This is a genomic window from Streptomyces avicenniae (assembly GCF_000719135.1).
GTDB classification, from domain to species: Bacteria; Actinomycetota; Actinomycetes; order Streptomycetales; family Streptomycetaceae; genus Streptomyces; species Streptomyces avicenniae.
In genome coordinates, this window is sequence record NZ_JOEK01000002.1 from 339160 (window position 1) to 395001 (window position 55842).

Here is a 55842-nt window from a genome sequence, read left to right on the forward strand (position 1 = left end):
GGCTGACGCTGCGCCTGACGCGGCTGCCGGAACCGGAGAGCGGCGCGCCCGAACTGCTGCTCGTGCTGCGGCCGAAGAAGGGCGAGCCGGAGACCGAGACCAGGACCGTCCCGCTGACGCGTGCCGAGGACGGCGCGTGGGCGGGCGAACTGCCCGCGGAGCCGCCGCTCACCGAGGGCCGCTGGGACGTGTACGCGCTGACCCGCCCGGACGGCGCGCGGCTGCGCGTCGTGCCCGGCCTGCGCGACCTGCGGGAGCTGGCGGCCGGGACGCGCCCCGACCCGTCGGGCCCGCGGATCGCGGTGCGGCTGCCGTACGCGACCAAGGACGTCTACTTCGCCATCCGCGCCTGGGTGCGCCAGGGCCACGCCGAGGCAGGGGACGTCCATGTGGACGGCGACGGCATGACGGTCGCGGTGCGCCTCGTCGGCGTGAAGCAGGGCGCGGGCGCCGCGGCGCTGCTGAAGCTGCGCGGCGGCGGCAAGGACGGGCCGGTCGTCGAGGCCGACCTGCGCGAGGACGGCGCGGGCGGCTGGACGTTCACGGCCCCCTACGACCCGCTGGTGGAGCAGCGCGCGGCGGCGGACGGCGCCGAGGGCGCCGTGGCGGACGAGGTGTACTGGGACGTGTCGCTGCGGCCCACGCGCAAGGGCGCGCGGGTGCGGGTGGGGCGGCTGCTGGACGACGTCGCCGACAAGAAGCCGGTGTTCGTCTACCCGCCCGCCGTCCTCGGCACGACCACGGTCCAGCCGTACTACACGGTGGACAACGACCTGGCGGTGCGCGTGCGCTGAGCCGGGGCCGAGGCCAGGGCCGGGCCCTGGTCCGGGTCCGGGTCCGGGTCCGGGCCGTGAACGGGGAGTCCTGACGAGAGGAGCCCGCGTGGTGTACGCCGACCGTACCGAGGCAGGACGGGAGCTGGCCCGGGAGCTGACAGGCTGCCGGGGCGGCGACGTCGTGGTGCTGGGACTGCCGCGCGGGGGTGTGCCGGTGGCCGCCGAGGTCGCCGGGGTGCTGCGCGCGCCGCTCGACGCGGGCGTGGTGCGCAAGCTCGGCGTGCCGGGGCAGCCCGAGGTGGCGATGGGCGCGATCGGCGAGGAAGGCGCGCGGGTCCTCAACGAGGACGTGCTGCGGGCGGCGGGCGTGTCGGGCGCCGAGCTGGCCGACGTCGAGGCGGCGGAACGCGCCGAGCTGGACCGCCGCTCGCGCGCGTACCGGGCCGGTCGGCCGCCGGTGTCGGTGGCGGGGCGTACGGTGCTCGTGGTGGACGACGGGATCGCCACGGGGGCGACGGCGCGGGCCGCCTGCCGTGCCGCCAGATCGCGCGGGGCACGGCGGGTGGTGCTGGCCGTCCCGGTGGCGCCGCCGGGGTGGCGGGAGACGGTGGGGGGTGACGCGGACGAGCTGGTGTGCCCGAGCGAGCCGGGGGACTTCCGGTCGGTGGGGCAGTACTACGGGGAGTTCCCGCAGACCACCGACGCCGAGGTGACGGCCGCGCTGGAGCGGGGCGAGCGCCGCGCGGTCACCCTGGAGGTGGCGGGCGGCGTGCGGCTGGGCGGCGAGCTGGTGCTGCCGCGTGAGCCCCGGGGCGTCGTGCTGTTCGCGCACGGCAGGGGCAGCGGGCGGCTGAGCCCGCGCAACCGCTTCGTGGCCGAGGTGCTGAACGACGCCGGGTTCGCGACCCTTCTGCTCGACCTCATGACGGACGCGGAGGAGTTGGACCGGGGCACGTCCCTCGACGTCCCGCTGCTCGGCAGCCGCCTCATGGCCGCCACGTCCTGGCTGGACGGCGCCCTGGGGCGGCCGACGCCCGCCGGGCTGTCGGGGAGCGGCACGGGCGCGGCGGCGGCGCTGTGGGCGGCGTCGGAGGAGGGCGGGCGGTACGGCGCGGTGGTGTCGCGCGGCGGCCGTCCCGACCTGGCGGGCGAACGGCTCGCGGCCGTGCGGGCGCCGGTGCTGCTCCTCGTGGGCGGCGCGGACGAGGAGGGGACCGCCCTGAACCGCGACGCGCTGGAGGCCCTGCCGGACACGGCGCGGCTCTCCGTCGTCCCCGGCGCGGGGCGCCTCTTCGAGGAACCAGGCGCCCTCTCCGTCGTCGCCGAACGCACCCGCGACTGGTTCACGACCCACCTCGCCGGATGACCACGCCCACGGCCGGACTCCCCACCAAACTGCCTCGCGGGGGGCCGTCGATTCTTGTGGATCTGGCGAATCCCAGGTCACAGGCACTTTGTGGAGGTGCCAGATCCACAACCACCCTCCGTACGCCCTCTTTGTGGTTCTGACCGAGTCGGGAGCTGACAGTGGTGGATCTGAGGGAACTCTGTTATCACCTGCGTGATCGGCGTCGAATGTATCTTCTCGACGACCGGTACTCGACCGCCGTTTCATTCTTGGAGGGTTTCAACCTGGCGCTCGACGGCAAGCCCCTGAGAGGTTTTCAGGAGTGGCTGCATCTCCAGGTGCTTCGGCGACATTCCGGCCTGCATTGGGCTTATATCGTCGCGGAAATTCGATTGCCGGAGGCTATCGGTGAAGGGCTCGGCATTGAGGGGATTCCGCAGGAATACAACGGTCTCCTTGTGGATGATCTAGTCGGGTTGCTGGAGAGATTCATGGAAGAGCGAGGAGGTGAGGGCAGCGGAGGTCGCAGCGGGGCGGGAGGAGTACGAGAACGTCCTGCGTGACGCGGAACGGTTCGCCCCCTTCGCCGAAGACCTCATATGGGCCGAGGCGTTGCTCTACGTCCCCGACAACGCGTACCGCCACCTGACCGGCGACGAGTGGGACCGTGGGACCCGCCACAGCTACGAGTCCCGCTCCCATCAGGCCGGATGGACCGGCCCGTAGGTCGTACGGCAGCTCGGGCACCGCTCAGCTCCCGCCCGGCTGGCCGCCGGGGGCGGGACGGTCGGCGAGGTCCTGCGCCGTCGTCCTCCTGTCGGACGCCCAACAGGCGGTACGGAACCTGATGACCTCGCGCTCAGGCCCGTGCTGACACGCGCCACACGAGCCCGTGCGCGGCACCTTCGGACACGCCGCGACGGAACCCGGCCGCCGCCAGGATCTCGTGTAGCTCTGTGGCGTTCCGGACGTGGAAGGGCAGGTGGTGGCGCTCCGCGAGCGTTGCGGCGTGCCGTGCGGTCGCCTGGTCGTCGGGCGTGGCGGCCATGAGGACGGAGCCCGGCGGGAGCACGCGCGCCAGGGCGCGCAGGGCGTGGGTCGGGTCTCCGGTGCGGGCCAGCGCCTCGGGCAGCAGGACACACACCGGCCGGTCGGGATCGAGCGCGCCTTCCTGGGTGACGTGTCGCAGGGTGTTCACCGGGTCGGCGGCGATGTCCGCCCGCAGCACGGTGACTTGGCCGTGGCCCGTGCTTGCGCGCAGGTGGGCGGCGGCGACGGGGTCGGGCTCCAGGTGGAGAACCGTCACCTCGTCGCCGGTGGCGTCGCGGGCGGTGGTGTGGAGGTCGGGGCCCGACGTGGACTGCGTGGGGTAGCCGTAGTCGGTGACCAGGACCTGCCGCATGCCCAGTTCGGCGACCGCGTGCGCGGCGGAGGCGTGCATGGCCGCCCGCAGCGCGACGGCGGCGTGGGCGATCTGCGGCCAGGCGTCGGCGAGTTCGGCCGCCAGACGCCGGTCCACGGCGTAATGATCCTTACCGCCGAGGTAGAAGTCACGGACACGGGCGCGGGACGGACCGGTGAAGCCGTCCCACGGCTCGGGCCGGGGCGGTCCTGCGGCGAACACCGCCTCCAGCCGGGCCCGGCTCCCCGCGACCGCCTCGGCATCGTCACCTGTCCCCATCGGACTCCCCCGCCCCACCGGCGACCGCCCGCACGAACACCCACACCAGGCCCAACCCGGCCGCCATCCACAGCAGTCCGAGCCCGGCCAGAACCCCGGCCGTCCATCCCCCAACGACCCACCAACGCCGACGCCCCCTCACCGCCGAACCACCGCCCGGTACAGCGCCTCCAACTCCCCGGCACAGCCCCGGCAGACCCACAACGGCACCGCGCCCGCGTCGCCGACAAGCTCGCCGTGCACCGCCAACTCCTTGTCCACCGCGCCGCATCGCCAGCACTGCCGACCGGCGGCCAGCGCCACCGCGACCTCCCCGGCCACCGCAACGCCCCTCACCCACCGCCCGCTCATGACGCACCGGCCCGCGCACCGGTCGGGAGCAACGCCCACACGGACTTCGTCTCCACGCCCAGATCCACGCCCCACGCCAGACACATCCCCGCGACCAACGTCATCCCCCGCCCGCCCTCGGCGCTCGACGACGGCCGCACCATCGGAACGCACCCCGGCGGCACCACCTCCGGCGCGCCGTCCACGACGAGGAGCCGCAGCAGCGCGTCACGTCCGCCGTAGGACACCTGCACGATCAACCGGCCCCCACGCACCGGACGCGCATGCACCACCGCGTTCGTCGCCAACTCCGAGACGACGACCGCCGCATCAGCCACCGTCCCGGCGTCCATCCCCCAACCCGCCAGCACACCCCGCACCCGCCGCCGCACCACCGGCACACTCCCCACCGCATACGGCTCCGACAGAAGCCGCAACAGGCACCTCGCCCGCTCGCCTTCACTCAGCACGTCTCCACCTCCGGGTGACGGCTCACGAGTTCGACGCTCCGCGAGTCGGTGACCGTGGTAGCCGTTGTGCAGCCGAGCTGTATGGGGGTGCCAGTGACTCGGGAAGTGCGGTGCGTTCGAACGGAGGTCACCATGACCATCGCCTCGGTTCCGGGTTGGCGCGCGGCAACGCGCAGACCGCCCCCTTCACCACGAAAGGGGCTACAACTCACGGTGACCTGCCGCATACTGAATCGGCAAGTGCATCGGCAAAAATCACCCCCGAAGCGGGGAAATGGCATATGACGAACCCGCACATCACCTATTTCCGCAGGCACATCACATGCCAGACTGCGCGCATGGGCGGTTTCGGCAGACACATCCACAGGAAGTGAAGGGAGAGAGCACGTGGCCCAGGCACCCCGGCCGACCGCCCGGAGAATCGAACTGTGCGACGAGCTGCGGAGGCTCCGCGTCCGCGCCGGACTCACCTTGGAACAGGCCGTCGAGGGCCTGGACCTCTCCGAACGCAAGCTCCAGCGGATCGAGACCGAACTGCACGGCCTGCGTAGCGCCGAAGTGCTCAAAGCACTGATGGACCGCTACGGCGTGGAAAGCCCCGACGCACGTAACCATCTCCTGGAGATGTTCCGCGAGGCATCCAGCCAGGAGTGGTTCACGCAGTACCGGGCGCTCATGCCCTCGGGCATGCCACGGTTCGTCGGAGTCGAAAGCGCGGCCATCGAGGTTCGCGCATGGCATCCCACTCTCGTCCCCGGGTTGCTCCAGACGGAGAGCTACGCCCGCGCCCTCCACCAGCTCGCGAAGCCGATCAGAGAGACGACGACCGAGTTCATCGCATCCAACATCGAACTGCGGATGCGGCGCCGGGCGGCAGTCATCAACGGCGATCTGCGGCTACTCGCGGTCCTGTACGAGCCCGCTCTCCGCTACCAGGCCGCCGCACCGGAGGCGATGAAAGAGCAGTACGAGGAGATCGCCAAACTTGCGGAGTTGGACACGGTGACCATCCAGGTTCTCCCGGCTCGGACTCGCGGTTACGTCTCACCGCACGACTTCACCCTGCTTGACCTCGGCTCGAACCTTCCGGCCATCGTCCAGGTCGATACCGCTTGGGGTGCCGTTTCGGTTACGGACAAACCTCGTGAGGTCGCCAGGTTCCGCCGCAAACACGAGGTCCTCACTCAAGGGGCGTTGTCGCCCGAAGCGACTGTTCCTTTCCTGCAAGCACTACTGCGAGAGATTCCATAATGAACACCCACCCGCTTACTCCCAACGCCGAAAAGCTCGCCTGGAGGAAGTCCTCCTACAGCGACGGAGAGGGCCAGAACTGCGTCGAGATCGCCATGCTCGACGGTGCCGTCGCCGTTCGCGACTCCAAGGCCCCCGACAACCCCCACCTCATGATCCCCCGCGACCGGTTCGCAGCGCTGATCACCGCCATCAGCCGCCACTGAACCACCAGGAAGACGCGCGCTCCGGCCGCACGCGGCCGGAGCCGCCTGAGCAGGCGAACCGTCGCTGTGGAGGTGCCATGGCTGGCGAGCGGCAGGATTCGGACGACGAGCTGGAAGCGCTGGAACGTCTTGAGGTGGCGTTCGATGAGCTGGCAACGGCCTATCCAGTAACACCACCCCAGGAGCTTCTGGACCGCGCGCGCAAGCACACCTCCTACGTCGGCAACCTCCTGCATGCACGCAAAACGCTGGAGGAGCACAGACAACTCCTCGTCCTGAGCGGATGGTTCTCCCTGTTGCCCGGGCCGCTCAGGCCGCGCCGGGCCCGGGCAGCAGGCAGAACGGGTGACCGGCCGGGTCGGCGAGGACGAGCCAGCCGCGCGCGTCCTCGTGCAGCGGCGAGGCGCCCTCCGCGAGCGCCCGCTCCCGTGCCGCGTCGAGGTCGGTGACCTCGATGTCGAGGTGGAACTGCTGCGGGTGGGCGCTGTCCGGCCAGCGGGGCGGGCGGTGGTCCGCCACGCGCTGGAAGGCGAGGACGGAGTCGCCCGGCAGGTGGAGCGTGGCGAAGTCGTCGTCCACGCTCCAGCGGGGGTCGGGGCGGTTCACCTCGCCGCCGAGCAGCCCGTGGTAGAACCGCGCGAGCCGGTGGACGTCGGGACAGTCGAGCACGACGCACTGCACGAAGCCGATCATGGCTGCACCTCCGGGAGTTGACCGCCCCGCTCCGGGGCGGCTCGCACTCTAGTGTTCCGCCGGGCCCGTGGGTCGCCCGACATGGGCGGCGATGGTCCGCGCGCACGCCATCGCCTCGGCGCGCGTGGTGTCCACCTCCAGGTCGTAGACCACGCCCCGGTGCACAAGCTCCGCCTGCGAAGCCGCCATCCCCACCACCCGGTCGCCCCGCGCGACCTCACGGGCCGCCGCCACCGCGCCGTCGCACCGGACGCCGACCCACAGCACCCCCAGGCCGCCCAGCGCCCGGCGCCACCGCTCCTGCGACTGCTGCCCGCCGAGGAAAACCTCATCGACGACGACCCGGGCCCCGGCGCGTGCCATGGCGGCGACCCCCTCGATCCACGCCGCCTCCAGCGTCCGGAACGCGGGACCGACGACCACCTCGCCGTCCGACGCGAACGCGATCCCCGCGTCGGACACCGTCATCGAGGCGGGCATCGCGTCCACCAGCGTGTCGGTCCCGAGCACCAGCCACGGATCGGGCAGGACCGCCTGGAGACACCGGGCGATCCCGGACTTCCCCGCGCTGGAACCGCCGTTGAGAACGATCACCTGAGTCGTCACCGCGCCACCCTAGAGCCATCACGGCCCGCCCACGATGACCGGTACGGCCCTCGCCCGGAGTGGGTAACGTGCTGCTCCCCAAGCCCGAACGGGAGCGGAAGAAGCGCGATGAGTTCACCCGGAAGCACACCACCCGCACGCGACTGGGCGTTCGTCCTGTACCCCGTGCGGCGTCCGACCGAGGAGGACTCGGGCCGGTTCGACCGGTCCGACGCGCTCGCCGGTGGCGAGATCGGATGGGAGGAGGACCCCGGCGGCGTGCGGTTCCCCTGCACGGTGCGCGCGGCCGACGCGCAGGCCGCCGTCGCGTGGGCCGTCGAGCGCCTGACCGGGGCCGGGCTGGAGATCGCCGACATCCGCATGCCCCTGGCCGACTTCCGCACGGCCACCTGACACGCCCCGGGCGGCGGCCAGGACACCGCCCGGTTGCGCACCCATTTGGGCGTATTTACGCTGTTCGAGTGGGCTCGGGGTGTCCCCTCTGGGTGGAGGCGTGTGATGTCCCGATCGCTGCTCGGTGCGCTGCCGCTGTGTGTCGCGGTGGGTGCTCTCGCGATGACCGGTGGTGCGCAGCCGCAGGAGCGGGCGGCCGAGGTCGGGGGGACGGTCACGGCGGGTGGTGGCACCGGGCTGCATGCGGCGCCCGACGACGGCGCGGCCGTCGTCGGCAGTGCGGCGGGCGGGGCCCGTATCGATGTGCTGTGCGTCGCGGAGGCGGATCACGGCTCGACGTGGTACCTCGTGCGCGCCGATGCAGACTCCTACGCCTGGGTGCCCGCCGAGGACGTCCGCGTGCAGGGGGACGACCCCGCCTCCTGCTGACCAGGGGACGCGCTCACTCGTCCTCGGCCGCCGCCCTCGGGCGCCCCTCACGCTCGCGCCCGCGCGGTGCGAACGGATCGGTCCCCGCCGTGTCCGGGTAGAGGATGCGCTGCGTCTCGGCCAGATCGGCGGCCACCGCGACGGCCTCCCACTCGTACCCGTTCCACCGGCACACCAGCCGTGGCGCCTCCGGCCGGACGTGCGCCCCCGCGCGCGGGCCAGGTGTCAGCGTCACGACCCGGTACAGGGCATTGCGGCGCGACTCCCGCCGCGCGGCCCAGGCGGCGAGGGGCTCCTCGTCCATCGGCGAACGATCCTTCCGGTCCCGTGCGTACGCCCGGCGTCGTCCGCGCGCACCGGCGCGGGCAGGCGACCGCGCCGCGCTCATCACACCATGCCCCGGCGCGCCTCAACCCCCGTGCGACGCAGTACCGTTCAGCCATGGATCTGGGAACGGTGGCCATCACCGGCGCGGCGGGGCACGTCGGCTCGGTGGTGCGGCGCGCGCTGCGCCCGGAGGCGGAGCGGCTGATCGCGCTGGACCGCGTCCCGCTGGAGGCCGAGGCGCCGAACGAGGTGGCGCGCCATGTCGAGCTGCGCGACCCGGGCGCCGTCGTCGCCGCCCTGGCCGGGACGGGCACCGACGCGGTGCTGCATCTCGGCGGCCTGGCGGACGAGGCACCGCTCGCCGACCTGCTGGCGGCGAACGTCCTGGGCACCCAGCACGTCCTGGAGGCCGCGCGCCGCCTGGGCATCCCGCGCGTGGTGCTGGCGAGCACCAACCGCGTCACGGGCTTCCACCCCACGGCGCGCCTGGCGAGCCCCACCGATCCGGTGCGCCCCGACGGTCTTTACGCCGTGAGCAAGGTCGCCGTCGAGGCGCTGGGGCGGATGTACGCCGAGAAGTTCGGCCTGTCGGTGATATGCCTGCGGATCGGCAGCTTCGAGGAGAGCCCGTCCGAGCCCCGCCACCTGGCGACCTGGCTGAGCCCGCGCGACGCGGTCGGCTTCGTGCGCGCCGCGCTGACGGCGCCGCCCTCGGCGCGCTTCCGCACCGCCTACGCGGTGTCGGCGAACACGCGGCGTTTCTGGGAACTCCCGGCGCCCACGACGCTGGCCTACACGCCGGTGGACGACGCCGAGACGTACGCCTCGCTCATCCCCGGCGCGGACGTCCCCTTCTCCCCCACCGCGCCGCAGTCGGGCCCGTACGCCGAGCCGGAGTGCACGCTCCCGCACGTCCAGCCCTGACGGCACGCCCGGCCGGAACCGTCCCCGGGCCCCGTACGTCTCAGCGACGCGCCGCCCGGGACCGCCGGGCGCGCGCCGGGTGGACGGACCGGAGGGGGCTCGCGTGACGGGACGAAGGAGGGCGCGCGGCGCCGGGGCGGCGGCGCTGGTCGCCGTGCTGGCGGCGGGCTGTGGCGGCGGAGGCGACGGCGACCTGGTGATCGAGGGCGAGGCGCCCGCCGCGCCGTACGCGGGCCCGCTGTGGGTGGAGCCGCAGGACGCGTCCCTCTTCGAGGAGGACAGCGTCGAGGCGGCGGAGGCGGACGCCGGGGCCGCCGCGCTGGCGCTGGAGTGCGACGGCGCGTTCTACCAGGGCGGCGGGGCGGAGATCTGGAGCGAGGGGGACGGCGGGGACGACCCGGAGGGCGGGCTGCGCGCGTACTTCTCCATCGAGATGCCGGGGCTGCCCGAGTACGGCTACCGCGTGGAGCGGGAGGAGGACGGCCGGGTGCTGTACTCCTTCGACGTCGGGGGTGAGACCAAGATCGCGGTGATCGTCGCCGAGGACGGCCAGGACCGCCCCGGCTGGGGCCCGGAGACCAGCGCCGCGTGCGACCCGGCCGAGCTGCCCGACCCCTGGACGGACGATCAGTGGTACGAGGTGTGGACGGACGCGGACGGCGACCGCGTGCCCATAGCCGAGGTGAACAGCAGCGAGGGCTCGGAGCACTGCGGCTGGCAGCGGGCCGACTTCATCGAGATGGGCCGCGACCCGGACCGCTCGCTCTACGCGCGGGACCCGCAGGGCGTGCTGCCCGGCGAGATGCTGACCGCCCCCTACGACGGGGACGTGGAGATGCCCGCCGACGCGCGCCACACCGGGTACCGGCTGGGCGACCGGGAGCTGTCGCTGGCGGCCGACGGCGCCACCGCCTACGTCCGCACGCCGGACGGCGTCGAGGCGTGGCCCTTGGTCCGGCCGGGCATGGGCTGTGCCTGACCTCACGCTTTATCCGCTGAAGGTTTGTCAGTGCCTCCGACTAGGCTCGTCCGTATGTCCGAGGCACCTGATTCGACCGTGACGCCACGCTCCGCCGCCGATCTCAACGACGAGATACGTGCGCTGTGGACGCGGATGGCCGGGCGCCCGGCGGACGAGCAGCGCCGGGAGTACGAGCGGCTGCTCGGCGAGTGGGTCACCGCCGCGCGCACCGGGACGGACCGCTAGGGCCCGTCGCCCGGAGCCTGTCCGGGCCGTACCACAGTCGGCGGGTGCGCCCGGGTGTTCTCGGCCGCCTTCACGGCTTCCCCGGTGGCCCCCACCACGGGTGCGGGCCCCTCGGGGGCCGTGGCGGCACGCGGCCGGGCGTGACCGTCGGCCGCTGGCCTGATCACACCGGCCCCGCACGGACGATCCTCCGTGCCCCGGCGCCCGGAGAACGCGGACGGTTACCCTTCGGGACATGAACAGCCCACCCGTCTCGCCGCGTCCGGCGTACCGCCGCCTGAGCGTGGAGGAGCGTCACGGCCAGCTGATCGCGACCGCGCAGCGGCTGTTCGCGACCCACCTGCCGGAGGACGTGTCGCTGGACGACGTGGCCCGCGCCGCCGGGGTGTCCCGGCCCCTGGTCTACCGCTACTTCCCCGGCGGCAAGCAGCAGTTGTACGAGGCCGCGCTCGGCAGCGCCGCCCGGGACCTGGAGCTGTGCTTCGTGGTCCCGGAGGAGGGGCCGCTGAGCGAACGGCTCGCCCGCGCCCTGGACCGCTACCTGGCCTTCGTGGACTCCCACGGCGAGGGGTTCACCGCCCTGCTGAAGGGCGGCAGCGTGGTCGAGACGTCACGGACGAGCGCGATCGTGGACGGCGTGCGCCGGGCGGCGGCCGGGCAGGTGCTGATCCACATGCGCGTGACGGCGCCGGGGCCCGACCTGCACATGACACTGCGGACGTGGATCACGGCGGTCGAGGCGGCGTCGCTCATCTGGCTGGACGAGGACAAGCAGCGCGCCGCCGAGGACCTGCGGGACTGGCTCGTGGACCACTTCGTGGCGCTGCTGATGGTGACGGCGGGCCGCGACGAGGAGACGGCGCGGGTCCTGCGCGCCGCCGCCAGGATCGAACCGGGAGGCGGCCGGGTGGAGGCGCTCGTCGGACGGACCCTCGCCGCCCTGAGCCCGCCGGAGGAGCAGGACTGATGCGCAGCGAACGGACCCCCTTCGTCGGCGGCCCGCTGGACGGCCGGGTGCTGCCGGTGCTGGTGGGCGCCACGGGCAAGCCGCCGAAGCGGTACGAGGTCCCGGTGCCTGGCGAGGACGGGGCGCCGCCCGAGGTGTACGCGTACCGGCTCGAACCGGCCGGGCACACCAGGCGGTTGCGCCTGCCGCGCGGCTGGGTCTACGTGTACGAGGACCCGGCGGCCCCGCAGGACCCGGCCGGACCTGGCGACGCGGACGGCCTCACCCGTCCATGACGGGCGCGCCCGTTCGGGCAGGGTAGGTCACGCCCCGGCGCGTCCGGCCCAGCCCCACGGCGACAACCCGGCAATGTGCTGGTATGACCAGATGGCGCCGGTGGTTCTCCGTGTCCCTGGGGCTGCTCGCCCTCACCGCGCCGCCCGCCGCCCCGGCCGCCGCGGAACCGGGCGACAGCCTCCCGGCGCTGCTCACCGAACTGGGCACGCTCTACGCGGAGACCAGCCGCGCGAGCGAGGTGTACCAGGAGACGTCCCGGCGGCTGCGCGACCAGCGGGACGAGGCGCGCAGGCTGACCGAACGGCTCGCCGCGACCCGTACCGACCTCGCCGGGGCCAGGCGGCTTGCCGGGGCGCTGGCCCGCGAGCAGTACCGGCACGGCGGCGCCGAACTCCCCGCCACCCTGCGGCTGCTCTTCGGCGAGGCCCCCGGGGACCGCGCGCTGCACGACCGCACGGTGGCCCGGCGCGCCGCGCGGGCCCAGGCGTCCGAGATCGCCCGCCTCGCCGAGGGCGAACGGCGCGCCGACGAACTGGCCACCGCAGCCCGCGAGGCACTGGACGAGCAGCAGCGCCTGGCGGCGGAGGAGCGCAGGGCGCGTGACGAGATGCGCGACCGTCTCGCCGAGGTCACCCGGCTGCTCGCCACCCTGGACCCGGCGGACCTGACCGCCCCCGAGGACACCACCGCCCCGGCCACCGACCCGTCGCCCGAGAGCGCGGCACCCGACGACGCGGCGCCGGGCGACCCCGGCACCCGCGCCCCGACCCCGGCCGGGGCCCGCGCGCTGGCGTACGTCCTCGACCTGGTCGGCACCCCGCACGACCCCGCCGCCCTCGTCACCGAGGCATGGGAGCAGTCGGGCCGCACCCTGCCCGCGACCCCCGCCGGGATGTGGGCGGCGCTGCCCCGGGTGGCGCTGGGCGAACTGCGCCCCGGCGACCTGGTGATCTACGGGACGGACGCCTCGCACGCCGCCGTCTACGCGGGCGACGGCCAGGTCGTCCACGCGCCGGGCCCCGGCGAGCCCGTGACGACGGCGCCGCTGGCCGTCCGCCCGGTGCTGGGGGCCGTCACACCGGGCTGACGCCCCGCACGCGCCGCCTCAGCGGGGCCGGGGCGTGGCCTGCCGCAGCTCGGCGCGCAGCTCCGGGGTGAGGAGGTGTCCGGCGCGGCCGACGAACAGCGCCATGTGGTACGTCACGGACGCCATGTCGGCCTCGGGGTCGGTGTAGGCGCCCAGCAGCGACCCGTCGCTGATGGACATGACGAGCAGGTTGCCCGCCTCCATGGCCACCAGCGTCTGGCGGACCGGGCCGCCCTCCATGAGCTGCGCGGCGCCGTTCGTCAGGGAGCCGAGGCCCGAGACGATGGTCGCCAGGTCGGCGGTGGCGCCCAGCGGGCCCGCGACGGCGGCCGGGCGCGGCCCGCTGGTGTCGTGGGAGGACAGCAGCGGCAGCCCGTCGGCGGAGACCACCGTCACGGAGGTGACGCCTGGCACCTCCTCGACCAGCTGGGCCAGCATCCAGCGCAGATCGTGCCCGCTCTTGCTGCGGATACCGGTCAGCGGGTCGGTCTGCGGGGTGGGGATCGGTGTCGAGGTCATGACGGCGTCTCCTCTCCGGTCGGCCCGGTCTGGGGACCAACGGTCCTGGCGGCGTCGCGGTGGCCGTCCCTGGCCCCGCGCTGGAAGCCGCCCAGACGGCGGCGCAGTTCATCGGCGTCCACGGCGCGGGCGCGTCCGGTGGACTGCTCCTGCGGCTGCTGGACGGCTCCGGGCGTACGCCGGGGCAGCCCGCTCCCGGTGACGGGGTGCGGCGCGCGGGGCGTGGTGTCCTCGGCCCGCGCGTGCTCGGCGGCGTGCCGGGCGCGGGGGACGGCCGGGGTGCCCGAGGCGGGGGTGACGGGGCCAGGCGGGATCAGCCCGGCCGTGGGCACGCCGGCGGCGGGCGTCATCGGGCCGCCTGGCGTCGCGGTGGGCAGGGGGCCGGTGTCGGCCGGTGCGAGCCGCGACGGGTAGGAGACGCCGGGCCGGTCCTCGACGAGGACGGCGGGGACGGCGACCTCGGCGACCGTGCCGCCGCCGGTCCGCTGCCGCAGCCAGCTGCGCAGCCCGTGCCGGGCGGCCAGGCGGGCGACGGTGTACAGGCCCATGCCGATGCCGAACCCGCCGCCGCTGCCGTCCGCGCCCTGCGGCGGGGTGAGGGAGTCGGCGAGCCGGTGGTTCAGCTCGGCGAGCCGCGCGGCCGACAGGCCGACGCCCTCGTCCTCGACGGACAGGAGCAGTTCGCCCTGCGTCCAGCGGCCGGTCAGCCGCACGCGGGCGCCTGGCGGCGAGAACGCCGTGGCGTTGTCGAGCAGTTCGGCCAGGAGGTGGCTCAGGTCCCGCGCCGCGTAGCCGGTGATCCACACGGCGGGCGGCGGCGGGGTCGTCTCCACGACCTCGTAGCGCTCTATCTCGCTGACGGCGGCGCGGGCGACGTCGATCAGCGGCATGGGCTCGGTGAGCTGCTGGAGCGGCTGGGCACCGGCGAGCAGCAGGAGGTTCTCGCCGTGCCGCCGCATGCGGGCGGCGAGGTGGTCGAGCGAGAAGAGGACGGCGAGCTGGTCGGGGTCGGCCTCGTGCTCCTCCAACCCCTCGATGACGGCGAGCTGTTCGCCGACGAGGGCGAGGAGCCGCTGCGCGTGGTGGGCGAACATGCCGTGCACCGCGCCGTGCAGGGCGGCGAGGCGCCCGTGCAGCTCGCTCTGCTCGGACAGCAGGCGGTCGCGCTCGGCGCGCAGGCCGCCGCCTTCCTGGGCCGCGGCGACGGCGTCCTGCGCGGCCTCGGCGGCGCGCTGGTGCAGCGTCACGGCGCGGGCGTGCAGCGCGTTGACGGCGGAGACGACCTCGGCGAACTCGTCGTTGCGCCCGGTGTACTTGACGGGCTCCTGGCCGGTCGGGTCGGCGGCGACGCGGCGGCTGCCGAGCCGGACGGCGGCCAGCGGCCTGGTGAGCGACCTGGCGGTGTGGATGTTGACGCCGAGCCCGAGCCCGAGCGCGGCGGTGATGACGAGGCCGGTGACCCACAGGTCGGTGAAGTCCTCGGCGTTGAGCGCCCGCAGGTCCTCGACGCGCTCCTCCGTGAGGGAGCCGAGCAGCCCGCGCAGCGCGCCGGTGCGCGCCAGGAGCGCGTCCTGCACGGCGTCGGGGTCGAGGGCGCGGTCGGCGTCGTCCAGGTAGGGGGCGTCGGTGAGCTGGGCGAGGTACGCGGTGGCGCCGCCGTCGTCCTCGCCCTCCTCGCCGAGCGCCTCGTCCAGCGCGGCGCGGCCCGCTTCGTCGGCGGTGGCGGTGAAGTCCTCCAGGGCGGCGGCCTCCCTGACCGCCTCCCGCTGGGCCAGGCCGGTGAGTTCGCCCTGCTCGCCCTCGCCGGTGAGGGCGGCGAGGAGCAGGCCGCGGGTGGCGGACGAGGCGTGGACGGCGCGGGCGAGGTCGGGCAGGGCGTCGGCGGTCGGGTCGCTGGCGCGCTCGGGACGGGCGCGGCTGACGGAGCGCAGCAGCCCGTCGAGCCCGTCGATGACCTCGGTGTAGGCGCGGTAGGTGTCGGCGGGCGCGCTCTCGCCCGCGAGCGCCTGGTCGCGCAGGGCGTCCACGCCGTCGAGCCGGTCGCGCAGCGCCGGGTCGGCGTCGGGCCGCAGCTGGGCGACGCCCCGGTCCACGCGCCCGCGGGCGTCGTCGGGCAGGGCACCGGCGAGCACGTCGGCGTCACCGGTGGCGCCCGCGACGACGAGGGCGTCCCGTTCGTCGGCCAGGACGTGCGAGAGGGACAGGGCGTGGCCCACGAGCCGGGAGTCGTCCACGAGCCGCTGGGAGCCGGTCCAGTCCTCGTACACGCCGTAGAGCGCCGGGGCGCCCGCGCCCGCGAAGGCGAGCGCGGTCAGCAGCAGTCCGGCCTGGAGCCGGCTGCGCACCCGCACCCTGCGGCGGCGTGCCGCGTGCGTCCGGGGGCCTGACGAGGCGGAAGGGGACGGATCGGCGGGTTCGTGAGATCTCTTCCGCACCTGCGCTCGCATTCTCGTCACTTAGGCACCGAACCCTGCCAGTGCCGACGGGGCAGGGGGCGTTCTCGCCGCTCCGGCCACTCGAAGGAGTGAACAACACCGGAACTCACCGGACAAGCCGATGCGGTTCCGCCGCCGTCCGCGCCCTGGTCACCGTTTGGAATTCCGCCCCGGGTCCTGGCAAGATCCGCTTCCGGTTCGCCCATGGGTTCGCCGTCCGCGTGGTGCTGTCGCCGCGTCATCTCCGGCGGCGGCTTCCGACACCGAAGTATCCATCAGATCGCGCCCGCGGTTTCCCACACCGCATATCCCCGTAATCGCTGACAAATGCCAGCCTACGGCAGACTTGTCGGCATGCGCATCCAGTCGGTCACCGATCCCGGCAGCCCGGGACGCCCCAACGAGGACTACGCCGGGACGGCGCTGCCCGCCTCGGGGACGGGCGGGGCGCTCGTCCTCCTCGACGGCGTGACGGCCCCGCAGGGGCCCTACGGGTGCGCGCACACGGTGGCGTGGTTCGCGGCGGGCCTGGGCGGCGCGCTGCTCGAACTGGCCGGGACGCGGCCGGACATGACGCTGGCCGACTGCCTGGGGTCCGCGGTGGTCAGGACGGCGGACAGACATCGGACGACGTGTGACCTTTCTCACCCGCGCACGCCGCAGGCCACGGTGGTCTGTGCCCGCTGGGACGCCGAGCGGGTGGAGTACCTGGTGCTGTCCGACTCGGCCCTGCTGATCGAGGATCAGGGCGGCGCCGTGCGGCCGGTGCTGGACACGCGGCTGGACGACCTGCGGCCCGAGGCGCGCAGGTTGCCGCCCGAACGGCGGGCGGCGTTCGTCGAGGGGCTGCGCAACACGGAGGGCGGTTTCTTCACGGCGGCGGCCGACCCGTCCGTCGCGGCGCTGGCCCTGACCGGCTCGGTCGGCCGCGCGGGCGTGCGCCGTCTGGCGGCGCTGACCGACGGGCTCGGGCGCTGGGTGGAGACCTTCGCGTTCGGCGACTGGTCCGACCTCTTCGGCGAGTTGGTGACGGCGGGCCCGGCCGCCGCCGTGCGCCGGGTGCGGGCGGCCGAGCGGGCCGATCCCCTGCGCCAGGGTTTTCCCCGCGTGAAGGCGCACGACGACGCGTCGGTGATCCTGGCGGACCTCACCGACCTCACGGACCTCGGCGACCCCGCCGACCTCTCCGACCCGACCGGTCCCGCGGACCCGGCGGACGCGCCGGAGGACTGACCCCCGCACGCCCCGGAAGGCTTTCGGTCAGCGAGCGCGCACTTTCACGACTGAAAGTTGTCAGCAACCAAGCCGTACACGCATATCCGTTCACCAACGCCAAGGGTATGGACCAACGACACGTCCATACCCCTCTTTCGCGCCATCAGCCCCGCGCATTACCTTCACTTTTGGCATGGCCACACCATGAGCGATGCCGACGAGCCGGTCTCGTCCCCCCACAGCGAGGTCTCCGAAAGGCTTACATGCCCATGAACGGAACCGGTAAGGCCAGAACCCGCGCCGGTGCACGCCGGCGCACCGTCCCGCTCGTCCTCGGGATGGTCAGCGCGGTCCTCGCGCTGCTGCTCTCCGCCCCCGGTGTCGCCACCGCCGACGACACCCCCGCGATCGGCTCGGCCTGGATGGGCTCCACCGTCCTCGAACACGAGGGCGGCAACCGCACGTACCGCGCGCCCGACGTCTCGCCGCTCGCCACCGTCGAAGGTGTGGACGTGTCCAGCCACCAGGGCAACGTCGCCTGGTCCACGCTCTGGAACGCGGGCAACCGCTTCGCCTACGTGAAGGCCACCGAGGGCACGACGTACGAGAACCCGTACTTCGCCCAGCAGTACAACGGCTCCTACAACGTCGGCATGATCCGCGGCGCCTACCACTTCGCCCTCCCGAACGCGTCGAGCGGCGCGTCGCAGGCCAACTTCTTCGCCGGCAACGGCGGCGGATGGTCCGCCGACGGCAGGACGCTGCCCGGCGTGCTCGACATCGAGTACAACCCGTACGGCGCGACCTGCTACGGCCTGAGCCAGGCCGCGATGGTCAACTGGATACGCGACTTCCTCAACACCTACCAGGCCCGCACCGGCCGCTACGCGGTGATCTACACCACGACCAACTGGTGGCAGACCTGCACCGGCAACTACAGCGGGTTCGCGAGCAACCACCCGCTGTGGATCGCCCGTTACGCCTCCTCGCCCGGCGCGCTCCCGGCCGGATGGGGCTTCCACACCTTCTGGCAGTACACCTCCACCGGCCCGACCGTCGGCGACCACAACGTCTTCAACGGCGCGATCGACCGCCTGCGGGCCCTCGCCACCAACACCTGACCCGGCGCCGTCCCGGGCACCGCACCGACGCGGATGCCCGGGACCGTCCGCCCCACACCCGCCCGTCCACCGGATGACCGGAAACCACCGGCGGGAGCACGACCGGCGCGACGCGGGCCCACAGGCCGGGCGACGCCGACCGGGGCGGGGGCCGTGCGGGAAGATGACCGCATGGCCCCCGCTCCCCTGTTCCCCGTCCCCCCAGGCGAAGACCCGGACGACCGTCCGGTGGTCATCGACCGCAGGGAAGGCCCGTACGGCGAGGTCGTCCTGCGCCGCCACGGCGACCTGTTCCAGATCATCGCCAACGGCTGCTTCCTCATGGACACCTCGGACGGCCGCTCGGAACGCCGCCTGATCACCGCCGCGTTCGAGACACTCGACACCCACGGCGGCGGCCGGGACGCGCCCACCCTGCTCATCGGCGGGCTCGGCGTCGGGTTCTCCCTGGCAGAGGCCGCCGCGGAACCCCGCTGGGGCCGCATCGACGTCGTCGAACGCGAACCCGCCGTCATCGACTGGCACCGCGACGGCCCGCTCGGCGCCGTCACCGCCGACGCGCTCGCCGACCCCAGGACCCGCCTGCACGCCACCGACCTGCTCACGCACCTGCGCCGGAACCCGGCCACCTACGACGCGTTGTGCCTCGACATCGACAACGGCCCCGACTGGACCGTCACCGAGGACAACGACAGCCTCTACACCCCCGCGGGGCTCGCCGCCTGCCGCGCCGCCCTCACCCCGGGCGGCGTCCTCACCGTCTGGTCCGCCCAGGACTCGGCGGATTTCCCCCGGTTGCTGCGGAACGCCGGGTTCACCTGGGTAACCGCCCAAGAGGTCCCGGTCGTCCGGGGCACACCCGACGTGCTGTTTCTCGCCAGCCATCATGTCGCCAGTCCGATCACGTAGCCGGGCCTCCGCCTTCCGCTCTACGCTGCTTCTCAAGTGTTCATCAGCACATTCACCGAACCGACAGCTGCCAGGTCCGGCCGACTGGCACCGGGATGATGCCCCGGGGGCGGGACACATGACACAGACAGACACCAGGACGTCAGCGATGGACCGGAACCGTCACGAACAGCCACCCCCACCCGGCGGTCACGGCGACGCCGGACACCCCACCGTCGAGCGTGGCACCCACCACACCTCGACGGCGACCACGCCCGGCGCCCAGCGGCGCGTCCTCGTCGTCGAGGACGACCCGACGATCGTCGAGGCCATCGCCGCCCGGCTGCGCGCCGAGGGCTTCCTCGTGCAGACCGCCGCCGACGGCCCCGCCGCCGTCGAGACCGCCGCAGCCTGGCACCCCGACCTGCTCGTCCTGGACGTCATGCTCCCCGGCTTCGACGGCCTGGAGGTCTGCCGCCGCGTCCAGGCGCAGCGCCCGGTGCCCGTCCTCATGCTGACCGCCAGGGACGACGAGACGGACATGCTGGTCGGGCTCGGCGTCGGCGCCGACGACTACATGACCAAGCCGTTCTCCATGCGCGAACTCGTCGCCCGCGCACACGTCCTGCTGCGCAGGATCGAGCGCGCCGCCGTCGCCGCGACCACGCCGCGGCCCGGCAGCGTCCGGCTCGGCGACCTGGAGATCGACCGCACCCAGCGGCGCGTCCGCGCGGCGGGCAAGGACATCCACCTGACGCCCACCGAGTTCGACCTGCTCATGTGCCTGGCACGCTCCCCGCGCGCGGTCCTCACCCGCGAGCAGCTGCTGGCCGAGGTCTGGGACTGGGCCGACGCGTCCGGCACCCGCACCGTGGACAGCCATGTGAAGGCGCTGCGCCGCAAGATCGGGGCCGAGCGCATCCGTACCGTGCACGGCGTCGGCTACGCGCTGGAGACCCCGCCCGGGTTCGCCGGTGAGAGCGGTCCCGTGGCGGGCGTCGGCGAGGTCTGACCCGCGTGGCCGACCTCGTCAGGCACCCCCTCTGGCGGCGGGGACGGCACCTGCTGTGGCGGATCCTGCGCCCGTTCGACCCGATGCGCTCCGTCAAGGCGGCGCTCGGCTGGCTCGTGATCATCTCCGTGGGGATCACCACCCTGCTGATCCTCATGGCCTACCGCTCGGACATCGAGCTCCAGGTCATCGCGATGATCGCGATCATCGCGTCACTGCTGGTCACCCAGTTCGTCGCCCACAGCCTGGCCACGCCTGTGCTGGAGATGACGTCCGCCGCGCGCGCCATGGCGCGCGGGGACTACGACCGCCGCGTGCACGTCGCGCGGCGGGACGAGCTGGGCGACCTCGGGCACGCGTTCAACCGCATGGCCGCCGACCTCCAGGCGGCCGACCGGCAGCGCCGCGAGCTGATCGCCAACGTCTCCCACGAGTTGCGCACCCCCATCGCCGGGCTGCGGGCCGTGCTGGAGAACGTGGTGGACGGCGTCTCGGACGCCGACCCCGACACCATGGCGACGGCGCTGCGCCAGACGGAACGGCTCGGCCGCCTCGTCGCGCAGCTGCTCGACCTCTCGCGGCTTGAGGACGGTGTCGTGCCGCTCCAGCCGCGCGGCTTCCAGGTGGAGCCCTACCTCGCGGCCGTGCTGAACGACGCCACCGTCGCGCTGAAACGCGGGCACGCCAGGACCGACGTGAAGCTGCGCCTCGACGTCGTCCCCGGCGGCCTGCGCGCGCACGCCGACCCGGAACGGCTCGACCAGGTCGTGACGAACCTGGTGGACAACGCGGTGAAGCACAGCCCCCGCAACGGGCAGGTGACCGTACGGGCCCGGCCGGGGCAGGCGTACGGCGGGCTGGTGATCGAGGTGCAGGACGAGGGGCCAGGCATACCGCCCGAGCAGCGCGAGCTGGTCTTCGAACGCTTCGGGCGCGGCACGATCGACGGCGTCACGCCGCGTGACGGCGGGACCGGCCTCGGCCTGGCGATCGCCCGCTGGGCGGTGGATCTGCACGGCGGGACGATCGGTGTGGCCGAATCGCGCCGCGGCTGCCGGATACGGCTCACCCTTCCAGGTAACGCGAAGGCAAACAATTGACGTAAGGTCGTGGGCGGACCCCACGCCGGGACGATCCGGCGTCCGGCCGTACATCGGCCGTCCCCACCCCGTTCAGGGGTGGTGGACGGGCCGGGCCAGGCGAAAGCCGAGGCCACACGGCCGCACCGGTGGTCGCGGTCCGTCATTGCCGCGTCCGGTGATTCCCCCACAGCTTTCCTGCCGATTCTCGCCGAACCAGGCGTCGTTCCCGTCCGTTCGCACGCCGAAACCCGGCGGGCGATGTGGTGTAGGCCACGTCTGGGCGACCAGGACTGCGCCGGGGGGCTCTTGGGGCGTAGCCTTGATTTCCGCTGTCCATCACCTTGCGAAGCGGAAGAGGGCGGTTGCCGCCGTGTCGCCACAGTCTCCGAACACCTCGAACACCGACACCGAACCTGCCGGGGGAAGTCACCCCGCGTCGGGCTTCGGTGCCAACGAGTGGCTAGTCGACGAGATCTATCAGCAGTACCTCCAGGACCCGAATTCCGTCGATCGCGCCTGGTGGGACTTCTTCGCCGACTACAAGCCGGGGGGTGACGGCAGCGGCGCGGACCAGACGCCGGCGGCCCAGCCCCCGGCGGCCACGACGGCCGCCGCCCCCCAGGCCGCGTCGGCGCCCGTGAAGCCCGCCGCGCCCGCGCCCGCCGCCCCCGTGGCGGCACAGCCGGCGGCCCAGGCCCCGGCAGCCGCGCAGGCGGCTCCTGCGAAGTCCGCACCCGCGAAGCCGCTGGGCCAGCGGCCCCAGGCGCCGAAGCCGACCGCCGAGCCGCAGCGGGCCGACGGGGGCGACGAGCAGGAGGGCCCCGAGTTCGTCACGCTGCGCGGCCCCGCCGCCGCCGTGGCGAAGAACATGAACGCCTCCCGCGACCTGCCGACCGCCACCTCGGTCCGCGCCGTCCCGGTGAAGCTGCTCTTCGACAACCGCATCGTCATCAACAACCACCTGAAGCGCGCCCGTGGCGGGAAGGTGTCCTTCACGCACCTCATCGGCTACGCGATGGTGCAGGCGCTGAAGGCGATGCCCGCCCTCAACCACTCCTTCACCGAGAAGGACGGCAAGCCCACGCTGGTCAAGCCCGACCACGTCAGCCTGGGCCTCGCCATCGACCTGGTGAACAAGAACGGCGACCGCCAGCTCGTCGTGGCCGGGATCAAGAAGGCCGAGACGCTCTCGTTCTTCGAGTTCTGGCAGGCGTACGAGGACATCGTCCGCCGCGCGCGCGGCGGCAAGCTGACGATGGACGACTTCTCCGGGGTCACCGCGTCGCTGACGAACCCGGGCGGCATCGGCACCGTCCACTCGGTGCCGCGCCTGATGCCGGGCCAGGGCGTCATCCTCGGCGTCGGCGCCATGGAGTACCCGGCCGAGTTCCAGGGCACCTCGCAGGAGACCCTGAACCGCCTGGGCATCTCCAAGGTCATGACGCTGACGAGCACCTACGACCACCGCGTCATCCAGGGCGCGGCGTCGGGCGAGTTCCTGCGCCTCATCAGCCAGCTGCTGCTGGGCCAGCACGGGTTCTACGACAGCATCTTCGAGGCGCTGCGCATCCCGTACGAGCCGATCCGCTGGCACGTGGACATCGACGTCAACCACGACGACGAGGTCACCAAGGCCGCACGCGTCTTCGACCTCATCCACGCCTACCGGGTGCGCGGCCATCTGATGGCCGACACGGACCCGCTGGAGTACCGCCAGCGGCGCCACCCCGACCTCGACATCAACGAGCACGGGCTCACCCTGTGGGACCTGGAGCGCGAGTTCGCGGTCGGCGGGTTCGCGGGCCGCTCGATGCTCAAGCTGCGGGACATCCTCGGCGTGCTGCGCGACTCGTACTGCCGCACCACCGGCATCGAGTACATGCACATCCAGGACCCGAAGGAGCGCACCTGGATCCAGGAGCGCGTCGAGCGTCCGCACACGGCCCCCGAGCGTGACGAGCAGCTGCGCATCCTGCGCCGCCTCAACGCGTCCGAGGCGTTCGAGACGTTCCTCCAGACCAAGTACGTCGGCCAGAAGCGCTTCTCGCTCGAAGGCGGCGAGACCGTCATCCCGCTGCTGGACTCGGTGCTGGACGAGGCCGCGGCCGACAAGCTGGACGAGGTCGTCATCGGCATGGCGCACCGCGGCAGGCTGAACGTCCTGGCCAACGTCGTCGGCAAGTCGTACGCGCAGATCTTCCGCGAGTTCGAGGGCAACCTCGACCCGAAGTCGATGCACGGCTCGGGCGACGTGAAGTACCACCTGGGCACCGAGGGCACGTTCACCGGCCTGTCCGGCGAGCAGATCACGGTGTCGCTGACGGCCAACCCGTCGCACCTGGAGGCCGTTGACCCGGTCGTCGAGGGTGTCGCCCGCGCGCGGCAGGACATCATCGGGCGCGGCGGCGCGGACTTCACCGTCCTGCCGGTCCTGATCCACGGCGACGCGGCGTTCGCCGGGCAGGGCGTGGTCGCCGAGACGCTGAACATGTCGCAGCTGCGCGGCTACCGCACCGGCGGCACGATCCACGTCGTCATCAACAACCAGGTCGGCTACACCGCGAGCCCGGCCGCCGCCCGCTCCTCCACGTACTGCACGGACGTCGCGCGCATGATCGAGGCGCCGATCTTCCACGTGAACGGCGACGACCCCGAGGCCGTGTGCCGGGTCGCGCGGCTGGCGTTCGAGTACCGGCAGGCGTTCAACAAGGACGTCGTCATCGACCTGGTCTGCTACCGGCGCCGCGGGCACAACGAGACGGACAACCCCTCGTTCACCCAGCCGCTGATGTACGACCTGATCGACAAAAAGCGCTCGGTGCGCAAGCTGTACACCGAGTCGCTGATCGGCCGGGGCGACATCACGCTTGAGGAGGCCGAGCAGGCGCTCCAGGACTTCCAGAACCAGCTGGAGAAGGTGTTCAAGGAGGTCCGCGAGGCCACCGTGACCCCGGCTCCCGCCGAGGTGAACACGCCGCGCCCCGAGTTCCCCGTCGCCATCGAGACGGCGGTGAACGAGGAGGTCGTCAAGCGGATCGCCGAGTCGCAGGTCAACATCCCCGACCACATCACCGTGCACCCGCGGCTGCTGCCGCAGATCCAGCGGCGCGCGGCGATGGTCGAGGAGGGCACGATCGACTGGGCGATGGGCGAACTGCTCGCCGTCGGCTCGCTGCTGATGGAGGGCACCCCGGTGCGCCTCGCCGGGCAGGACTCGCGGCGCGGCACCTTCGGCCAGCGGCACTCGGTGCTCATCGACCGCAAGACGGGCGAGGACTACACGCCGCTGCTGTACCTGACGGAGGACCAGGCCAGGTTCAACGTCTACGACTCGCTGCTCAGCGAGTACGCGGCGATGGGCTTCGAGTACGGCTACTCGCTGGCGAGGCCGCAGGCGCTCGTCATGTGGGAGGCGCAGTTCGGCGACTTCGCGAACGGCGCGGCGACCGTCATCGACGAGTTCATCTCCTCGGCCGAGCAGAAGTGGGGCCAGACGTCCGGCGTCACGCTGCTGCTGCCGCACGGGTACGAGGGCCAGGGTCCTGACCACTCGTCGGCGCGCATCGAGCGTTTCCTCCAGCTGTGCGCGCAGAAGAACATGACGGTGGCGCAGCCGACGGTGCCGTCGAACTACTTCCACCTGCTGCGCTGGCAGGTGCACAACCCGCACCACAAGCCGCTGATCGTCTTCACCCCGAAGTGGCTGCTGCGCCTGAAGGCCGCCGCCTCGAAGGTGGAGGAGTTCACCACCGGCGGCTTCCGTCCGGTCATCGGCGACACGACGGTGGATCCGGCGGGCGTGCGGCGCGTGGTGCTGTGCACCGGCAAGGTGTACTACGAACTGGCGGCCGAGCGCGAGAAGCTGGGCCGCAAGGACGTGGCGCTGGTGCGCCTGGAGCGGCTCTACCCGCTCCCGGCGGACGAGGTGCGCGCCGAGCTGGCGCGGTACGCGAACGCCGAGTCCGTGGTCTGGACGCAGGAGGAGCCGGCGAACCAGGGCGCGTGGCCGTTCATCGCGCTGAACCTGGCCGAGCAGGTGGACGCGGCGGCGGGCGTGCGGCGCGTGTCCCGTCCGGCGTCGTCCTCCCCGGCCGTGGGGTCCGCGAAGCGGCACCAGGCCGAGCAGCAGGCGCTGATGGACGAGGTCTTCACCCTCTGACGCGCGGGCAGTGACGGCGAAGGGCCCCGGGGACGACGTCCCCGGGGCCCTTCCCGTGCCACCGTGCCCGTGCCCGTGCCGGGCGCCGGGCGTCAGGCGTCAGGCGTCAGGTGAGGAGCGGTTCGAAGTCCCAGTAGGGGCGGACGCGGGAGCGCGCGCTGACGGTGTGGACGTGCTGCGAGCCGAGGGTGGTGATGAGTCCTGACAGGGCCTCCTCCTCCACCTTGTCGGCCTCGTCGCGCTGCCGCAGACCCCGCAGGTCGGTGGCGAGCGCGACCTGCGCGGACAGGTGGAGCGGATGGCCGCCGCCGAGGATCGCGGCGGCGCGGCGCGCCGTGTCGCGGCTCAGATCGACGGCGCCCTCGACGTCGCCCTCCAGGTTGCGGCCCGCCGAGGCGTTGAGCGCGACGCCCAGGGTCCACGGGTGGTCGGGGCCGAGGGCGGCCGTGATGTCGGCGAGGCACTCCTCGTTGAGCAGCAGCGACTGCTGCCGCTCCCCCGCCGCGCGCAGGACCAGCGCGTGGTTGACGGTCGTGCCGATCGTGTACGGGTGCTCGGGCCCGAGGGTGCTGAGGTAGTGCTCCATGACGCGCTCGCCGATGGCGCGGGCCTGGTCGAGGTTGCCGTGCGCGCGCTGGACGAACGCGTAGCACGTCGCGATCTGCTGCGTGAGCGGGGACAGGTCGCCCACGACGCGTTCCGAGCGCTCCAGCAGGTCGCCGAGGCGGGCGTGGGCGCCGCCGCGGTCGCCGCCGCGAAGGAGGCACAGGGCGAGGTTGAGTTCGGCCATGAGCGTCTGCGGGTTGTCGGCGCCCATCACGTCGCGGTGGACGAGGACGCTCTGCTCCTGGATCGAGTGGGCCTCGCCGTAGCGGCCGAGGAGGCGCAGGTCGTAGGCGTACATGATCTCGGAGTTGAGCGACCAGGTGTGGCGGAAGCCGAGGAGTTCGCGGCGGGCCTGGAGGTTGACGCCGTCGGCCCTGGCCGCCTCGTCGTAGCGGCCGAGGAGGCGCAGGGAGACGGCGACGTTGTTGCGCGCGTTCATGGTGCGCGGGTCGTTGTCGCCGACGAGGGCGCGGTAGCCGTCCAGGACCTCGCGGCTCACGTCGAGCGACTCGTCGTAGCGGGCGAGGCCGCGCAGGTCGGCGCTGAGCCCTTCCCGCGCGCGCAGGACGGAGAGGCTGTCGGGGCCGTGGTGTCTGCCCAGGTGCTCGATGACGGCGCGGTCGATGCGTTCGGTGCGCCGGTAGGCGCCGGTGGCGCGCAGCAGGGTGGCGTACTCGGAGTTCAGCTCCCAGCTGAGGGGGTGGTCGGGGCCGAGGACCTCGCGCCACGCCTGTTCGGTCTTCTCCGCGAGCTGGATGCCGATGGTGTACTCGCCCGCGAGGTACAGGTACGAGAGGCAGTTGAAGATCAGCTGGTGCATGCTCGGGTGCGTGCTGCGCAGGGCGCCCGACGCGTCGAGGTGCGGCACGATCTTCGCGAAGCGCGACCAGCGGCGGGTGTCGGCGGCGCGCTGCGGGTCGGCGGCGGTCAGCGCGCGACGTACGCCCCGGGAGAACATCTCCTGGTCGGCCTTGGACATCCCGGCGCGCACGGTCTGCTGCACCATGCGGTGCAGGTGGATGGTGCCCGCCTCGGGCTCGGTCTGCTGCTCGGGGACCTCCCAGCGCACCACCGAGTACTGGACGAGCTTGGTGATGGCCGCGTTCCAGCGCAGCGGGTCGTCCATGAGGCCGGTGAGGCGCTCGGGCAGGTCGCCCACGGGGATGCCGCGCACGAGCTGGGCGGGGATGGCGCCCGGCGCGAAGAAGGCGCACAGGCGCAGCAGGTCCACGGCCTCGGGGACGGTCTCGCGCAGCCGGTTGAGCAGTATCGAGAAGGCCGTGTAGTACGTCATGGGGAAGTCGGCGGCGACCCGCAGGCCGACCTCCAGGTCGGAGCCGCTGTTGAGCAGGTCCACGTAGTCGGCGACCGACATGGCGGCGTCGCTGAGCCAGCCCGCGGTCTGGTCGAGGGCGAGGGGCAGGTCGCCGAGCGCGTCGGCGAGGAGGTCGGCCTCCTCGGGGGAGATGCGGGGCGCGCGGCGGCGGATGAAGGCGACGGACTCCTCGCGGTCGTAGCTGTTGACCGCGTGCAGCAGGGTGTTGTGGTCCTCCCACTGCCGGTCCTGCGAGGTGATGATGACGTGCCCGGGGCCGCCCGGCACGAGGTCGGCGATGGGGCCCGGGTCGTCGGCGCCGTCGAGGACGATCAGCCAGCGGCGGTGCGGCTCGCCGCGGCGCAGGGCGTTGCCGACGGCGCGGAGCCGTTCGCCGTACTCGGGGCCCGTCGTCAGGCCGAGGGCGGGCGCCAGTTCGGCGAGGCGCTGGCGCAGCGTGCCGCGCTGGTCGGCGGGGACCCACCAGACGAGGTCGTACTCGGTGCCGAAGCGGTGGACGTACTCGGCGGCGATCTGCGTCTTGCCGACGCCCGACATGCCCCACAGGGTGATGACGCCCGCGCCCGGCTCGGCGCGCTGGAGGGCGGTGTAGATCGTCTGCATGGTGTGTTCGCGGCCGGTGAAGCGGACGTTGCGCCGGGGCACGCCGCCCCAGATGTGCGGCTGTTCGTACGGGAAGCGGGGGCTGCGGCGCCCGCCGAGTGTCGGCTGGGCCTCCCTGGGGGCGGGGCCGAGGGCGCGGACGAGGCGGCGTTCCGCCTCGCGGGCGCCGGTGCCCCACAGTTCGACGACGCCGCCGAAGGCGGTGGTGGCGACGGGCATCGTCTCGGCCGAGACCGAGACGGCGGCGAACCGGTGGGCGTGCGGGGCGACGACGGCGCGCAGGGCGGTGTTCCACTCCTCGTCGGAGCGGGGGCCGAGCTTGAAGTACCAGTCGCTGAGGACGACGAGGACGCGCCCCTCCAGGTACAGGAGGTCGTGCAGGGCCTCGGCGAGCGGGACGTCCACCGGCGGGTCCCAGCGCTGGACGGCGACCTCGAAGCCGTGCCGCTCCAGCCTGTCGCGCATCCACGCGGCCCAGGGGCGGTTGAAGCCCGCGAAGCTGATGGTGATCCGCTGGTCAGGGCTGCGCACTGGGCTCTCCTTCGCGGTCGCTCGACCGTCCTCGCCGTCTTCTTCGTACAGCGGCACTTCACTCTCCCCCGAGATGTGGTGACGCGGCCGGTCCCGCGCCGGTCGTACGACGGGCCGTCAGTTCCCCTCCCTGGGAACATACACCCCGGGTACGTCAGGTAACCGTTCGTCGTGGGTGCTGGCGGAGCCAGTGGGTGCGGGCGGTCTCGACGTACGCCGCGGCGCGCACGAGGTGGCCGCGTGGCGGGGCCGGGTCGCGCAGTTGTTCGTGCCGTTCGGCGAGGGCTGCGACGAAGACGCGGCCCGCGTCGGTGAGTCGGCGGCTGCCGCGCAGGACGGGCAGGACGGCGCCGACCTGCGCGTGGCAGCGGGCGTGCGCGGCCCAGGCGTGGTCGCGTCCTGCGGGTTCTTCGAGGGCCAGGGCCAGGCGCTGCCAGAACCCGGCGAGGGCGAGGTGGGCGTAGGCGCCGTGCAGGAAGCCGTTGAAGGGCCGGGGGTCGGGGCGCCAGGGGGCCCAGTAGTCGGGGGCGTCGCCCGCCGTGTGGAGGGTGACGAGGTCGCTGAGCGCGCAGAGTTTGGCGTGCTGGAGTTCGTGGGCGAGACCGGCGGCGAGGTCGGCGGCCGTGGGGGGTGTGCTGGCGAGTACCGCGCCGAACGCGCTGGGGCTGGTGCCGCTGGAGTGGGAGGCGCCGACGGTGGTCCCGAGGCCCGTGGACGGGCCCGTGAGGGGCACGATGCAGTCCAGGAGGGCGAGTTCGGCGGAGCGGGCGTCGCCGCCGTGGCCGAGGAGCGGCAGCGCGTCGTGCCACAGCGCGCCCCAGTGGGCGCGTTCGGCGGGGGTGAGCGGCCCGCGCCGCCCGGCGAGGCGCCCGTGGTCGAGGTCGTCCAGGAGGACGGGGCGCGGGCCGCCGTGCAGGGTGTGCGGGGGCAGCCAGCGCGGGTCGTCGGAGAGCCAGGCGCCGGTGGCGTCGCGCAGGATCTCGGCGGTGGGCCCGCCGGGGGCGCGCAGCAGGAGGCGGCCGGTGGCTGCGGTGAGGGTGACGGCGGTGCCGTCGGGCGCGGGGCAGCGCAGGGCGCCGAGGGTGGGCAGGGTGACGCGGGCGTCGTGCACGGTGAGGCCGGTGGAGAAGGACAGGTCGGCGTGGGCGGCGGCGGCCGTGGCCAGGGAGCCGAGGTGGGCGATGTCGCGGGCGGCGCTGGCGCCGTCGCCCGGTGCGGTGGCGGCGCCTGGCTGGAGCCACTTGACGCAGCGTTCGGCCCAGGGGCCGGTGAGGGAGTAGAACAGGACGCGGCGGGCGGCGTCGGGGGCGGCGCGTTCCGCGTTCTCCAGCAGGTCGGCGTGGTGGCGGGCCAGGGCGGCGGCGGGTCCTGGCGTGGCGTCCGCGGTGTCGATGGCGTCGAGCAGGACGCGCAGCAGGAGCAGGCGGCGTGTGTGCTGTCCTGCGGTGAGGAGGGCGAGGGTCGGGCCCGTGCCCTCGGTGGCGCCGAGGGCGGCGATGTCGCTCACGGTCGGCGTGGTCTGGGTGCTCATACGGCGGCTCGGTGGAGTTCGGTGGCGATGTGGCCGATGACGCGCTGGAGATCGGCGCAGTACACGGACGGGTTGCGGAATGCCTCCGGGGTGCGGTCGGGCCCGTCGTGGCCGTCTGCGGCGCGGTAGCGGTGGGCGTAGTGTCCCCCGCCGCAGACGTCGAGGACGGGGCAGCGCAGGCAGGTGTCGGACAGGGCGTCGGTGCCGGACTGCCGGGTGGCGACGCCCGGGTGGTCGAGGGCGGCGTCGAAGGGGTGGTGGAAGACGTCCAGGCCGGTGGCCGCGGCGCCCTCGTAGGCGCTCTTGAGTGAGTCCACCTGCTCGATGCCGCCGTCGGTCTCGACGACGACGGCGGTGAACGGCTGGAGGCCCATGCTCTCGGTGGCGGCGGGCAGTCCGAGGAGCAGGGCGATGCACTCCTCGAAGAACCGGACGCGGGTACGGCGGCGGTCGGCGTTCCACCACAGGTCGAAGACGGCGCAGAGCCAGTCGCCGTAGGGCGTGGGCGAGGCGGGGGGCGCGGGCAGGCCGGGGGGCGGGTGCGTCCAGTTGCCGTGCGGGAGGAGGAAATCGACGGCGGGCGGCGCGAGGGCGAGCAGGGAGCCGTACACCTCGGCGGGGTCGGTGGCCGCGTCCACGACGCACAGCGCCCCGGCCCACGAGCCCCGGTGGCGGTCGTCGGCCAGCAGGCGGGCGGCCCGTTCGATGCCGGGCCAGGCGGGCCGTCCGGCGTGGTCCACGCGCTGCGCGTTGTGGGCGGCGAGGCCGCCGTCGAGGCTGAGGCCCACGGTGATGCCGTGCCCGGTGAGCGCAGTCAGCTTCTCCTCGGTGAGCAGGACGCCGTTGGTCTGCACGGTGGCGAGGACGGCGCAGCCCTCGGGCACGCGCGCGCGGACGTCGCGGACGAAGGCGCCGAGGACGTCAGGGTCCGTCAGCAGCGGCTCGCCGCCGTGCAGCACGACGGACAGGACGGGCAGGCCGTGGGCGGCGGCGTGTTCGGCGATCCGCTCGGCGGTACGGGTGAGGGTGGCGGGGCGTGCGGTGACGGGCTGCCGACGCCAGCCGCTGTCGGCGGCGAAGTACATGTAGCAGTAGCGGCAGGCGAGGTTGCAGCGGCTGTTCACCTTCACGATGAACTGCTGGAACGGCACCGCTCCCGGCGGGCGGCCGGGCGCGTGCCGGGTCGCCTCGGCCCTTGCGCGCACGCTGTGCTGCTCCCCCTGTCGCTCGACCCGCGCGTCTCGCGGCGCGCGACGCACTCCGTCGGAGAGGTGTCCGGTACGGACGTCGGGTAAACGGCGGTCATCACCTCCTGTCCGTATGAGGCGCGCGGCGGTCCTGAAACGTTCGGGTGCGGGGGCGCGTGGGGCGCGTGCGGCGGACGGGGAGCCGCTCAGGCGTTCAGCATCGACTGGTTGAACGAGCTGAACTGGTTGAAGCCCCAGAGCCCTTCACGTTCCTTGAGCACGCGCTCCCGCAGGTCGTGCAGCACCTCGCTCAGCACCGGGTGGTCGAGTCGGCGCAGCTCGGTCAGGCTCAGGTCGAGCAGGTCGGGCAGCGGCTCGCTGTCCCCCGCGCTGGCGGTCCCGTTCGCCGTGTGCTGAGGGCGGGTCGTCATGGATGTCCTCCCTGGGCGGTGACGCAGCGGAGAATGCCCGCGCCGCGCGCGGGGGAAACCACGGCGGACGGCGGCGGCGGAGCACCGCGGGCACGCGGGGAGGCACGACGCGCGCGTACGGGCGCGGAGGGCGGCGGCCCTACCGGCCGCTGCGCAGCGCGGCGAGCCGCGTCCGCGTCGGCTCGCCGTCCACCGCGCCGTCCGGCAGCCTGCGCCACTGGACCAGGGCCTCGCTGTACGCGTCCGCCGCGGCCAGCGGGCGGCGCGCGGCCTCCGAGACCATGCCCCGCTGGTGCAGCGCGAGCGCGGCGAGCCGCACGGCGTCCCGCGCGACGCCCGCCGCAGGTACTCCCCCCGGCGCCGCGAACTCACCGCCGGGGCCGTCGCCTTGGCCGTGCTGGAGCGCCTCGGACGCGGCTCTGCGGTACGCGTCCGCCGCGTGGTCGAGCCGCTCCGGCCTGCGCGTGTGCCGGTAGGCGCGGCGGTGGGTCTCGCCCAGCTCGAACCAGGCGCGCGCCCGCTCGTACGGCGTCCGCGCGTGGTGCACCGCCCGGGTGAACAGGTGCTCGGCCTCCCGCAGATCGACCAGGTCCTCGGTGACGCGGTACCTGACCGTCAGGGCGCGGCCCAGCGTCAGGAGCCGGTAGGACAGCCGGGGGTGGCTGCCCGGCGTCTCCATGCGGCAGTCCCGCAGGACGCGGACGGCCCGCGAGATGAACGGGTCGCCGTCCGGCAGCCCGGCCCGGCGCAGCAGGACGTCGCCCCACTCCTCGATGAGGTCGCTGTAGTCGGCGCGGTCACGGGAGACGGCGCGGCCCGCCTCGGCGAACCGGTCGGCGGCCTCCTCAAGTTCACGCGGCGGGCCGCCGTCGTCGAAGCGCCTGACGGCGAGCCGGGCGGCCCGGATCAGGCAGGCGGCGCGCAGTCCCGGGTCCTCGCTGAGCCGCTGCGCCTGGGCGATGGGGTCGGCGGCGTCGGGCCAGGCGTCGTCGGTCAGGAGCAGCGCGTCCACGAGGTCGAGGAGGGCGGCGACGCGCTCGCCCGACGGCGCGTGCTCCGCCTCAAGCGCCCAACTGCCGCGCCGCAGCGACCCGGCGGCCTGCCCGGCGTACACCTCGGCGCGCTCGGTGCCGTGCGCGGCGCCCGCCAGCCGCAGCAGCGCGCGGCCGTGGGCCAGCGGCAGGCCGCTCGGCTGCCGCTCGCCGCGCGGCCAGGCGTCGGCCACGGCCTCGACCGTGCCGACGCTCTCCTGGAGCAGCGCGGTGTCGCCGCCGAGCCGCCACTGCTCCTCAAGCACCTGGACCCGCTCCAGGGTGACGGCGAGGGCGGCGTCGCGTTCCAGTCCCGGCGTCGCGCAGACGGCGGCGAACTCGCGGTCGGCGCGCTGCCACAGGTCCAGGGCGGCGGCGGTGTCACCGGCCGCGCGGCGCTCGCTCGCCGTCGCGTGCAGGACGCGGGCGAGGGCGGTGCGGGCGCGGACGGAGCCGGGGAACGCCGCGGCCGTCGCGGCGGCGGTCCTGGCCTCGGCCAGCAGTTCCCCGTCGCGCTGGACGCGCCACAGGCGCAGGAGTTGCTCCGCCAGCTCGCTCCACAGCTCGGGCTCGGTGCCGCCCCCGGCGGCGCGCTGCGCCTCGGTGGCCTGCCGCAGGACGCGTACGGCGTCGAGCTGGTGCTGGACCTTCCCCTCGGCGGTGAAGCGGTCGGCGAGGTCGCGGGCCTCGCGGACGGCGGCCAGCGGCGGCGGGCCAGGCGTGCCGGGGGCGGGCGCGTGCTGGGGCGGCTGCGGCAGGAAGCGGCGCAGGACGCGCGCGGCCACCTCGGCGAACGGCTGGGCGAGCTGCTGTTCGGCCGACGGGTCGGGCAGCCGCCGGGCCGGGGGCGTGGTCGGCCCGGCGGCGACGCGGTCGCCGCCGCTGAGCTGCGCGAGCGCCAGGGCGGGGAAGTTGGGGCCGCTCCTGCCGAGCCGCTGCTCGACCCAGGCGGAGCAGTGCTTGAGGACGAGCAGGGCCTCGTCGTGGCCGAGGTCGGCGAGCAGTTCGTCGTGCACACCGTCGGCGAACGCGTACCACCGGCCGTCGCCGCTGCCGGGGCGGCGGCGCACCAGGCCGCCGAGCAGGACCTCGGAGAGTTCCGCAGGGCCGGAGTCGGGCAGCATCGTGCGCTGGACGAGCTGCATCACGGGCAGGAACAGCGGCGCCGCCGCCAGGTAGACGGCCAGCTGCCCGGCGCCCGGGGACGCCGTCGCGCGGAAGCGGGCGACCATCGCGGCGGCCGTGCGCGGGAGCCCGGTGACGCGGCGGGCCGGGGCGGGCGGCTGGTCGGGCCTTACCCATCCGACGGCGGCGCGGGTGGAACCTGCGGAGACGCCGGACAGCAGCCCGGCCCACGCGCCCAGCGCCGCCGGGACGGGCGGGAGCACGGGGATGGGCAGCGCGCCGGGCGGCACGGGCAGGGGGTAGCCGACGTCGTCGGCCGTGAAGCGGACCCGGGCCGCCGCCGTCTGGCCCTCGTCGCGCTGCAACGTCCCGGCGGACGCGGGGAGCCGAGTGCGGGCCCACATCCGCTGCGGGAGCGGCTGGACGACGGCGACCGGCGCGTGGCGGGCCAGCCCGTGCAGCAGCCGGTGGGCGGCGCCGCTGCGCCACAGCGGGCCGGTGCAGTCGCTGACGACGACGGTGAGGCGCCGTCCCGTGGGGTCCTGGAGCTGCCGGGCGGGCCGCAGCACGGCGTCGCCCGGGTCGAAGCGGCGGCTTATGGCCGGGGCGCCGTCGGGCGACTGGTGCAGGTAGTGCACCTGGAGGTCGCGGAAGGCGCCGAGCCGGGTGAACACCTCGGCCAGCTCGCCCAGCATGCTCTGCCAGATCCGCATGGCGGGCGCGGCGTCCATGAGCAGTTGCAGTTCGGTGTGGCCCCGGGGCTCCTCGTGGAAGGCGGGGATGAGGAGGCCACCGGCGCGGGCGGTGCTTTCCACGGTCTTTCGTTCGTCCAGGTCGGGGGCGGCGAGGCGGCGCGGTGGGCGGCCGGGGGGCCGGTAGCGCTGGAGGGGGCGCAGGGCGCGTTCGAGGCCGAGGGGTGCGGGCAGGGTGCGGGCGGCGGGGATGCCGACGGGCACGCCGCGCGCGGGGGGCGCGGCGCTCTCGTGGGTGTCGGCGCCGGAGGGGGACGCGTACAGGGCGAAGGACTGGTCCGCGGGGGACACCGGGCCCTGGGGATCCCGGGTGGATCCGGCGACGGGGTGGTGGCCGTTGGGTGACGGCCGGGGGCCCGGCAGGGTGGGCACGGCGTCGGGGGGACCGGCGGGCACGCCGGAGGGGCCGGGGCCGCGGGCGTCCCCCTGGGCGTCGGGGGCGGGCGTGCTGGGGCCCCAGTACTGGGCGAGCCAGAGCGCGTCGGCGACCCCGACCCAGTCCGGGTCGAGGCGGGCGTCCCGCAGGACGCCGATGAGGGCGGCAAGGGGGGCGCCGCCCGCCGCGCCGGGGGTGTCCGGCGAGCCGGGTGGTGTGCCTGTCGCGTCCGATCCGTCCGGCATCGCGGCCTACCTCGGCCGGTCCAGGCGCTGGATGAGCATGTCCGCGAGCCGGTCCCTGGTGGGGAGTTCGGCGTGGTGGGTCAGGTATATGGCGTTGAGGAGCTGGTCCGTGGCGAGCTGTTCGGTGCGCGAGCGTTCGAGGAAACGCGTGATCAGGTCCTCGCCGACGCGCGCCAGTTCGTCCCCCAGATGGGCGCGGACGACGGTGGCCAGCCGCTCGTGGTCGGGGCGGGAGATCTCCAGGTGGATGCAGCGGCGCAGCAGCGGCGCCGGGAAGTCGCGCTCCCCGTTGCTCGTGAGGACGACGAACGGGAACGCGTGGCAGCGGATGCGGCCGTCCCGCACGGTCACCTTGGCGCCGTCGTCGGTCAGCACCTCGACCTCGGGCTCGCGCTCGGCGATGCGCTCCAGCTCGGGGATGGCGAACTCGCCCTCCTCCAGGACGTTCAGCAGGTCGTTCGGCAGGTCGATGTCGCTCTTGTCCAGCTCGTCGATGAGCAGGACGCGCGGCGTCGCGGTGGGCAGCAGCGCGGTGCCCAGCGGGCCGAGCCGCACGTAGCTGCCGATCCCGCCGGGCACGACGGGCTGCGGCGCACCGGCCGCCCTGCTCCCTGCGGCGATCTGCGTGTCCTGGAGACGGGCGAGGGCGTCGTAGCGGTAGAGGCCGTCGTCCAGCGTCGTGCGGCTGACGACGGGCCAGTGCAGCACGCGGCCGAGGCCCAGCTCGTACGCGACGGCGTGGGCGAGCGTGCTCTTGCCCGTGCCGGGACTGCCGGTGACCAGCAGGGGGCGGCGCAGGTAGAGCGCGGCGTTGATGATCTCCAGCTCCTCCGCGCTGGGCCGGTGCATCTCGGCCAGGTGGCGGTAGGCGCCGAGGCGGCGGGTGGAGGCGCTGTCGGTGCCGGGCCCCGGCGCGACGAGCGGACGGCCGTCGAAGTCGCGCCACGGCGGCGGCCCCGGCAGCGAGCGGATGCCGTCGTGCGGTTCGCCCGCGCCGCGGTAGATCAGCCACTCGCGTCCGGCCGGGAGGCCGGTGCCGCCCGCCGGGTGCGGGTCGCGGTCGGGCTCAGAAACTGCCACAGCGTGCTCCTCGTCGTCGTTGCCTCGTCGCGGCGCCGGGTCGGGCCGTGGTCACGGCGTCTCCAGGGGGTCGCCCACCCCGGGGAGGTTCTGGTCGGGATCGGCGTACAGCAGGGCCAGGCCGCGCGACCAGTCGGCCTCCGGGCCTCCCGCCGCCGACGCGGCGCGCAGCGACCGCAGTTCGCCGGGCAGCGCTCCCGCGTGCCCCGCGCCGGACACGGCGCGGACGACCCCGCCGTGGAATCCGTCGCAGTCCTGGTCCCGGTCCGGGAAGTCGCGGCGCCACAAGATGACGTTGTACCCACCGGCCATCACTCGATGCAGTGCGCCCGGCTCCCCGCCGGTGGTCGGCGTGCGGCACAGCACGGGCAGGGTGCCGACGTCGAGGCCCGACAGGGCGGCGGGAGTGGTGAGGGGGCGCGGCAGCCCGTCCGCGCAGTCGAGGACGCCCGCGTCCACAGGACCGGCGTGCAGCCGGTCCCAGCGGAAACGGCGCAGCTCCGCCGACTCGTCGGAGTCCTCGGCCTCGGGCACCAGGTCGGTGCTGCGGACCACCACGGGCCGCTGCTCGCCGAGCGTCGGGCCGCCCGGCACCAGCCGCCAGGCGTCCACGGGGAAGCCGAGGAGGGAGTACGGCAGCGCGACCTGGAGCCGTACGGGCCGCTCGGGCTCGTCGCCCCTGCGGAACGCCTCGGCGAGCGCGCCGCGCAGCCGCTCGGACGGCTCGCCCGGCCCGGCCGCGCCGCACTCCTCGTCCACCGGGATCAGCTCGCCGTTGATCCGCGCGGCGCACACGCGCCAGTCGTAGCTGCCGAACTCCCAGGGGTTCGGGGTGATCTCCAGCAGGGTGTACGCCTCGGGCACGGCGGCGCGCGGGCGGGGCGGTGCGGGCGCCAGGGCCGTCACGGGGTACAGCAAGTCGCTGCCGGGGCCGGCGCCGCCGCCGTCGAGGAGGATGTCGAGGCCCGCCGCCCCGTCCGCGAGGGCGCTCGCGTAGTGCGGGGTGCGCGGCGGGGGCAGGACGCCGGGTTCGCCGCGTGCGGCGCGGGCGCGCAGCCGCGTGGACTGCTCGGAGCGCAGGGTCGCGCGGAACCAGCGGGACAGCTCGGGCGAGCCGGACGCCGTGGCGTGGGCCCAGGCGGTGAGCGCCTCCTCGGCCCCGGCGGCGGCCGGGTAGGGGCGGTCGGCGGTCGCGGCGTGGACGGCGTACCGCAGCAGGGCCTGGAGCTCGTTCAGGCCCTGGCCGGGGTCGTAGAGCATGCCGAGGCCGTCGCGCCAGCCGCGGGGGGCGGGCAGGGGCTTCTTGTACCGCCGGTCGTGCGGGATGTCGTGCGCCTCGGGGTGGAGCATGGCGCTGACGATGCGGTCGAGCGCGGCGGTGGAGACGGGGGGCGGCAGTTCGGCCAGCAGCCCGAGCAGTTCGGCGCGGCTGCCGGGGCTGAGGGCGCGGTCGGCGGTGGCGGGCAGGCGGCTCTGGGCGTCGGTCCAGGTGACGTCGGGCGCGTCGGCGTCGCGGTGGCGTCCGGCGTGGTGGCGGTCGTGCGCGTGCAGGACGCGCTGGTAGAGGTCGTCGCGCTCGGCGGTGACGGGCCCGTCGGGCAGCGGCACGCCGCGCAGCCGGATGACGGACGTCGCCAGGCCGCCGTCACGGCGCGGGCGGCGCGCCTTGAGCACGCCGATGACCTCGCCGCGCTCCAGGTCCACGACCGGGCCGCCGGAGAGGCCGTGCGGGATCTCGTCCTCGTCGCCCAGCTTCATCAGGCCGCCGCCGCCCATCTCGCCGCGGATGGTGCAGCGTCCGCTGACCGGCTCGACGCGTCCGGTGGCCCGGGTGTCGGCGCAGCCGAAGAACGCGACCTCCTTGCTGGTGAAGACGCGGGCGGTCCGCTCGGTGAGCCAGACGCAGTCGTGCTCGACCGGGTCGAGGAGCCGGACGAGGGCCAGGTCGGGCGCGTCCCAGGACCCGTCGGGCCCCGGCTCGTGCGGCTGGGCCCACTCGACCCGGCCGCGGACGGGCCGTTCCAGGTCGCCGAACGTCAGGCCCACCTCGCGTACTCCTCCCTCGGCACCGCCCTCGTAGAGGGCCACATGGGCGCAGGTGAGCACCCAGCCCGGGGCGACGAAGAAGCCACTGCCCCACGGGAGCGCCTCCCGCGTGCCTGCGGCATACCCGCCGGGAGGGGACTGGATGCGTACGGTGGCGGCCTCGGCGAGCGGCGCCAGGTACTCGAAGGGGTCCGTCGTCGTCACGCGCGCGCCCCCTGTGGTGTCGTGTGTCCGATCCGTACGCCGTGCCCCGCCGCGTGCCGGGCGCGGGCGGGACGAGCGCGCTGATGGGCCGTCATACGAGTGTGCCAGGACGGCGGCCCCGCCGGGGCCGGAACGGGGTGTCCGGCCGCCGGTGACGACGCGTCGCGGGCGGGCGCGGGCGTGGGCCCGCCGCAGGCTCCGGCCACCATCCGATCCCCTCCGCCGCCGCTTCGCCGCACGGGTTGTCCGCCACTACCGACCGTTGCCTATCCTGGCCCTTTCCTCCCCGCCCTGTCCCGAATCCTGACCGGAGAGCCTCGTGTACTTCACCGATCGCGGCATCGAAGAACTCGCCCAGCGGCGGGGTGAGGAGGAGGTGAGCCTCGGCTGGCTGGCCGACCAGCTGCGGGTCTTCGTCGATCTGCACCCGGACTTCGAGGTCCCGGTGGAACGGCTCGCGACCTGGCTGGCCCGGCTCGACGACGAGGACGACGAGGACTGACCCGCCGGTTCCGCGCCCGCGCGCCGCGTCGTCGTCGGCGGCGGGTCGCGACACCCTTGCGCTTACGCGATATATCGTGTCTCATGGAGACGCGATATAGCCGTGCCGTGCCGCCGGTGGGCCGAGGGGTCCCGGCGGTCAGATGGGGGGAGACCCGTGGCGACGAAAACCAGCTGGTCCGTCGGGGAGGCCCGCACGCTCGACTTCGACGACGAGCCCGTCGAGGAGCTGTACGTCGGGCTCGTCGGCGGGACGGTCAACGTCGTGGGCACCGCGGAGCCCACGTCCCGGGTCGAGGTGTCCCAGGTGCAGGGCCCGCCCCTGACCGTGCGGCGCAAGGGGCGTCGGCTGACCGTCACGTACGACGACCTGTCCTGGAAGGGCTTCCTCGGGCAGCGCCCGCGCGTCGGGCACCGCTCCGCCGTCGTCTCCGTCTCGGTGCCCGCCGCCTGCCGCGTGAGCCTGGGCGTCGTGAACGCGGGCGCGGTCGTCGGCGGTGTTGCGGGGGCGACGGAGGTCCGCGCGGTCACCGGCGACACGACGCTCGTCAACCTCACCGGCTCCGTGCTCGCGCAGACCGTCGCAGGTGACCTGGACGTCCAGGGCCTGCGCGGCGACCTGCGGTTCACCACGGCGGCGGGCGGCCTCACCGTCCTGGACGGCGGCGGCGCCGTGGCCGCCGAGTCGGTGAGCGGCGACATGGTGATCGACCTGGCGCCCTCGGCCGTCCGCGCCGACATCCGGCTGAAGTCGGTCTCGGGCGAGCTGGCGCTGCGGCTGCCGGACGGCTTCGGCGCCGAGGTGGCGGTCGAGTCGGTGGTGGGCGCGGTCTCCAGCGCGTTCGGCGAGCTGTCGGCCCGCGGCTGGGGCCCGGGGCGCCGCCTGTCCGGCACGCTGGGCCCGGGCGGCGGCAGCGTCCGCTGCACCACCGTGTCCGGCCCCGTCGCCCTGCTGCGCAGGCCGCCCACCCCCCACGAGACGGCCGGTGCCACCTCCTTCGCGAAGGACATCTGACATGCCCCCAGTCTTCGGCCACGGCCGACTCCGCCTGTACCTGCTGAAACTCCTCGCCGAGGCGCCGCGCCACGGCTACGAGGTGATCCGGCTGCTGGAAGAGCGTTTCCAGGGGCTGTACGCGCCCTCGGCCGGGACCGTCTACCCGCGGCTGGCCAAGCTGGAGGCGGAGGGGCTCGTCCGGCACACCGAGGAGGGGGGCAGGAAGGTCTACACGCTGACCGACGAGGGCCGCCGCGAACTCGGCGACCGCGAGGCGGAGCTGACGGAGCTGGAGCGCGAGATCCACGACTCGCTCGCCGCGCTCGCCGCCGAGATCCGCGAGGACGTCAGCGGCTCGGTCCGCGACCTGCGCCAGGAGATCCGGGAGGCGACGGCGGCGGCTGCCAGGGACGGCGCGGCCGGGTGGCCGGGCGGTCCGGGCCGCACCGGCGGCGACCGCGGGAGCGGGCGCGCCGAGCGGGACGCCGGGCGGAGGCGGGCGCGCGGCGAGTGGCAGGAGGCGGGCGAGGCCGCCGCGCGGCAGTTCGAGGAGGCCGCCAGGCGGGTGCGCGAACGCGTGCAGCCGCACGCCCAGGCAGGTGACTGGCGCACCGGCGACTGGCAGAGCGTCCTGCGGGAGAGCCTCGGCGGGCTCGGGCAGGGCATCGGCGGCTGGAGCCGTCCGCGCGAGGAACCGGCCACGCCGTGGGCCCCCGGCCGGGGCGAGCCGGAGCCTGAGCACGCCTCCGAGGCGGCCGGGGAGCCGGTGGACAACCCGGCGCGGGAGCTGGAACGGCTCCTCGACCGGTTCCGCGACGAGGTGCGGGACGCCGCCCGCGACCACGGCGTGGACCAGGACCAGCTGCGCGCCGCCCGCCGCCACCTCTCCTCGACGGCCGCGCACCTGGTCGCGCTGCTGGTCGTGCCCGAGGACTGACGCCCCGAGGACCGACGGCCGCCGGGCACCGATGAGTTCCGGCGCACCGGCGGGTCTCCCCTCCCGACGGCATACGAACACCAGTACGGGAGCGCAGCGATGACCGAGCCGCGGCACCACACCCTGGACACGGACGGCGCCACCGTCCACTACGACGTCCGCCCCGCGACGACCGAGGACGGCGGGCACCCGGCGCTGCTCCTGGTCGGCTCGCCGATGGACGCCACCGGGTTCACGACCCTGGCGTCCCACTTCACCGACCGCGCGGTCGTCACCTACGACCCGCGCGGCGTGGGCCGCAGCGTCCGCACCGACGGCGCGACGGAGGACACGCCCCAGGAGCACGCCGACGACCTGCGCCGCGTGATCGGGGCGCTGGGCGCGGGCCCCGTGGACCTGTTCGGCAGCAGTGGCGGGGCGGTCAACGCGCTGGCGCTCGCGGCGTCGGCCCCCGGCCTCGTCCGCGTCCTGGTGGCGCACGAACCGGCGACGGCCGCCGTCCTGCCCGACCACGAGGGGGCGCTCGCGGCCTGCGCCGACGTCCACGCCACCTACCTGCGGGCGGGGATGGGGCCCGCCATGGCGAAGTTCATCGCCGTCACGGGCCGCAAGGGCCCCTTCCCCGCCGACCCGTCGGCCGAGCCCGCGCCCGACCCCGCCGCCTTCGGCCTGCCGACCGAGGACGACGGCACCAGGGACGACCCGCTGCTCGGCCGGAACATCCGCGCCTGCACGTCCTACCTGCCCGACTTCGCCGCGCTCGCCGCCGGGCGCGGGCGCGTCGTCCTCGCCGTGGGCAAGGAGTCGGAGGGCGAGATGTGCGCCCGCGCCACGGGCGTGATCGCGGAACGGCTCGGGCACACGCCGGTCGTCTTCCCGAGCAACCACGGCGGGTTCCTCGGCGGCGAGTACGGGCAGCACGGCGAGCCCGAGGCGTTCGCCGAGACCCTGCGCGCGGTGCTCGACGGGCGGCGGTGAGCGGCGGGCGGCCGTGGCGGACGGGGGTCGTCACGGCCGCTCAGCCCTGGTCGGCCCCCGGGCACCGGTACGCGCCGCCGGGGCCCCAGTCCCGCCGGACGTCGCGCAGGTTGACGGCGCCGCAGACCAGTTCGGCGGTGGCCGGGCGCTCCGGGTCGGCGTGGACGACGAGGACGAGCTTGTCCGGCGTCTCCCTGCCGTTCTCCACGCCGGAGGCGTCGCTGCGCCCGGTGGAGCCCTCGAAGCCCCCGCCGCCGAGCCCCTGGTAGAGCACGCCCTGCACGAGGTCACGGTCGAGCCGCGCGTCGTCGCGGCCGGTCGTGATCCACGCCTGGTCCACCGCGGCGGACAGGTAGCGCAGCGCGTCCCAGGCCAGGGCCGGGTGCGGGTCGGAGGCCAGCGCGGCCGTCACCTCGCCGAGACCGTCGCCCTGTCCCTCGCCCCCGTCCTCGAACTCGGCGTGGTACGCCTCGTGGAAGTACCGCCCGTCCGGGCTGACGGCCTCGCCCTGCCGCTCGTCCAGCAGCGGTCCCGCGCCGTTCACGACGAAGTAGAGGGAAAGGTTCGGGAAGGAGTCCCAGGGGTGGCTCTCGCTGACCCGGGCGTTGGTCACCTCGTCGCTGCCCAGCAGGGTGAGGCGCGCGCAGTCGCCCGAGTACCGGTAGAGCGCGTCGAGGAACGGGCGTATCTCGCTGCCGCGCGCCGTCCACACGAGGGCCGTCCGCTCCTCGTCCGCGACGGCGTCGCACACCTCACGCGCCAGCTCGTCCTGGCTGCCCACCTCCTCGCCGGCCAGCCCGGACTCCTCGTCGTCCGGCACCGGGTCGGGGGCGTCGTAGAGCAGCGTGCGCAGATCACCGGTGAACTGGTCCTGGAAGGCACCGGCGAGACCGGCGCTGTACGCGTCGCGCGGGTCGGCGACCATCACGACCCGCTCGGCCGGGAAGGTCCCGCCGCCCGCCCGGAACAGGGCGGCCGACTCGGCGAAGCGCGCCAGGACGGCGGCCATGCGGCTGTTGGAGGGCGACAGCTGGTAGTAGTGCCCGCCGTGGTTCAGCAGTTCGTCCGCCGTGCCCGAGGTGCCGATGACCGGCAGCCCGGCCGCGCTGAGGATGTCCAGCGCGCGGTAGGTCGTGTCCCGGCTCTGTCCCATGCCGACGACCCCGACGACCGAACCGTCCTCCTCCGCGAGGTCCACGATGCGCTCGGCGACGGCAGGGGCGTCCTGGAAGCGCCGCCCGGCGTCGGCTATCTCGATGCGCAGCGGGACGCGTTCGCTGCCCGCCTGGTCGTTGACCAGCCGCTGGGCGAGCATCAGCCCCCGCAGCTCGGCGAGTGTGCCGCCCAGCACAGGGTCCAGGGCGGAGGCGGCGCCGCTGAGCGTGCCGATGTAGACGACGGTCCGGGGCGAGGGCCCGGGATCGTCCGCGGGGCGGCGGTCGGCGGCGGCCTCCACGTCCTCGTTCTCACGGAATATCTCGTCCAGTACGGACGCCACGTCGGAGTTGGTCGAGTCCCGCGTCAGCAGGCCGACGCAGTTGCGGCCGTCGCGGCTCAGGAACGTGCCCCCGTCGCACGGATCGCCCTGGAGCAGCGGCAGCGCCCCGGCGAGACCGGCGAGCACCAGCGCCCCGCCCACGACCGCGACCGCGGCGGCGCCGATCGACAGGTCGCCGCGCGGCCCCCAGCGGGGCGCCCGGACGACGAGGCGGCGGTGGAGCCCGAGCCGGTGCTCCTCCGCCTCGTTCTCCGCCGGGCCGGGCGGGAGCCGTACGACGATGCCGCTCTCGGCGGGCACCTTGTGGAGCGAGGACTCCAGCAGGGACACCGCGCCCTGCACGCTCTGCACCGTGCTGTCGTCGAGACGCTCGGCCAGCGTCCTCACGCCCGTCGCGACGACCACGGCGCAGGTGTGCCGCTCGCTCTCCGCCCAGGTGCGCAGCTCCCGCACGAGCTGCTGCTCGCGCGAGTCCTTGTCCCCCGCGCTGGCGAACAGCAGCACGAAGCGCGTCCGCCTGCGGCGGCGCCACGGGCCCCTCAGCCGGGCGTTCAGGGCGCTCTCCATGTCCAGCAGCAGCGCCTGGGCCAGCACCCGGTACAGCCGCTCCCGCACGGCCCCTGGGCCGCCCGCCGCCGACTCGCCGGGCACCAGGTCGAGCGCGCAGGCGAAGACGCTGAACGGCCCCGGCCACGTCCGGCCCTGCTGCGCACGCCCCCAGGCCGTCAGCCACGCGAGCCGCCGCCGCGCCCGCACCCCGAACCACCAGCGCGGGAGCCACTGGAAGAACCAGGCCGTCGTCATGTGCCACAGCAGGCCGAGCGCGCCGCCCACGGTGTCGTCGTGCGCGTGGCCCGCCGCGTCCCACAGCAGCCGGGAGGGGCGCGAGACCTTGCGGTACTCGGCGTAGCACCGGTCGCGCAGGACGCGTCCGTCCACGCCCTCGGCTGCGGTGGCGTCGGCCTCCAGCTCCTCCTTGCAGCGGGCCACGGTCGCGAGCAGCCACAGCCGGGGCAGGCGCAGCCGCCCCTCGCCGCGTCGGCGGGTCGTGTCGGCCAGCTGCCGTGCGATCTCGTCGAAGGGGGCGAGTGGCCCCTCCCCCAGGCTCCCGTCGAGGTAGGCGAGGCGCGCGAGCGGGGTGCCCGAGCCGCCCAGCCACTCCCGCAGGCCGGGGGCGACGCGGGCGCTCTCCGTCGTGTCGCCCTCGGGGTCCTGGAGCAGCACGACGGGCAGCCAGACGCGGCGGCGGCGCGGCTGGCCCGTCAGGTCCTGGAGCACGCCGAGGAATCCGCCCATGCCCCGGTACGGGGGCAGGAGCGGGGAGTCCGTCCTTCCGTCACGCATGTGCGCCCCCCGTCACCCGGCGCCCTGACGGCGCGTACCGGACATGACGAATGAGCCGGGCAAGCGGTTCCCTTCACCGCAAAACGTTCACCAGGGGACACAAGCGAAGGAAAGGCGCTGGAGAGCGGAAGAGTTCGGTCGCGGGAGAAGAGGGGCCAGGCGGGACGGCTGAGGTGCCGTCAGGGCGTCAGGGCGTCAGGGCGTCAGGGCGTCAGCACCAGCTTCCCGAAGACGTCGCCGCGCTCCAGCCGCGCGAACGCCTCCCGCGCCCGCCCGAGCGGCAGCGTCGCCTCGATCGGCGGCCGGACGCCCGTCGCCGCGCAGAAGCTGAGCAGCGACGCCAGCTCGTCCCGGTCGCCCATCGTCGTGCCGACGACCTTGAGTTCGAGGTAGAAGATCCGGTTCAGCTCCGCCGACGCGGGCGCCTGCCCCGTGGTCGCGCCGCAGATCACCAGCGTGCCGCCGGGCCGCAGCGAGGACACCGAGTGCGACCACGTCGCCGCGCCCACCGACTCCAGCACCGCGTCCACCCGGTACGGCAGCCGCTCGCCGCTCGCGAACGCCGCCTCGGCGCCGAGGCCGAGCGCCCGCTCACGCTTCGCCGCGTCCCTGCTGGTGACGACCATGCGCAGCCCGGCGGCGGCGCCGAGCAGGACCGCCGCCGTGGCCACCCCGCCGCCCGCGCCCTGGACGAGCACCCGGTCCCCCGGCCGCACGCCCGCGTTGGTGAACAGCATGCGGTACGCCGTCAGCCACGCCGTCGGCAGGCAGGCCGCCTCCTCGAACGAGAGTTCAGGCGGCTTCGGCAGCACGTTCCACGCGGGCACGGCGACCCGTTCGGCGAACGTCCCCTGGTACCGCTCGCTGAGCAACGACCGCCGCTCGCGCGGCCCGACGCCGTGCCCGTTCGCGCCGACCACCGCGTGCACGACGACCTCGTTGCCCTCCGCGTCCACCCCCGCCGCGTCGCAGCCGAGGATCATCGGCAGCGCCCCGGCGCCGAGCCCGACGCCCCGCAGCGACCACAGGTCGTGGTGGTTGAGCGACGCGGCCCGCACCTCGACGACCGTCCAGTGCGGCGGCGCCTCGGGCTCGGGGCGTTCGCCCAGTTCGAGTCCGTCCAGCGGCTGATCCTTGTCCAGGTGAGCGGCGTAGGCTGCGAACATGCCCTCACGCTAACCGCCGGGGGTGACGTCGGCCACAGGCGGCGTTCCCGAACCGGCGCGTACGCGGGAGGATGGACCTCGGGGGTGCAGGCATGAGCACGATGTTCAGGCGGCGGCTGACCCGCTGGCAGGCGGAGACCGAACGGGCCGATCTGGCCGAGCTGTACGCGGTGGCGCGTCCGGGCGGTCAGGAGACGGCAGATCAGGAGGCGTTCCTGCGACGCCTCGTGGACCACGACCTCGGGCAGCCCGAGTTCGACATGATCCTGGCGGGCGACCCGCGCCCCGCCGGGTGCGTCTGGGGCTTCCGCGTGGACGCGGAGAACGCCTGGTGGACGGCGTACGCCGAACCGCCCGTCGCGCCCGACGTCTTCGTCGTCGCCGGGCTGCTGGTGGCGCCGCGCAGCCGCCGCCAGGGCGTGGCCGTCGGGTTGGTGCAGCAGATGCTGTCGCGCACGCGCGCCCCGCTCGCCCTCGCGCCGGTGGAGGCCGACGACGCGCTGGCCCACGCCTCGTACGGCGCCTGGGGCTGGACGCCGGGCGGCCCGCTGACGCCGTCGGACGGCTCGCCGCCGCTGCGCACCTGGACGCTGGCGGACCCGTCCCGGAGGACGTTCTGAACGCCCACCGGCGAGCCGTCAGGGGCGGGCGCCGGATCGTGACCGGCCCCCGCCTTCCGGCCGACGGCGCACCGTGGCGTCCGCCCGCTCAGAGCACCGCGGAGAGGAACGCCCGCGTCCGCTCGTGCCGCGGCGCGGCGAGGACGTCGCGCGGCGGCCCCGTCTCCACGACCAGGCCGTCGTCCATGAACACCAGCGAGTCCCCGACCTCCCGGGCGAAGCCCATCTCGTGCGTGACGACCAGCATCGTCATGCCCTCCTCGGCCAGCCCGCGCATGACGTCGAGCACCTCCCCGACGAGTTCGGGGTCGAGCGCGGACGTCGGCTCGTCGAAGAGCATCAGCTTCGGCTCCATCGCCAGCGCGCGGGCGATGGCGACCCGCTGCTGCTGGCCGCCGGAGAGCTGCGCCGGGTAGGCGCCCATGCGGTCGGCGAGGCCGACGCGCTCCAGCAGCAGCGCGGCGCGCTCCCTGGCGGCGGCGCGGCCGAGGCCCTTGACCTGGACCGGCGCCTCCATGACGTTCTCGGCGGCCGTCATGTGCGGGAAGAGGTTGAAGCGCTGGAAGACCATGCCGATGTCACGGCGCTGCGCCGCGACCTCGCGTTCCCGCATCTCGTACAGCCGGTCGCCGCGCTGCCGGTAGCCGACGAGCGAGCCGTCCACCCACAGGCGCCCCGCGCTGATCTTCTCCAGGTGGTTGACGCAGCGCAGGAAGGTGGACTTGCCGGAGCCCGAGGGCCCGACGACGCAGCACACCTCCCCGGCCCGCACCTCCAGGTCGATGCCGCGCAGCACCTCGACGGCGCCGAACGACTTGTGGACCCGCTCCGCCTTCACCATCGGCGGCGGCTGCCCGGCGGCGGACGGCGCGCTCATCTCGTCTCCTCCTTGCGGACCACGCTCCGCGTGCGGAACGTGCCGAGGTTCGTCCTGACGCGCTGCCACGGCGTGCGGGGCAGCGCACGCTGCGATCCACGCGCGTAGTACCGCTCCAGGTAGTACTGCCCGACGCTGAAGACCGTCGTCAGGGCCAGGTACCAGACCGTCACGACGAGCAGCATCTCCATGACCGCGAGATTGCGCGAGCTGATGATGTTGCCCGCGCGGAAGAGTTCCTCGTACTGGATGACGGAGACGAGCGAGGAGGTCTTCAGCATGTTGATGAACTCGTTGCCCGTCGGCGGGATGATGACGCGCATCGCCTGCGGGAGGACGATGCGGCGCGTCGTGCGCGTCCTGCTCATGCCGAGCGCGTGCGCCGCCTCCGTCTGGCCGTGGTCAACGGACAGCACGCCGGCCCGTGCGATCTCCGCCATGTACGCGGCCTCGTTGAGCCCGAGGCCGAGCAGCGCGGCGAGGAACGGCGTCATGACGTCGTTCATCTCGTCCCGGTAGAAGCCGAGATCGAGGATCGGGAAGATGAGCGCCAGGTTGTACCAGAGGAACAGCTGGACCAGCACGGGCGTCCCGCGGAAGAACCAGATGTAGCCCCAGGCGACGCCGGAGAGCACCTGGTTGTCCGACAGCCGCATCACCGCGAGCAGCACGCCGAGGACGACGCCGAGCGCCATCGACACGACGGTGATCCACAGCGTCCGCAGCGCGCCCTCGACGACCGTGTCGTGGGTGAGGTACTCCCCCACCACGTCCCACTGGATGGTGTCGGCGCCCGCGAACGCCCGGACGAGCAGCACCAGCAGCGCCAGCACCACCAGGGCGCCGACGAGCCGCCCCCAGTGGCGCACGGGCACGGCCCTGATCGCCTCGGGCGGCACGCGGTCCGCCGCCGTCCCCTTCTTCAGGCCGTCGCCGGGTCCTGCCCCCGCGGCCTCCACCGTGTCTCCCACGTCAGGCCGCCCGCTCAGGTACCGGCGTTGACGGTCGCCTCGTCGATGGCGCCCGTCTCGGCGCCCCACTCGGCGAGCACCTCGGCGTACGTGCCGTCGTCGATGATCCGCTGGACGGCGGCCTGGAGCGCGTCCCGCAGCTCCGGGTTGTCCTTCGGCACGGCGATGCCGTAGGGCGCGGTGCCCATCTGCTCGCCGACGACCTCGAACAGCTCGCCGCCGCCCGCCTCGCGCTCGTTGTACAGCGCGACGGGGAAGTCGGTGACGACCGCGTCGGCCCGGCCCGTCTGGAGGGCGGTGATGGAGTCGGTGTCCACCTCGTTGATGATCGCGTCGATCGGCTCGTCGCAGTCGGCCTGCTGCGTCTCGATGATCGCCTCGTTCGCCGTGGCCTGCTGGGCGGCGACCGACAGGCCGCACAGGTCCTCGACGCCCTGGACGCCCTCGGGGTTGCCCGCCGCGACGAGGATCGCCGAGCCCGCCTGGAAGTAGTTGACGAAGTCGGCGCCGCCCTCGGCGTCCTCGCTCACGCCCTGCTGCCGCTCGGCGGTGTCGGTCATCGCCGACATGATCACGTCGTGACGGCCGCTGTTCATGCCGAGCACGAGCCCGTCGAACGTGCCGTTGGTGAACACGAACTCGACGCCGAGCACCTCGCCGAGCGCGGCGGCGATCGCCGGGTCGATGCCGGTGACCTCGTTGTTCTCGTCGTAGTACTCGATCGGCGCGTAGTTGATGTCGGAGCCGACCTCGATCCGGCCGCTCTCCTGGATGTCGGCGGGCAGCAGCGCGAACAGGTCGTCCGACGGGGCGTCCCCGGCGGGTTCCTGCGTGCCGCCGGACGGTTCGTCGCCGCCGGACGCGTCGTCCGTCTGGTCGCCGCAGGCGCTCAGCAGCAGCACGGCGACCGCGGCGAGCGAACCGGCCGCGGCCAGGCGGCGCTTGCGTCGCGCGGTGGTACAGAGGGTCATGGCGTCGTCCTCCAGGGGTCACGGAGTGTCCGAGGCAGCCGGGCACGCGTCATCGGGTGTCACGACGGGGTGCGGGTGCGGATCACACAATGGCGAGCATCCTGCCATCACGGCACGCATGTTCGGCAGGCCCGGACGTCAAGATCGGATAACGGACAGGCGCGGCGGGGCTTCAGCGGAACGGCAGCCGCTCTTCAGCGCCCCCTTGCAGGCTGGGCCCGTCCCCACCGGCCCGCTCCCGGTGTCCGCTCCTCGATCCGGCTCGTCCACACGGCGTCCGATCAGGTAGAACGAACCGTTACGCCCCTCACCCGGGGACCCGGACGCCTTGTGCGACGCGTCCGGCGTCCGCTCCCCCACCGAGCGGACGTGGTGCCCGCCCGCTTCCCGACCAGGGAGCGCCCACCCTCAGTCAGTCACGTCATAAGGGGTCAACCACAGTGGCATCGGAGATCATCAACCCGCGAACCGAGGAGCCGGGGACGGGAGAGCCCACGGCGGCTCCCGACCCGGCGTTCGAACTGCACCGCGGCGGCAAGATGGCCGTCCGGGCGACCGTCCCGGTCCGGGACGCGGCCGATCTGTCCCTCGCCTACACACCCGGCGTCGCCCGCGTCTGCGCCGCCATCGCCGAACGGCCCGAGCTGGTCGATGAGTACACCTGGAAGGCGCGGACGGTCGCGGTCGTGACCGACGGCAGCGCCGTGCTGGGCCTCGGCGACATCGGCCCCGAGGCGTCGCTGCCCGTGATGGAGGGCAAGGCGATCCTCTTCAAGCAGTTCGGCGACGTGGACGCCGTGCCGGTCGCGCTGGACTGCCGCGACCCGGACGAGATCGTCGAGACGGTCGCGCGCCTCGCCCCGTCGTTCGGCGGCATCAACCTGGAGGACATCTCGGCGCCGCGCTGCTTCGAGATCGAGCGCAAGCTCCAGGAGCGCCTGAACATCCCCGTCTTCCACGACGACCAGCACGGCACCGCCGTCGTCACCCTGGCGGCGCTGCGCAACGCCGCCCGCCTCACCGGCCGCGCCCTCGCGGACCTGCGGGTCGTCATCTCGGGCGCCGGGGCGGCCGGGGCGGCCATCGCCCGCATCCTGCTCGGCGCGGGCGTCCTCGACGTCGTGGTCTGCGACCGCGGGGGCGTCGTGTCGGCGGACCGCACCGACCTGAACGAGGCGAAGCGCGAGCTGGCCGCGCTCACCAACCCGGCGGGGCGCACCGGCACGCTGGCCGACGCGCTGGCCGGGGCGGACGTGTTCGTCGGCGTCAGCGGCGGCACGGTGCCCGAGGCCGCCGTCGCGACGATGGCGCCCGGCGCGTTCGTCTTCGCCATGGCCAACCCGGACCCGGAGATCCACCCGGAGGTGGCCGCGCGGTACGCGGCGGTCGTCGCCACCGGGCGCAGCGACTTCCCGAACCAGATCAACAACGTCCTCGCGTTCCCGGGCATCTTCGCCGGGGCGCTGCGCGTGCGCGCGACGCGCATCACCGAGGGCATGAAGCTGGCCGCGGCCGAGGCGCTCGCGGCGGTCGTCGCCGACGAGCTGTCACCCGAACGGGTGATTCCGTCGCCGTTCGACCCGCGTGTCGCCCCCGCGGTGGCCGACGCGGTGGCGAAGGCCGCCATCTCGGAGGGCGTCACCCGCTGACGGCGCGCGCGCCCGGCCCGTCCCGTGCGGGGAGCGGGCCGGGCGCGCGGGCTCAGCGCAGCGCCAGGACCAGGGCGTCCGTCAGCGACGCCCACGCGGGCCGCGCCTCGGCGAAGCCCGCGTCGCGCAGGGCCCGCGCGTGCCAGTCGGGGGTGTGGACGTGCCCGTCCCCCGTGTGTCCCGAGATCGGGTCCCCGAGGAGGGCGAAGCGTTCCCTCACGACGTCGGCCAGTTCCGGCGCGGCGGCGGCGTGCGTCCACCAGCCCGCCCAGTCGAGGACGCCCGCGGCCTTCTCACCGGCCTGCCGCTCCTGCTCGAACGCCTGCCACGCCGCGTTGATGCGCGGGGTGGCGGGGTCGGGCATGTGGTCGGCGTTCAGGAAGACGCCGCCGGGCCTGACGAGTCCGGCGAGCCGCCCGTACAGCGTCCGCAGCGGCTCCTCGGCGAGCCAGTGGAGGGCGGTGGCCGTGACGACGGCGTCGTACGCGTCGTACGGGAGCGCGTCGGGCCAGTCGGGGGCGGTGAGGTCGGCGGCGACGAACGTCACGCGGTCGTCGCCCGCGAAGGTGCCGCGCGCGATGGTCAGCAGCGCGGGGTCGAGGTCGATGCCCGTGACCACCGCCCCCGGCAGCCGCGCCAGCAGCCGCCGGGTGATGCTGCCCGTCCCGCACGCCAGGTCGAGGACGCGCGGGCGGTCCCCGGCGTGCGCCCGCACCACGTCCAGCATCACGCGGAACCGCTCCTCGCGGTCCGGGAGATACCACGCCTGCTGCCGGTCCCAGCTGTCCTGCCAGCCCTGCCAGTCCGTCATGCCCCTCATCCACCCGTCCATGTCACCGCACCCACCAGGTAATGGCTCACCCGCGAATGCGACCCTTACCAGTACAGTGTGGACCCTAAGGCGCTTCCGTAAGGAACACAAGTGGAACTCACCTATTACGCCGACTTGGCCGTGCGGCTCGTCAACACCGAGGAACCGCTCCGCGGGACGGACAGCCTCACCAGCGTGGAGGCGGTACGCGCGCTGTTCGGCCCCACGCAGCAGGTCGCGCGGCGCGCCGGTGACGCGGACGTGACGCGCCTGCGCGGCGTCAGGGCCCGCCTGCGCGCCGTCTTCACGGCGGCGGCGGACGGGGACGAGGTGACCGCCGTTGACCTGCTCAACGCGCTGCTGCTCGAATACCCGGCGAGCCCGCAGATCTCGGGCCACGACATGCTGGACGAGCAGGGCCGCCCGCGCTGGCACCTGCACCTCGCAGAACACCCGTCGAGCGCCACGGCCGGGTACGCGGCCATCGCCTGCATGGGGCTCGCGTTCCAGGTCACCGACCTGGGCGTGGACCGCCTCGGCATCTGCGAGGCCGACCGCTGCCGGAACGCCTATATCGACACATCGACCAACCGGTCACGGCGCTACTGCTCGGACCGCTGCGCGACGCGCGCGAACGTCGCCGCCTACCGGGCCCGCAAGCGCCGCGAGCGCGCCGCCAGCGGCAGCACGGCAGTCGGCAGCCAGGCGAGCACGGACAGCGGCGAGCGCTGATGCCGCAGCGGCAGCCGCAGCCGCAGCAGGGCCCGTGCGACGACGAGCGCGTCGGGGACCACGCCGAACTCGCGGCTGTCGTTGGTCACCAGCGGGTTGTCCCCCTCGACCCACCAGCCGCCCGACCGGCGCTCGGCCGCCCGCTTCACGATCAGGAGGTCCTGCTGGAGCGGATGGCGCACGACGATCACGTGCCCGGGGCGCACGCGCGCGCCGTGCCCGAGCAGCAGCCGGTCCCCCGGCCGCAGCGTCGGCAGCATCGAGGGGTTGTAGACATCCGCCAGCCCGAGCCTCATCACGTTCCTTCCGTCGCCCGGCCATCGGCCGGTCTCGCCCGTCGGCCGACGGTCGGGTGACCCCCCGGACTTTCGTCCTAGGCCCCGCCATCGGCACCGGGTCGGCCAGGAAAACCGCCCCTGCACGGAGTAGTGTCACCCGTGAGAAGACGATCACGAGGAAGGACAGCTTCCATGCTTTCCCGCCTGTTTGCCCCCACGGTGAAGGTCAGCGCCCACTGCGACCTTCCGTGCGGTGTCTACGACCCCGCGCAGGCCCGTATCGAGGCGGAGTCCGTCAAGGCCGTCCAGGAGAAGTACCAGGCCAACGACGACCCGCACTTCCGGGCGCGCGCGACCGTCATCAAGGAGGAGCGGGCCGAGCTGGCCAAGCACCACGTGTCGGTCCTGTGGAGCGACTACTTCAAGCCCCCGCACTTCGAGAAGTACCCGGAGCTGCACCAGCTGGTGAACGAGACCCTGAAGGCGCTCAGCGCCGCCAAGGCCTCCACCGACCCGGCGACGGGCCAGAAGGCGCTCGACTACATCGCCCAGATCGACAAGATCTTCTGGGAGACCAAGAAGGCGTGACACGGGAGCGTTCCGGTTCGCCCTGGAACGCGTATGCCCCGCTGGTGCGCGCGTGGATCGATGTGGCTCTGGGCGGTGAGAGTGGATCGGGGCGGATCAATTCCTTGATCGTCTCCCATCGGTCTCCCATCTTCCATACGGTGACCTGGGCAAAGAGTGCGGCCCCCTCCCAGTTCGGGAGGGGGCCGCTTCGTGCCGGGGTGACAGGGGGCCAGTCCTGCGGTTCCGACACGTTCGGGTGCGCCCGGACGCATTTGGGCAAGCGCTCGATGTACAGGTCGGTGGAAGGGTGACGGCACGGGCGTGAGCGGCGGCGCCCCCGGCACGGGCCACGGAGACGCCGCCGGCCTTCAGGGGCCGCCGTCCGGTACCGGAGTGAGGCCGTCCGGCGCAACGGCGGCCCACAGGGACACCACCGCTGCCTGCGCGGTCACCGCCGCGATGCCCCGGCGCCGGTCGTCCACCGCGCGCGACGCGGCGACCGCAGCGGCGGGGAACAGCCGGTCGGCGATGGGCCGGAGTTGCGGCGCGTCACCCAGATCGGCGAGCCGGGCCACCAACTCGTGCGGCACGACCTCGGGCCAATGGTGCAGCCCGCCCCAGGAGTTCGACGCCTGGGCCACGAGCGGCACGAGCCGTTGCTCGATCCGGCAGTTCTTGCACGCGTAGGAGGACCAGCCGGGCCCGGAGCCGGACGCGACCTCGGCCACCGCTACGAGGCCGCCGTCATGCCGCTCGCAGTACATGCAGCGCGGGAGAAGGCTCACCGCTCCGCCTCGCCGTCGGACTCGGGTTCGGGGGGCGGCTCGGCCTGCCACGAGTACCGCCGTCGCAGTGGGCCCTCCCGGCCGGTGATGACGGTGACCTCCGGATCCGGGTCGCGGATCGGCGCGGGCTCCGGTGGGCGAGCGGACTGGAACATGGGGACCCCCGACGCTGGTGGATCTGTCATCCACGAGCGTCGCCGCCGCGAGGTCCCTCAACTGTCACCAAGCGGTGACACTCAGGCGCCGACCCACGCCGCCATCCGGGAAAGCGCGTCCGGGGAGGTGCGGCGCACGTGCAGCAGGCCGCGCACCGTCTCCCGCACGCGCGGGTGATGCCGGGTCTGCTGCGGGGCAAGGCTGCGGGCAACTGTCAGTGAGGTGAGCGCGGCGTCCGTCCGGCCGGTCTCCAACTCGGCGCGCGCTTGGTCCACAAGGTGCGCGGCACGCCGGGAGGCGGCCCAGCCGCGCGGCGGGTGGACCGCACGGGCGACGGTGTACGCGGCGTCGTACTGCCGCAACTCCAGCCGAGCAAACGTCTCGTGCACGGCGATGTTCGCCGGACCGAAGCTGAGCCAGTGCGCGCTGCTCTCCCCTGTACGAGCGGCGACCTCGCGCGCCGCGCTCAGGTGCTCGTCCGTCCCCGCCGGGTCGTCGGCCCGCGCGGACAGGATCGCGGCACCGAGGTGCAGCTGCCCGCCTACCGCCAAGGCGTCCGGGTCGCCGTCCGCCGAAGCGAGGATGCGATGGCCCTCGGCGACCATCGCGAGGCCGATGCTGTGCCGGGCCTGCTTCGACCGGTAGGCGAGGGCTCGCTTGTACTGCCGCACGGCGGCGAGCACCGGGTCCCCGGCGCACTCCGCTGCCCGACCCATCCTGTCAAGCGCCACACAGGCGAGATCGTGTCGGCCGACCTTCGTCGCCACGTCGGCCGCCGAGCGGCAGACGGAGGCCAGTGCCCGCCACAGGTCGCCATCCGGCCGGACCTGGCTGAGGACCATGAGGTCGGTCAGGAGACTCGGCAGCCCGGCTGCCGCCTGGTGCAGGCGCGCGGCCCGCACGTCGCGGCACAGCGCGTCGGCAGCGGTCTGCGCCGCTGCCCCGGTCATCTGCGGCTCGTAGATGCCGGAGGGCAGGTCGTACAGATCCAGCGCCTCGCGGATCGGGCGCACGAGTGCGTCCACGCGGTCAGGATGCAGAGAATGCGCGGAGTGTCCCGTCAGAGCAGTGATGGGGATGTCCAGCGCACGCGCGACCGCCGCGACGAGCTGTGGCGACGGTCGCTTGTGCCCGGCTTCGGCATGCCTCAACATCGAATAGCTGTATGGGATGCGCTGGGCGAGGCCGTGCTGGGTGAGACCTGCGCGCTTGCGGTGGGCGGCGATCCGTGCGCCAGTGCTGGTGTCGTCTCGGTCGGGCATACCGGCTCCCCTCGGTCGTGCAGCCACTCGGACGGTACCCGCGCCCCGCCGGGTCGGGGGCGGTCGTGCGTGTGGTGCACTCTCCCCATGGACCGTGTGCTGTACCTCCTCGCCTGTGCTGCCCCGCCCGTGCAGCACCTGGACCGGCCGGTGAGGGATGCGGGGGCGCGCGGTTGGGACGTCTGTGTCGGACTGACGCCGACCGCCGCCGAGTGGACGGCTGATCAGCACGCCGAATGGGAGGAACTGACAG

The 55842-nt window shown here is 74.1% G+C and carries 53 protein-coding genes (2 of these 53 cut by a window edge); 28 read left to right on the forward strand and 25 right to left on the reverse strand.

The annotated features are described in order from the left end of the window. The 3 genes from IF27_RS05580 to IF27_RS05590 all read left to right on the forward strand — a co-directional run. Positions 1–794, forward strand: partial view of a hypothetical protein gene (locus IF27_RS05580; protein WP_052848223.1) — the 3' portion only. It extends 100 nt beyond the left edge of the window; the window shows 794 of its 894 coding nt (coding positions 101–894); its start codon lies off the left edge, out of view; it ends in the stop codon at positions 792–794. An 88-nt stretch (positions 795–882) separates the two neighbouring features. Continuing rightward, entirely contained in the window at positions 883–2142 is a 1260-nt protein-coding gene (locus tag IF27_RS05585) for a phosphoribosyltransferase family protein (protein ID WP_052848224.1), read from the forward strand. Between the two features lie 489 nt (positions 2143–2631). Then, the gene (locus IF27_RS05590; protein WP_052848225.1) at positions 2632–2850 is read left to right on the forward strand and encodes a DUF4240 domain-containing protein; all 219 of its coding nucleotides are present in this window, start codon (positions 2632–2634) and stop codon (positions 2848–2850) included. Between the two features lie 133 nt (positions 2851–2983). On the opposite strand, the gene IF27_RS05595 is transcribed toward IF27_RS05590, so the two are convergent. The 3 genes from IF27_RS05595 to IF27_RS05605 form a co-directional block, all read right to left on the reverse strand. Further along, positions 2984–3805: an SAM-dependent methyltransferase gene (locus tag IF27_RS05595; protein WP_052848226.1), complete on the reverse strand. Its 822-nt coding sequence runs from the start codon at positions 3803–3805 to the stop codon at positions 2984–2986. A gap of 138 nt (positions 3806–3943) precedes the next feature. Beyond that, positions 3944–4141, reverse strand: a complete 198-nt coding sequence (locus IF27_RS05600; protein ID WP_052848227.1) for a hypothetical protein — start codon at positions 4139–4141, stop codon at positions 3944–3946. A gap of 11 nt (positions 4142–4152) precedes the next feature. After that, positions 4153–4605 carry an ATP-binding protein gene (locus IF27_RS05605; RefSeq protein ID WP_052848228.1) on the reverse strand — a complete coding sequence of 151 codons (453 nt, stop codon included), beginning with the start codon at positions 4603–4605 and terminating at the stop codon, positions 4153–4155. Positions 4606–4992: 387 nt separating this feature from the next. Here IF27_RS05605 and IF27_RS05610 point away from each other — a divergent pair, with 387 nt between their 5' ends. Beyond that, the gene (locus tag IF27_RS05610; RefSeq protein ID WP_052848229.1) at positions 4993–5856 is read left to right on the forward strand and encodes a helix-turn-helix domain-containing protein; all 864 of its coding nucleotides are present in this window, start codon (positions 4993–4995) and stop codon (positions 5854–5856) included. After that, positions 5856–6062 carry a DUF397 domain-containing protein gene (locus IF27_RS29960; protein ID WP_110945569.1) on the forward strand — a complete coding sequence of 69 codons (207 nt, stop codon included), beginning with the start codon at positions 5856–5858 and terminating at the stop codon, positions 6060–6062. Before IF27_RS05610 ends, IF27_RS29960 begins: the two co-directional genes overlap by 1 nt. Before the next feature lie 309 nt (positions 6063–6371). On the opposite strand, the gene IF27_RS05620 is transcribed toward IF27_RS29960, so the two are convergent. Together IF27_RS05620 and cpt are read right to left on the reverse strand one after the other, a co-directional pair. After that, the gene (locus IF27_RS05620; RefSeq protein WP_052848231.1) at positions 6372–6755 is read right to left on the reverse strand and encodes a VOC family protein; all 384 of its coding nucleotides are present in this window, start codon (positions 6753–6755) and stop codon (positions 6372–6374) included. Between the two features lie 48 nt (positions 6756–6803). Then, complete coding sequence (gene cpt / locus IF27_RS05625) at positions 6804–7361, reverse strand: chloramphenicol phosphotransferase CPT (protein ID WP_223290928.1); 558 nt, start codon at positions 7359–7361, stop codon at positions 6804–6806. 108 nt (positions 7362–7469) lie between these two features. Here cpt and IF27_RS05630 point away from each other — a divergent pair, with 108 nt between their 5' ends. Both IF27_RS05630 and IF27_RS05635 read left to right on the forward strand, forming a co-directional pair. Continuing rightward, positions 7470–7754, forward strand: a complete 285-nt coding sequence (locus IF27_RS05630) for a hypothetical protein (RefSeq protein WP_052848232.1) — start codon at positions 7470–7472, stop codon at positions 7752–7754. Between the two features lie 105 nt (positions 7755–7859). Then, positions 7860–8183, forward strand: coding sequence for an SH3 domain-containing protein (locus tag IF27_RS05635; RefSeq protein ID WP_052848233.1), 324 nt, complete (start codon positions 7860–7862; stop codon positions 8181–8183). A gap of 13 nt (positions 8184–8196) precedes the next feature. Here the strand turns inward: IF27_RS05635 and IF27_RS05640 are convergent, their stop codons facing one another. Beyond that, positions 8197–8487 carry a DUF6087 family protein gene (locus IF27_RS05640; protein WP_052848234.1) on the reverse strand — a complete coding sequence of 97 codons (291 nt, stop codon included), beginning with the start codon at positions 8485–8487 and terminating at the stop codon, positions 8197–8199. A gap of 137 nt (positions 8488–8624) precedes the next feature. Between IF27_RS05640 and IF27_RS05645 the strand changes: the two genes are divergently transcribed. From IF27_RS05645 to IF27_RS05665, 6 genes are all read left to right on the forward strand, one after another. Then, on the forward strand, positions 8625–9434 hold the full coding sequence (locus IF27_RS05645) for an NAD-dependent epimerase/dehydratase family protein (protein ID WP_190232821.1): 810 nt from the start codon (positions 8625–8627) through the stop codon (positions 9432–9434). 103 nt (positions 9435–9537) lie between these two features. Further along, a complete protein-coding gene (locus tag IF27_RS05650; RefSeq protein ID WP_190232822.1) occupies positions 9538–10413 on the forward strand; it encodes a hypothetical protein in 876 nt (291 codons plus the stop codon). Positions 10414–10467: 54 nt separating this feature from the next. Beyond that, positions 10468–10641, forward strand: a complete 174-nt coding sequence (locus IF27_RS30865) for a hypothetical protein (RefSeq protein ID WP_190232823.1) — start codon at positions 10468–10470, stop codon at positions 10639–10641. Positions 10642–10876: 235 nt separating this feature from the next. After that, positions 10877–11608 carry a TetR/AcrR family transcriptional regulator gene (locus tag IF27_RS05655; protein WP_052848236.1) on the forward strand — a complete coding sequence of 244 codons (732 nt, stop codon included), beginning with the start codon at positions 10877–10879 and terminating at the stop codon, positions 11606–11608. Beyond that, a complete protein-coding gene (locus tag IF27_RS05660; protein WP_052848237.1) occupies positions 11608–11883 on the forward strand; it encodes a hypothetical protein in 276 nt (91 codons plus the stop codon). Before IF27_RS05655 ends, IF27_RS05660 begins: the two co-directional genes overlap by 1 nt. Before the next feature lie 83 nt (positions 11884–11966). After that, positions 11967–12971 (forward strand): C40 family peptidase, encoded by a 1005-nt coding sequence (locus IF27_RS05665; protein WP_052848238.1) that lies wholly within the window; start codon positions 11967–11969, stop codon positions 12969–12971. Positions 12972–12989: 18 nt separating this feature from the next. On the opposite strand, the gene IF27_RS05670 is transcribed toward IF27_RS05665, so the two are convergent. Both IF27_RS05670 and IF27_RS05675 read right to left on the reverse strand, forming a co-directional pair. Further along, a complete protein-coding gene (locus IF27_RS05670) occupies positions 12990–13490 on the reverse strand; it encodes a roadblock/LC7 domain-containing protein (RefSeq protein ID WP_110945570.1) in 501 nt (166 codons plus the stop codon). Next, entirely contained in the window at positions 13487–15835 is a 2349-nt protein-coding gene (locus IF27_RS05675) for a sensor histidine kinase (protein ID WP_190232824.1), read from the reverse strand. The genes IF27_RS05670 and IF27_RS05675 overlap by 4 nt, the downstream gene beginning before the upstream one ends. A 444-nt stretch (positions 15836–16279) precedes the next feature. Here IF27_RS05675 and IF27_RS05680 point away from each other — a divergent pair, with 444 nt between their 5' ends. The 6 genes from IF27_RS05680 (at position 16280) to IF27_RS05705 (ending at position 25402) form a co-directional block, all read left to right on the forward strand. Next, the gene (locus IF27_RS05680; RefSeq protein ID WP_110945572.1) at positions 16280–17158 is read left to right on the forward strand and encodes a protein phosphatase 2C domain-containing protein; all 879 of its coding nucleotides are present in this window, start codon (positions 16280–16282) and stop codon (positions 17156–17158) included. Between the two features lie 245 nt (positions 17159–17403). Then, a complete protein-coding gene (locus IF27_RS05685) occupies positions 17404–18261 on the forward strand; it encodes a lysozyme (protein ID WP_052848240.1) in 858 nt (285 codons plus the stop codon). Positions 18262–18432: 171 nt separating this feature from the next. Beyond that, positions 18433–19170, forward strand: coding sequence for a spermine/spermidine synthase domain-containing protein (locus IF27_RS05690; protein WP_052848241.1), 738 nt, complete (start codon positions 18433–18435; stop codon positions 19168–19170). 148 nt (positions 19171–19318) lie between these two features. Beyond that, positions 19319–20161: a response regulator transcription factor gene (locus IF27_RS05695; protein WP_110945573.1), complete on the forward strand. Its 843-nt coding sequence runs from the start codon at positions 19319–19321 to the stop codon at positions 20159–20161. Beyond that, positions 20158–21261, forward strand: coding sequence for a HAMP domain-containing sensor histidine kinase (locus IF27_RS05700; RefSeq protein WP_420821985.1), 1104 nt, complete (start codon positions 20158–20160; stop codon positions 21259–21261). Before IF27_RS05695 ends, IF27_RS05700 begins: the two co-directional genes overlap by 4 nt. A gap of 352 nt (positions 21262–21613) precedes the next feature. Continuing rightward, positions 21614–25402, forward strand: a complete 3789-nt coding sequence (locus tag IF27_RS05705) for a multifunctional oxoglutarate decarboxylase/oxoglutarate dehydrogenase thiamine pyrophosphate-binding subunit/dihydrolipoyllysine-residue succinyltransferase subunit (RefSeq protein WP_052848244.1) — start codon at positions 21614–21616, stop codon at positions 25400–25402. 106 nt (positions 25403–25508) lie between these two features. On the opposite strand, the gene fxsT is transcribed toward IF27_RS05705, so the two are convergent. The 7 genes from fxsT to IF27_RS31775 form a co-directional block, all read right to left on the reverse strand. Next, positions 25509–28478 carry an FxSxx-COOH system tetratricopeptide repeat protein gene (gene fxsT / locus IF27_RS05710; RefSeq protein ID WP_052848245.1) on the reverse strand — a complete coding sequence of 990 codons (2970 nt, stop codon included), beginning with the start codon at positions 28476–28478 and terminating at the stop codon, positions 25509–25511. Between the two features lie 154 nt (positions 28479–28632). Then, a complete protein-coding gene (locus IF27_RS05715; protein WP_052848246.1) occupies positions 28633–30009 on the reverse strand; it encodes an aKG-HExxH-type peptide beta-hydroxylase in 1377 nt (458 codons plus the stop codon). Continuing rightward, positions 30006–31214, reverse strand: a complete 1209-nt coding sequence (locus IF27_RS05720) for an FxsB family cyclophane-forming radical SAM/SPASM peptide maturase (RefSeq protein ID WP_223290929.1) — start codon at positions 31212–31214, stop codon at positions 30006–30008. The genes IF27_RS05715 and IF27_RS05720 overlap by 4 nt, the downstream gene beginning before the upstream one ends. Before the next feature lie 188 nt (positions 31215–31402). Next, positions 31403–31627 carry an FxSxx-COOH cyclophane-containing RiPP peptide gene (gene fxsA / locus IF27_RS05725; RefSeq protein ID WP_052848248.1) on the reverse strand — a complete coding sequence of 75 codons (225 nt, stop codon included), beginning with the start codon at positions 31625–31627 and terminating at the stop codon, positions 31403–31405. A gap of 139 nt (positions 31628–31766) precedes the next feature. Further along, positions 31767–35156 carry an SAV_2336 N-terminal domain-related protein gene (locus tag IF27_RS05730; protein WP_110945574.1) on the reverse strand — a complete coding sequence of 1130 codons (3390 nt, stop codon included), beginning with the start codon at positions 35154–35156 and terminating at the stop codon, positions 31767–31769. 6 nt (positions 35157–35162) lie between these two features. Further along, positions 35163–36164 carry an AAA family ATPase gene (locus tag IF27_RS05735; RefSeq protein ID WP_052848445.1) on the reverse strand — a complete coding sequence of 334 codons (1002 nt, stop codon included), beginning with the start codon at positions 36162–36164 and terminating at the stop codon, positions 35163–35165. A 123-nt stretch (positions 36165–36287) separates the two neighbouring features. Then, entirely contained in the window at positions 36288–38486 is a 2199-nt protein-coding gene (locus IF27_RS31775) for a VMAP-C domain-containing protein (RefSeq protein WP_052848249.1), read from the reverse strand. Positions 38487–38805: 319 nt separating this feature from the next. Here IF27_RS31775 and IF27_RS05745 point away from each other — a divergent pair, with 319 nt between their 5' ends. The 4 genes from IF27_RS05745 to IF27_RS05760 all read left to right on the forward strand — a co-directional run bounded on the left by IF27_RS05745 (position 38806) and on the right by IF27_RS05760 (position 41899). Next, positions 38806–38988: a DUF6104 family protein gene (locus tag IF27_RS05745; RefSeq protein ID WP_052848250.1), complete on the forward strand. Its 183-nt coding sequence runs from the start codon at positions 38806–38808 to the stop codon at positions 38986–38988. Positions 38989–39144: 156 nt separating this feature from the next. Beyond that, positions 39145–40002 carry a DUF4097 family beta strand repeat-containing protein gene (locus tag IF27_RS05750; protein ID WP_052848251.1) on the forward strand — a complete coding sequence of 286 codons (858 nt, stop codon included), beginning with the start codon at positions 39145–39147 and terminating at the stop codon, positions 40000–40002. Position 40003: 1 nt separating this feature from the next. Then, positions 40004–40921, forward strand: coding sequence for a PadR family transcriptional regulator (locus IF27_RS05755; protein ID WP_052848252.1), 918 nt, complete (start codon positions 40004–40006; stop codon positions 40919–40921). 99 nt (positions 40922–41020) lie between these two features. Continuing rightward, the gene (locus IF27_RS05760; protein WP_052848253.1) at positions 41021–41899 is read left to right on the forward strand and encodes an alpha/beta fold hydrolase; all 879 of its coding nucleotides are present in this window, start codon (positions 41021–41023) and stop codon (positions 41897–41899) included. A 40-nt stretch (positions 41900–41939) separates the two neighbouring features. Here IF27_RS05760 and IF27_RS05765 read toward each other — a convergent pair whose 3' ends face one another. Then, positions 41940–44741 carry a type 1 periplasmic-binding domain-containing protein gene (locus IF27_RS05765; protein WP_190232825.1) on the reverse strand — a complete coding sequence of 934 codons (2802 nt, stop codon included), beginning with the start codon at positions 44739–44741 and terminating at the stop codon, positions 41940–41942. Between the two features lie 203 nt (positions 44742–44944). Further along, positions 44945–45907, reverse strand: a complete 963-nt coding sequence (locus IF27_RS05770) for a zinc-binding dehydrogenase (protein ID WP_052848255.1) — start codon at positions 45905–45907, stop codon at positions 44945–44947. A 92-nt stretch (positions 45908–45999) separates the two neighbouring features. Between IF27_RS05770 and IF27_RS05775 the strand changes: the two genes are divergently transcribed. Further along, entirely contained in the window at positions 46000–46527 is a 528-nt protein-coding gene (locus IF27_RS05775; RefSeq protein WP_052848256.1) for a GNAT family N-acetyltransferase, read from the forward strand. Between the two features lie 88 nt (positions 46528–46615). On the opposite strand, the gene IF27_RS05780 is transcribed toward IF27_RS05775, so the two are convergent. Genes IF27_RS05780 through IF27_RS05790 form a run of 3 tightly spaced genes read right to left on the reverse strand, consistent with a single transcriptional unit; the run spans position 46616 to position 49346 of the window. Continuing rightward, the gene (locus IF27_RS05780) at positions 46616–47368 is read right to left on the reverse strand and encodes an amino acid ABC transporter ATP-binding protein (protein ID WP_052848446.1); all 753 of its coding nucleotides are present in this window, start codon (positions 47366–47368) and stop codon (positions 46616–46618) included. A gap of 32 nt (positions 47369–47400) precedes the next feature. After that, complete coding sequence (locus IF27_RS05785; protein ID WP_110945576.1) at positions 47401–48375, reverse strand: amino acid ABC transporter permease; 975 nt, start codon at positions 48373–48375, stop codon at positions 47401–47403. 14 nt (positions 48376–48389) lie between these two features. Next, the gene (locus tag IF27_RS05790; protein WP_052848257.1) at positions 48390–49346 is read right to left on the reverse strand and encodes an ABC transporter substrate-binding protein; all 957 of its coding nucleotides are present in this window, start codon (positions 49344–49346) and stop codon (positions 48390–48392) included. A 440-nt stretch (positions 49347–49786) separates the two neighbouring features. On the opposite strand from IF27_RS05790, the gene IF27_RS05795 reads away from it, so the two are divergent. Further along, the gene (locus IF27_RS05795; protein WP_052848258.1) at positions 49787–50995 is read left to right on the forward strand and encodes an NAD(P)-dependent malic enzyme; all 1209 of its coding nucleotides are present in this window, start codon (positions 49787–49789) and stop codon (positions 50993–50995) included. Between the two features lie 52 nt (positions 50996–51047). Here the strand turns inward: IF27_RS05795 and IF27_RS05800 are convergent, their stop codons facing one another. Next, positions 51048–51806, reverse strand: a complete 759-nt coding sequence (locus IF27_RS05800; protein ID WP_052848259.1) for a class I SAM-dependent methyltransferase — start codon at positions 51804–51806, stop codon at positions 51048–51050. A 111-nt stretch (positions 51807–51917) separates the two neighbouring features. Here IF27_RS05800 and IF27_RS05805 point away from each other — a divergent pair, with 111 nt between their 5' ends. Next, entirely contained in the window at positions 51918–52538 is a 621-nt protein-coding gene (locus tag IF27_RS05805; protein WP_052848260.1) for a CGNR zinc finger domain-containing protein, read from the forward strand. Here IF27_RS05805 and sodX read toward each other — a convergent pair. Next, positions 52451–52834, reverse strand: coding sequence for a nickel-type superoxide dismutase maturation protease (sodX, locus tag IF27_RS05810; protein WP_052848261.1), 384 nt, complete (start codon positions 52832–52834; stop codon positions 52451–52453). The two genes, IF27_RS05805 and sodX, sit on opposite strands and share 88 nt — an antisense overlap. A gap of 174 nt (positions 52835–53008) precedes the next feature. On the opposite strand from sodX, the gene sodN reads away from it, so the two are divergent. Then, a complete protein-coding gene (sodN, locus tag IF27_RS05815; protein WP_052848262.1) occupies positions 53009–53404 on the forward strand; it encodes a superoxide dismutase, Ni in 396 nt (131 codons plus the stop codon). Between the two features lie 350 nt (positions 53405–53754). Here the strand turns inward: sodN and IF27_RS05820 are convergent, their stop codons facing one another. The 3 genes from IF27_RS05820 to IF27_RS05825 form a co-directional block, all read right to left on the reverse strand. Next, positions 53755–54171: a hypothetical protein gene (locus IF27_RS05820; RefSeq protein WP_190232826.1), complete on the reverse strand. Its 417-nt coding sequence runs from the start codon at positions 54169–54171 to the stop codon at positions 53755–53757. Next, entirely contained in the window at positions 54168–54326 is a 159-nt protein-coding gene (locus tag IF27_RS30870) for a hypothetical protein (protein WP_190232827.1), read from the reverse strand. Before IF27_RS30870 ends, IF27_RS05820 begins: the two co-directional genes overlap by 4 nt. Before the next feature lie 81 nt (positions 54327–54407). After that, on the reverse strand, positions 54408–55589 hold the full coding sequence (locus IF27_RS05825; protein ID WP_052848264.1) for a helix-turn-helix domain-containing protein: 1182 nt from the start codon (positions 55587–55589) through the stop codon (positions 54408–54410). A gap of 87 nt (positions 55590–55676) precedes the next feature. On the opposite strand from IF27_RS05825, the gene IF27_RS05830 reads away from it, so the two are divergent. Then, positions 55677–55842, forward strand: the beginning of a protein-coding gene (locus IF27_RS05830) for a flavoprotein (RefSeq protein WP_052848265.1). It continues 371 nt past the right edge of the window; the window shows 166 of its 537 coding nt (coding positions 1–166); it begins with the start codon at positions 55677–55679; the stop codon falls past the right edge of the window.

Coding starts and splice junctions, on each gene's coding strand:
- IF27_RS05825 (WP_052848264.1), bottom strand. CDS start 55,589: ATGCCCGACCGAGACGACACCAGCACTGGCGCACGGATCGCCGCCCAC.
- IF27_RS05660 (WP_052848237.1), top strand. CDS start 11,608: ATGCGCAGCGAACGGACCCCCTTCGTCGGCGGCCCGCTGGACGGCCGG.
- IF27_RS05695 (WP_110945573.1), top strand. CDS start 19,319: ATGGACCGGAACCGTCACGAACAGCCACCCCCACCCGGCGGTCACGGC.
- IF27_RS05670 (WP_110945570.1), bottom strand. CDS start 13,490: ATGACCTCGACACCGATCCCCACCCCGCAGACCGACCCGCTGACCGGT.
- IF27_RS30865 (WP_190232823.1), top strand. CDS start 10,468: ATGTCCGAGGCACCTGATTCGACCGTGACGCCACGCTCCGCCGCCGAT.
- IF27_RS29960 (WP_110945569.1), top strand. CDS start 5,856: ATGAACACCCACCCGCTTACTCCCAACGCCGAAAAGCTCGCCTGGAGG.
- IF27_RS05765 (WP_190232825.1), bottom strand. CDS start 44,741: ATGCGTGACGGAAGGACGGACTCCCCGCTCCTGCCCCCGTACCGGGGC.
- IF27_RS05655 (WP_052848236.1), top strand. CDS start 10,877: ATGAACAGCCCACCCGTCTCGCCGCGTCCGGCGTACCGCCGCCTGAGC.
- IF27_RS05800 (WP_052848259.1), bottom strand. CDS start 51,806: ATGACGGACTGGCAGGGCTGGCAGGACAGCTGGGACCGGCAGCAGGCG.
- IF27_RS05715 (WP_052848246.1), bottom strand. CDS start 30,009: ATGAGCACCCAGACCACGCCGACCGTGAGCGACATCGCCGCCCTCGGC.
- IF27_RS05630 (WP_052848232.1), top strand. CDS start 7,470: ATGAGTTCACCCGGAAGCACACCACCCGCACGCGACTGGGCGTTCGTC.
- IF27_RS05755 (WP_052848252.1), top strand. CDS start 40,004: ATGCCCCCAGTCTTCGGCCACGGCCGACTCCGCCTGTACCTGCTGAAA.
- IF27_RS05730 (WP_110945574.1), bottom strand. CDS start 35,156: ATGCCGGACGGATCGGACGCGACAGGCACACCACCCGGCTCGCCGGAC.
- IF27_RS05620 (WP_052848231.1), bottom strand. CDS start 6,755: ATGATCGGCTTCGTGCAGTGCGTCGTGCTCGACTGTCCCGACGTCCAC.
- sodX (WP_052848261.1), bottom strand. CDS start 52,834: ATGAGGCTCGGGCTGGCGGATGTCTACAACCCCTCGATGCTGCCGACG.
- IF27_RS05680 (WP_110945572.1), top strand. CDS start 16,280: ATGCGCATCCAGTCGGTCACCGATCCCGGCAGCCCGGGACGCCCCAAC.
- IF27_RS05775 (WP_052848256.1), top strand. CDS start 46,000: ATGAGCACGATGTTCAGGCGGCGGCTGACCCGCTGGCAGGCGGAGACC.
- IF27_RS05595 (WP_052848226.1), bottom strand. CDS start 3,805: ATGGGGACAGGTGACGATGCCGAGGCGGTCGCGGGGAGCCGGGCCCGG.
- IF27_RS05635 (WP_052848233.1), top strand. CDS start 7,860: ATGTCCCGATCGCTGCTCGGTGCGCTGCCGCTGTGTGTCGCGGTGGGT.
- IF27_RS05685 (WP_052848240.1), top strand. CDS start 17,404: ATGCCCATGAACGGAACCGGTAAGGCCAGAACCCGCGCCGGTGCACGC.
- IF27_RS30870 (WP_190232827.1), bottom strand. CDS start 54,326: ATGTTCCAGTCCGCTCGCCCACCGGAGCCCGCGCCGATCCGCGACCCG.
- fxsA (WP_052848248.1), bottom strand. CDS start 31,627: ATGACGACCCGCCCTCAGCACACGGCGAACGGGACCGCCAGCGCGGGG.
- IF27_RS05690 (WP_052848241.1), top strand. CDS start 18,433: ATGGCCCCCGCTCCCCTGTTCCCCGTCCCCCCAGGCGAAGACCCGGAC.
- IF27_RS05665 (WP_052848238.1), top strand. CDS start 11,967: ATGACCAGATGGCGCCGGTGGTTCTCCGTGTCCCTGGGGCTGCTCGCC.
- IF27_RS05770 (WP_052848255.1), bottom strand. CDS start 45,907: ATGTTCGCAGCCTACGCCGCTCACCTGGACAAGGATCAGCCGCTGGAC.
- IF27_RS05780 (WP_052848446.1), bottom strand. CDS start 47,368: ATGGTGAAGGCGGAGCGGGTCCACAAGTCGTTCGGCGCCGTCGAGGTG.
- sodN (WP_052848262.1), top strand. CDS start 53,009: ATGCTTTCCCGCCTGTTTGCCCCCACGGTGAAGGTCAGCGCCCACTGC.
- IF27_RS05640 (WP_052848234.1), bottom strand. CDS start 8,487: ATGGACGAGGAGCCCCTCGCCGCCTGGGCCGCGCGGCGGGAGTCGCGC.
- IF27_RS05790 (WP_052848257.1), bottom strand. CDS start 49,346: ATGACCCTCTGTACCACCGCGCGACGCAAGCGCCGCCTGGCCGCGGCC.
- IF27_RS05645 (WP_190232821.1), top strand. CDS start 8,625: ATGGATCTGGGAACGGTGGCCATCACCGGCGCGGCGGGGCACGTCGGC.
- IF27_RS05760 (WP_052848253.1), top strand. CDS start 41,021: ATGACCGAGCCGCGGCACCACACCCTGGACACGGACGGCGCCACCGTC.